Raw genomic sequence first — 57,526 nt, 5'->3', positions numbered from 1 at the left:
TCATATAAAGTCCAGAAATATCTGCAATTCGACACTCTCTACCTTTTGCTTTAAAAGCAACATATGCAACATCTGTTAAAGGTTTATTTATAGTCATAACTATTTGTTTACCTAGCATTTATATTAAATCTGTATCCTGAGTTATAGTTTTATTTCAGGATACATGCAAGGATACAAATGAGCGGTTTCTATATGTGTGTATATGAGTTTATTTTATACATTAAAAAACCCTTAACTCTATTAGAATTAAGGGTTTAGATATCATATGAGTGCATATGATTATAAAATTTGGTGGGCCCACACAGACTTGAACTGTGGACCAACGGATTATGAGTCCGCTGCTCTAACCAACTGAGCTATAGGCCCTATAAATACTGATATATCAGGTATTTCGTCCGAGAATACTATCGAAAAAAAAAATGAAACACAAGGGATTTTACGATTGAGAAATTGAGACGTATAAATAATGGTCAGTTTTGATTTTCCATGATTGAAAACTATGTAAATACTTATTCAACGTGGTATCAAGCGATGCACCTAAAGCTTAAGTGATATGTTTAATTATTTCTTTTAACGCTTTATATATTGTCTTTTTTGCAACTTCATTTCAGAATTACACAACATAAATGCCTTAACGAATAAGACCTTGGTTATGAAAAAACAAATTGCTGAACTTGCGTTTAAACTTGCTGGCGTTAAATACCATGTTGAACCTGGGGTGTTAGAGGACAAACAAGTGATTATTGGATTTGAGCATACCACCATGATGGATGCTGTGCTTTCGATTGCCCTATTTCAAATTCATGATATTAAAATTCACACGCTAATCAAAAAAGAACTCTTTAAAGGCCCATTTAAACCGCTACTCGAGGGTGTCGGCGGGATTCCTGTTGACCGCAAATCTAATCTCGATATTGTTTCTCAAATGGTTCAACAATTTGAAAAAAATGAGCAATTCAATTTAGTGATTGCTCCTGAAGCGACTCGTGCAAAAAATGGGGAATCACGTAAACCGATCCGTACAGGTTTTTGGCATATCGCAAAAGCTGCAAATGTCCCTATCGTATTTTTATTCGTAAATCAAAAAACCAAACAAGGTGGAATTTTCGGTAAAATTTATCCAACGGATTTAGATCAAGATCTTTTGAAAATTAAAGCCATGTATAAAGAGCATACTGGCTTGGATATTGTCATTCCTGAAGCTAAAAATTAACTGATAATAATTTAAAAAACCTATTTTCAAAGGCTTTATTCGAAAAAAGGCCTTATGGTAGAATTCTTTCCAATTCGATTCGGCATAAGGCCAATCTACAAGGAGCATATTTCGCATGGCGGGTCATTCCAAGTGGGCTAACACAAAGCATCGCAAAGCAAAACAAGATGCGAGTCGCGCTAAAGTATTCACAAAATTTATCCGTGAAATCGTAACTGCTGCTCGTTTAGGTGGTGGTGATGTTGCATCTAATCCCCGTTTACGTGCTGTTGTTGAAAAAGCACTCGTTGCAAATATGACACGTGACACCATTAACCGCGCAATTCAACGTGGTGTTGGTGGTGAAGATAATGCTGATTTAAAAGAAGTCACATACGAAGGTTATGGCGTGGGTGGTGTTGCCGTTATTGTTGAAACAATGACAGACAACTTAAACCGTACTGTGCCTGATGTGCGTCATTGTTTCTCTAAAACAGATGGGAACTTAGGTACAGCAGGTTCTGTTGCCTACATGTTTACCAAACGTGGTGAGATTACTTTTGAAGATGTGTCTTTAGAAGATCAAATCATGGATGTTGCTTTAGAAGCAGGTGCGGAAGATATCGAAGTTTCTGAAGATGAGATTCTCGTCATTACAACACCTGAGTCTTTTGGTGATGTTCAAGATGCACTTACAGCAGCAGGTTTAAAATCTGATAATGCTGAAGTTGTAATGAATCCATCAACAAAAGCATTAATTTCAGACATCGAACAAGCAAAGAAAATCATTAAAATGATTGATATGTTTGAAGACCTTGATGATGTTCAGAACGTTTATACAAACGTAGAATTCACTGATGAAGTTTTAGCCGAACTTGATGCTTAATTGTATCGATATCCAAAACGCACTTTAGGGTGCGTTTTTTTATAAACTTAGAACATAACGGATAAATTTTGATTTCTTCTCACGATATTGATTCATCGATAGAAAAACGGAGTTTAACTTCAATCGGTTATATTGCTCGACCAAATCAACTGAAGCCCTAAGTCGATCTCTAAATAGGATAAAAGATTCAAACTCACTTCCTGCGACAACCAATTGAATAGCAACATCATCATTATTTTGTGATTCAAGCATACATAAATGTGGTGTTCTTAAAGTATTCTGTTTCTCTTGAAATCTTAAACGTTTAATTTGCGTGATACAGTGTTCAAACTCGTTCTGTGATACCGCTACGTAAATATCTAAATCACCTTTAGATAATGACTTTGGAATCGCAGATGAGCCGATATGCTCAATCTGGGCATGAGGAACCAAATGAAATAACTGTCTATAGTAGGTTTCATATAGTGCATTACATTTGGGCTGATATTCTGTCGGCTCGTAAAAATGAAGCATTTTATTCTCGCTTAGCCAATTACACTCTGCTTAAAAGTCCGCTACAGTTAAATACTTTGTATTCTTTGATTACGAAACTCGAATGTAAAGCGACAACAAATTCAATTTTACCAATACGTTTTAGCAAGATTTCACTATAGTTTTCCATATCTCGCGCAACCACTTCTACAATAAAATCAGCCGACTGCCCTGTCACTAAAAATGCATTAATCACTTCTGGAATGCTTTCTAGTTCCTCCAGAAACTTTGCAAAAGTATCCGTATCATGTTTACTCAGTGACACTTGTAAAAGTACATGCAAACTAAATCCAAGTTTTTGGTAATTGATGTCACGCTTTAAATTGGTCATGATCTTATTTTCAATCAAGTTCTTAATACGTCTATGTACTGAACTGACTGATAAACTGATCCGCTCTGACAGCTCATTAAGATTCAGATCTTCATGGGTGAGTATTTCTAAAATTTGCTTATCATAGCGATCTAATTCCACCACGAATCCCCCTTTTATTATTTAAAAACAGCTTCTATTGAATTTAAGCTTATTTATGGGAAATTAATAGCAAATATCTTAACTTATTTAAAATTAAAGATAGTATTTAGTCTTATATTAAAAAAAATTCCCACTTCAGGCTCACTTTAGCGTATGGCAGGAATAATTTCGTTTAGAACTTCTCGAAGTTTAAAAATTTAAGATTCATAGCATGAGCTAATATTACATCCCGCGCCAATCTACCCGTGCACAGCGTTCATTTTCATAAATTCTTTTTACATACTGACCAATCGGTTGGTCTAAAAGATAGAGTTTAAAATTATGATAATCCTCAGAAATATTAGAACTCAATTCTTTTTCCCACGGCGTTCCTTCAATTTCAAGCAAAGGGGCTAACATCGAACACACAGCAATATCTGCTAAACCCAGTCGATCTCCCACGAGGTAGCGCCCATGATTTGCATTTAATCTGGCGTTTAAATCAATAATAATCTCATCCATATTTGATTTGGCATGGATGACTTTTTCAGAATCAATCTGATAGCCTTTGGTGACTAAACTTTTAATGATGGGTTTTGAAAATTTCTCAAACTTTCTTAAGTAACCTTTTTCACCAATCATAATTTCAAGGGGTTCATCACTTTCAGATAATGCATGCGCTAAACCCCAACGGCGAACATACATCCCTAAATCATTGGAGATTTGATTAATCTCTAATGCTTGTGCTCTGAGTTTCGGATCAGAACGTAACAGCGCATGCTCGGGATAATGATCATCTAAGTAGAGTGCAATTTCAGTCGAACCCGCGATCCACGTTTCACTATCTTTTAAAACGGGTAACTTATTCTGACCTGTTTTAAGCTGAGTAAAAGCGCGATGAACGCCTGGAATCAAATTATGCGCCACAAAGTCGAGTTCTTTATGATCAAGTAACCAGCGGGCTTTCTCACAGAAATGAGACAGTGGAAACTGGTAAAGTGTGCGCATAGCTACTCCAAAAAAATCAGCAAAATTGATAAAAATGAAATCAATCATTCAGAATGTAACATATTTTTTCGATATATTTATGTCATGTACTCTAGTCACCCAATCCCCAAATTTCAAGTTTCAATCTGTGACCAATTCTATTTCTGATAAATCTAAATTAAATTTTAGGTATTTAAATTTTATCCTGAGTGATAAAAAAACAATAAATTTCCAATAAAAGCACTCTCTAAATTTATAACGAATACGTAGTTACTTATCTTATATCTCAATATAAGCAAAAAATAATTAAAAATAAAAAACCAGTTTTAATCAACTTTATTTATACATATCAAATATTTAAATTCTATTAAAAATAGCTATTTTTAGCATTTTTTCTATTTAAGATTAATCTTCACAACCTTATCAAAATTCAACATTTACCAATTTAAAATCAGAAGCGTAGCGTTAAGACAGTTATTTAGGATCTCATCATGTCACGCTTAATTAATCGAACAATTCATATTCTTGAAAATGACCAAGATGCTATCAATGCTGCTTATCAAGTTGCAGATTTTGCACTTGAAGGTCGTAATATTCGAGATCAAAAAAGACGATTGCCATTTGAAGAAGTCAATTTATTGAGTCAAAAGGGTTTGGGAGGCTTACGTATTCCCAAAAAATATGGTGGTGCTGAAGTCTCGAATAGAACATTGGCTCAAGTCTTTAGAATTATCAATAAAGCCGACTCAAGCCTAGGACAAATTCCACAAAACCAAATTGCACTGCTCAATATGATTAACTTGATGGGAACTGAGCATCAAAAACGCTTTATTTTCACTGAAATCTTAAAGGGTAAACGTTTAGCCAATGGGGGGCCTGAACGAAACACCAAAGACTCTAAGACCTTAAATACCAAGCTTGTATTTGAAAATGGTAAATATTTGATTAGCGGACAAAAGTTCTACTCAACAGGAAGTAGCTTTGCCGATTGGCTGGCGATTAAAGCCGTTCATCCTGAAGGTCATGTGATTTTGACGATTATTGATCGTCATAGTCAAGGTATCGAAGTGATGAATGATTGGAATGGCTTTGGACAACGTACCACTTCAAGCGGTACGGTGATTTTAGATCAAGTTGAAGTCGATCCTTTTTTAATTTTTGATGAACGAATTTTAGCGCAAGCGACCAACTATCGGGGTGCTTTTTCTCAATTACTACAAGTTGCAATTGATGTGGGCATTGCAGAAGCCGCCTTCGAAGATACGCTCTCTGCTGTCGTTAAAGCGCGACCAATCGCCGATGCAAATGTAGATAAAGCAAGCTTTGAACAGTACACCCTACAAGAAGTGGGTCGCAGTCAAATTTTACTAGATGCAGCCATTTTACTGCTCGATGAAGCCGCCAGCTATTTGGATGAGCTGGATGCATTAGATGAAGTTTCTCCTGAACAAGCAGGTCTCGCATCCATCAAAGTTGCTGAAGCAAAGATCTATGCCAATGACGCAGCCCTACTCATTTCAGAGAAACTTTTGGAATTAGGAGGTAGTCGTTCCAGCCTGAGTGAGCATAATTTAGATCAACATTGGCGTAATGCACGTGTTCATACCTTGCATGACCCTGTCCGCTGGAAGTTTCATGCGTTGGGCGACTATTACTTAAATAACACCTTACCTGCTCGTCATGCTTGGATTTAAGGAGAAACTTATGACCTCATATCAATCGATTATTCCTTTAACGGCGCAGCCAATTTCTCATGCGCATATTATCAAATCTGATCAAGAAGCTTTAGAGATCGCACAGCGACTCGCTGAAAAATTTAAAGAAAATGCAATTCAGCGTGATGTTGAAAGACAATTGCCATTTGATGAAATTGAAGCCTATAGCCAATCAGGCTTATGGGCGATTACAGTACCCAAGGAATACGGTGGCGCAGAGGTTTCAAGCTATACCGTCGCTCAAATCATTGCCCTCATCAGTGGTGCCGATGGTTCTATCGGTCAAATTCCACAAAATCATTTTTATGCCTTAGAAGTTTTGAGAAATACTGGGACTGAACAACAAAGACAAAAACTCTATGCAGAAGTACTCCAAGGTGCGCGTTTTGGAAATGCTTTAGCAGAATTCAAAACTAAAAATGCAACACAAAAACATACCACCATTCGCCAAACTACAGATGGCTTTGAGGTCAATGGTGAAAAATTCTATTGCACTGGAAGTTTATTCTCGCACCGTATTCCCACTTTGGTGAAAGATGAAAATAACAATGAATATTTAGCGTTTATTCCACGTCAAAGCGAAGGCTTAAGCTTAGTCGATGACTGGTCTGGATTTGGTCAGCGTACTACAGGCAGTGGTACAGTGAAATTCAATCATGTCAAAGTTCTCGCTGAAGACATCATTCCTTTTGATCAAGCATTTCAGCAACCAACGCTGGTGGGTCCTTTCGCACAGCTTATGCATGCAGCCATAGAAGTTGGTATTGCTCGGGCAGCATTTGAAGAAACTTTAATTCGTGTTCGCCAAGCACGTCCTTGGATTGATTCAGGTGTGGATTTTGCTACCCAAGATCCGCTGACTTTATCAGAGCTTGGACGTGTCAGCGTTGATGTCAAAGCGAGTGAACTCTTACTCAAACAGGCAGCTCATTCTATCGATAATGCTAAGCCTAATCCTCATGAAAAAAATATTGCTCAAGCATCTATCGATGTCGCTAAAGTTCGTGCACACAGTACTGAGACAGCGTTAAAAGCATCTTCTAAATTAGTAGAGTTAGCAGGAAGCCGTGGTAGTCAAAGTCAAGAGGCTTTGGATCTCTATTGGAGAAATGCCCGCGTTCATACACTACATGATGCTTCAAGATGGAAATATTACTTCATCGGCAATTATGTGCTCAATCATATCCTTCCACCACGTCGAGGGACACTCTAATGAGCCAAATCAAATTACAAAACCGTTCACAAAACCGTTCACAAAACAAGCCTACAAACACTTTACACAGCGGTCAGAAAAAAATTCTACTGAATGCTTTTGACATGAATTGTGTTGGACACATTAATCATGGGCTTTGGACTCATCCTAGAGACGAATCTTATCGCTTTAATGAACTGAGTTATTGGACGGACTTAGCACAGACTTTAGAAGAAGGCTTATTCGACGGGCTATTCATTGCAGACATTACGGGCGTATATGACGTTTATCAAAACAATATTGATCTGACCCTCAAAGAGTCGATTCAACTCCCGAGTCATGATCCAAGCACCTTAGTCTCCGCGATGGCTGCTGTCACGCAGCATTTAGGTTTTGGAATTACCGTGAATTTGAGTTATGAATCGCCCTACCAGTTTGCCCGTCGCTTTGCCAGTTTAGATCACCTGACTCAAGGACGCATCGGCTGGAACATTGTCACAGGCTATTTAGATAGTGCTGAACGTTTAATTGGTCAAAAAGGTTTAAAAGATCATGATCAGCGGTACGAACAAGCGGAAGAGTTTTTAACCCTTTGCTATAAATTTTGGGAAGGTTCTTGGGAAAATGATGCGGTCATCATCGACAAACAACAGCGCATCTTTACGCAACCCCATAAAGTTCATGCTATTCATCACAAGGGTCAATTTTATCAAAGTGAAGGTGTGTTCCAAGTCTCTCCTTCTATCCAGCGGACACCTGTGCTCTTTCAAGCTGGCGCCTCTCCTCGCGGTTTAAAATTCGCAACTCAGCATGCTGAAGCGATGTTTATTGGTGGTGACAGTGCAGACAAACTCAAAAAACAAGTGGATAGCATTCGTGAATTGGCACGATTAGATGGTCGTAATGAGCAAGCGCTTAAGCTTTTTGCAGGTATTACAGTCGTTACTGCTGAAACGGATGAGTTAGCGCAAGAAAAACTAGAAGAATATGTGCAATATGCAAGTTCAGAGGCTGGACTTGCTCATCTTTCCAGTTCAGTTGGTATTGATTTTTCTCAATATTCAGATGATGACATTATTCCTTACCAACCAACCAACCGTATTGTTTCAGTCAATGATCGCTTTAAAGCACAACAAGTCACTTTAGGTGATTTAAAAGCACAACATCTATTAGGTGGTCGTTATCCACTCTTTGTGGGTTCAGGACGTACAGTTGCCGAACAACTCATCGAACTTATTGATGCTTCAGGCCTTGATGGTTTCAATCTTACCCGCACCGTTGCACCAGAATCACATCAAGATTTTATTCGTTTAGTGATTCCTGAATTACAACAACGTGGGCGTTATAAAACTGAATATGAATCAGGCAGTTTAAGACATAAAATTTTTCAAAAAGGTCCCCATTTACCGACAAGTCACCCTGCCGAACAGTTTCGATGTCAAAACTCTCACATTGAACCTGAAAAACGAACTCAGCAAACAGCTTAAAACATTAAAATTAAGGGTGCACTATGTCACAAACAACAAATCAATCCGCAAAGAAGAAGCTCACCATTCTTGCAGTCGTTATCGCTGCTATTATTATTGGACTCGTGATTTGGTCACAAAAAGGTAAACAAGATCAACAGGAAATCGTGATTGGAATTAGTCCACCTTTTGCTAAACCTTTACAAGTCGCAGTCGATGAAGCGAAGAAGCAAGGCATTAACGTAAAATTGGTTGAATTTTCAGATTGGAACACACCGAATATCACGCTTAACCATGGCGATATTGATGCCAACTATTTTCAACATCAGCCCTTCTTGGACAATGCCTTAAAAGAAACTGATTTTAAACTCAAAGCTTTAGGCATTGGATCGGGTACACATGTTGGACTCTATTCAAAAAAATATAAATCAATCAATGACGTTGCAGATGGCGCTCGCGTTGTGATCCCCAATGATCCAGTGAACCAAGGTCGAGCACTGTTACTTTTACAACAATCAAAACTGATCACCTTGAAAGATGGAGACAATCATTTATCAAACTTACAAGATATTGCCAGCAATCCTAAAAATCTAAAATTTATTGAAGTAGAAGGCCCACAAACTGCACGTGCTGTAGATGAAGCTGATCTAGTCTTTAGTTACCCGATGTATCTTCGTTTGGCAAAAACTATAGACCCTAATGCTGCTTTAGTTCTCGATCAAATCAATAACAATCGCTATGCCATTTTGTTTGTGGTACGTGATGATTATGAACAAACCCATCCTGAACAAGCTGAAAACTTGAAGAAATTTATTCAAATTTATCAAAATTCTGAAAAAGTAAAACAAGAGCTGAATGCAGATATCGGTGAAAAACTATGGTTTAAAGGCTGGAAATAAGGAGAAAATCTCATGGTTAGTTTCGGCTCAACAGTTCAATTTGCAATACCACACATTACCATTCGAAATTTGAATAAATATTATGATGTACAAGGCAAACAAGTACATGCCCTAAAGAATATTAACTTAGATATTCCAGAGGGAAAAATTTTCGGCATTATTGGTAAGAGTGGCGCAGGAAAATCTTCATTGATTCGCACGTTGAATGGCTTGGAAAAAGCCTCAAATGGCAACATCCAAATCCACAAACAAGAATTGTCAAAGTTAGGTCATCGTGAATTCATTTCATTGCGTCAGCGCATTGGCATGATTTTTCAACATTTCAATCTAATGTCAGCAAAAACTGTATTTGAAAATGTCGCACTTCCCTTAAAAGTTGCACAGTATAAAAAGTCAGATATCGAAAATCGTGTGAAAGACGTTTTGGCATTGGTTGGTCTTGAAGATAAAGCCGAATATTATCCATCGCAACTTTCAGGTGGGCAAAAACAGCGTGTAGGGATTGCACGCGCATTGGTTCATCATCCTCAAATATTACTCTGTGACGAAGCGACGTCTGCTTTAGATCCTGAAAGTACATCTGTTGTGCTTTCTCTATTGAAAGAAATTAATCAAAAATTAGGTATTACCATTGTTCTGATTACACATGAAATGCAAGTCATCCGTGAAATTTGTGATCAAGTGGTTGTGATTGATCAAGGGAAAATCGTCGAATCAGGTCAAGTCTGGTCAGTATTTTCAAATCCTCAGCAAAAAATTACGCAGGAACTACTTAATTTAGAACAACTGGAACTCCCTTTTCCTTTGAGTGATCAGCCTCTACATGAAAATGATCAGACCATTCTCAAATTAGGTTATGAATCCACGGTTGATCATTTGCCTAACTTAAAAGAAATCTTTGATACTTTTGATGATCCAATTCATCTATGCCAAAGCCATGTCGATACCATTCAAGAGCATTTAATTGGCTCAATTATTATTACTGTTCAAAATAATCAGCTTGATCTAGAACAACTTCATCAAAAATTGAAAAATAAAATTGCGAATATAGAGGTACTCGGTTATGCACGATCAACTCATTGATTTATTAATTAGTGGCACGATTGACACCTTAATCATGGTGGGTGTATCCGCATTGGTAGCATTCTTGATTGGGTTACCCTTGGGAGTCGTTCTTGTGAGCACTTCGGAGCACGGTATTTATCCTTCAAAATCCATTAATCATTCGATTGGATGGGTGGTGAATATTACCCGATCTATTCCTTTTCTAATTTTAATGGTTGCTTTAATACCGATTACACGCTTTCTAGTGGGCACCAGTTATGGCGTTTGGGCTGCCGTCGTACCACTCACTTTGGCCGCAACACCCTTCTTTGCTCGAATTGCAGAAGTCAGTTTACGTGAAGTTGATCATGGACTTATAGAAGCCGCACAAGCCATTGGGTGCAATCGCAAACAGATCATTTGGCATGTCTTATTACCAGAAGCACTACCGGGTATCGTGGCTGGATTTACCGTCACCATTGTCACCATGATTAATTCATCTGCTATTGCAGGTGCAATTGGGGCTGGAGGATTAGGTGATATTGCCTATCGCTATGGATATCAACGATTTGATATGCAAATTATGCTGGCGGTTATTTTGGTTTTGGTTGTATTGGTGATGTTGATTCAAGCCACTGGTGATACTTTATCTGCACAACTCGATAAACGGAAAATTTAAAGATGATGAGATCATAAATAAAAGAGTGCCTCCGTGCATTCTTTGTTTTTCATAGCCATCCTAAAAACCCAAAAGGTCATTGCAGCAATCTTTTTGATTATTCCAAATCTGCTCGAAAAATGAATTGTTGTTCAGACATCCTGACTTTATGTTGGCTTTCATGTAAAATCAGCAACAATTTTTAGAAAACACTTTGTGAGTCATTTTCATGGGTTTTAATTGCGGTATTGTCGGCTTGCCGAACGTTGGTAAATCTACACTTTTCAATGCATTGACAAAAGCTGCTATTGCTGCAGAAAATTTCCCATTTTGTACAATTGAACCAAATACAGGCATCGTTCCTGTTCCAGATCCACGTTTAGACAAATTAACTGCAATTGTTAAACCACAACGTGTAATTCCGACTTCTATGGAATTTGTTGACATCGCAGGTTTAGTTGCGGGTGCATCTAAAGGTGAAGGTTTGGGCAACCAATTCTTAGCAAACATTCGTGAAACCGATGCAATTGCACACGTTGTTCGTTGTTTTGAAGATGAAAACGTGATTCACGTGAATGGTAAAATTGATCCGCTCGATGATATTGCAACCATCAATACTGAACTTGCGCTTGCTGACCTTGAAGCTGTTGCTAAAGCAATCACGCGTTTAAGCAAGTCTGCAAAAAGCGGTGACAAAGAAGCGATTGCAATAAAAGCCATTTTAGAAAAAATTCAGCCATTATTGGATGAAGGTAAACCTGCTCGTGCTGCCGATCTAGATGATGACGAACGTCGTTTGATCCGTGGTTTTGGTTTAATGACTTTAAAACCAACCATGTATATCGCAAACGTTGCTGAAGATGGTTTTGAAAACAATCCACATTTAGACGCTGTTAAGAAATTAGCTGCTGAAGAAAATGCCATCGTTGTACCACTATGCAACCAAATTGAAGCTGAAATTTCTCTTCTTGAAGATGAAGATCGCGCTGAATTCCTTGAAGCAATGGGCATGGAAGAACCTGGATTAAACGTGGTAATTCGTGCAGGTTACTCTCTTCTTGGCTTACAAACTTATTTCACTGCTGGCGTGCAAGAAGTTCGTGCTTGGACAGTTAAAGTCGGTGCGACTGCCCCTCAAGCAGCTGGTGTGATTCACACTGACTTTGAGAAAGGCTTTATCCGTGCTGAATGTGTTGCTTATGATGATTTCATTCAATACAACGGTGAAGCGGGCGCGAAAGAAGCGGGTAAATGGCGCTTAGAAGGTAAAACGTATATCGTTCAAGACGGCGATGTTTTACACTTCCGCTTCAATGTGTAATTTACATTAAAAAAAGCCCCGAATCATCGGGGCTTTTTTTATTCAACTTAAACCTTAGAATAAATTCTTATATTCTTTGGTATTGCCAAGCTCTGGGTGATCTATGGCCGTTTTACACTGGGCTTTGTCACGCTCATAGTTGGCTTGACGCTGTGCCAACTGCCCTTCATTTTCAACCATTGCTCGTGCCCAAGAATCTATACTGGTCAATGCTTTACGACATAAAGCATATTTTCCTTCAGTCACCGAGTCAGTCATTTTGACGTTAATACGCCAGTCTAAAATAAGCTTGCGCACAGGTTCGCGTACTTGCGCTGTAAGCTGATCAGTTTTTGCCTTATACAGCACAGGATCGACCTGATTGATCAGCACCCAAGCTTGCTGCGCATAGACCGTCGCATCATTGGTGATCTTAGGTGCAACTTTAATTTCAACTTTCTCGTCATTTCCGTTTGATGAATTTCCACAACCTTGTAGCCCCACTGTCATCAGCATCATACACATGCACAGTCGAGGATAATCTTTCAAAGCAAACATAGGGTCGCCCAAACAAACTATTCGGTACTATGCTATTAAATTCAGCTACAATACTCAATCTTGTTTTTACCTTTTGTTCTAATCTAAATAGGGTGTGTCGTGTCAGAGCACAAGCTAAGTATTATAAGGCCTGCTGGTTTTTGGCAAGGCGCTAAAGACAGTCAAGCAATCATATTTACCTACCTCCCTGTTTCTTTTGCCTTTGGTGTGTCGGCAACTCAGTTCGGTTTTAGCGCTTGGGAAGCTTTATTTCTGTCTTGTTCGATGTATGCAGGCGCAAGTCAATTCCTCGTTGTTGCATTACTAGGCAGTGGTACTTCGATTTGGATGACAGCACTTACCGTCATTGCACTCGATATCCGTCATCTGCTTTATGGCCCAGCACTACAAAACTTAATTCAAGACAAACTTAATTTAAAGAAAACCGCGATCTGGTCGTGGGGTTTAACTGACGAAGTGTTTGCCTCAGGGATGATTAAATTGACGCAGCGCCGTCAAGAATGGTCTGAATCTTGGATGTTAGGACTGAGCCTGTTTAGCTGGATGTCTTGGGCTTTAGGTTCTTTCCTTGGGGGAATGTTTGCAGACCAAGTCAGTAATATGCCGCAGTTTCTACAAGCGGCTTTAGACTTTTTACTCCCTGCACTATTCTTGAGCTTCCTATTGGCTGCCTTTGAAAAGAAACATACGTTTGTCGTTGCTGTTACCACGGTTGTCTCTGCTGTGGCGTGCTATTTTATTGACATTTCTGCTGCGATTTTTATTGGGATTACGTCAGGTATTCTTGCCGGTTTATTTAAGCATTATGTTTTAAAGCACCATGATGATGCTTTGGTTGGAGAACAACATGAATCTTGAGATTATTTTAGTCGGGATTGTGGTGGGGATTGCGAACTTTGCATCACGCTTTGGTCCTTTTTTTGTGATCCAAAAGTTTCAACAAGGTGCTCAAAAGCGCGGTGCGCTATGGATTAAAATTGCTTTAGGTTCTATTGGGATTGCTGCAATTAGCTCAATGCTGGTCGTTGCAACACTCCCCCCACTTCTTGAAACACCCAATAAAAGCTTTGCAATGCTAGTCGGGTTTGCTGTGCTAAGTGGACTTTATTTTAAGTTTAAACAAATAGTGCCTGCGACGTTAACCGCAGCTTTAACTTATGGCTTGGTTTATACCTATTTCCCTATTTAAAAATTAAAATGTTTCATAATCACTAAAAATTAATTATAAATAACCCGAATCCTGCTTAAGGAAATGAGATCATTCATCTTGAGACTTATCCATCATTTTGAGCATGAAAAAGTCTATGCTTTGGTCTGATAACACTAAAAACTAATCATAAAATTAAATTTAGCTTATGATTTTAAAGAAAAATCCTTATCCGCGATTCGGGTTATAAATAAATAGCTGAGATTTTTAATGGAATCGTTCATGCATGTTTTGGAAGGTAAAATTTTTGTTCACCACCGTCGCAATGAGATACTTAAAATTATTCGCGGTGGGTATGAATATGGCTGTTATTTTGAATGTTTTATAGGTGCTAAAAACTTTATAGGACACTTTTACGAGCTTGATTGTCAACTAGGCGATCAAGTCAGAATCGTATATGAAGCTGATAACAATAAAAATAAGATTATTGCTCTATACAACTTATCCAACAATGATGTTCACTTAAATTACAAGGCTATAATTTTTTCTAAATGGTCAATTATTCACCGGTACATTCCTATGCTGTTGATTGGTTTTAGTACCTTAGTTTTCATCTTTAGTGCTTTATTCTACGTTGTTACATGGAATTATTACCAAGCATTTATAGACTCAATGCACTTCAGTTTATTTGGTTTAGTTCTGGTTATAACGTTTATTGGTTTGCCTTTCACTTTATTCAAACTTTATCAAAACTCCAAAACAATAAATATTCTTAGAAAATTAAATGTATCAGAACAATATTGGTTAGACATGGAAAAAGCGAACCCCTTAAATCGGGTTTTCCACCTTAATATTATTTCTGATCAAAAAAAAGTGAAATCTTATATTAAAACTTATGAATAAAAGTGTTGCTAAATATCATTATTTTATGTGAATCACCCCTTAACAGGGATCGAAGTTCTGATATGCTAAAAGCCCATAATATCAAGCATGGATGAAAGCATGAATATAATGATCGGCACTCCTCTTCAATCAACTGCATTTAAAGTACTCCTTTTAGGTTCAGGCGAGCTAGGTAAAGAAGTGGTGATTTCTTTGCAAAGACTGGGTGTAGAAGTTCATGCTGCAGATCGTTATAACCATGCTCCTGCCATGCAAGTTGCACATTTTTCTTATACCTTAAATATGGCAGATTCAGCCGCATTAAAATCCTTAATTGAACAAATCAAACCTCATCTGATTGTTCCAGAGATTGAAGCTATCGCAACTGAAGTCTTAGTTGAAATTGAAGAAGAAAATATTGCAACAGTCATCCCTTCTGCAAAAGCCGTTAATTTAACGATGAACCGCGAAGGCATTCGTCGTTTAGCTGCTGAAGAACTCGGCTTACCAACTTCAGCCTATCGATTTGCCAACACTTTAGAATCATTCCGTTCTGCATGTGATGACATTGGTTATCCTAACTTTGTTAAACCGGTGATGTCATCGTCAGGTAAAGGTCAGTCACGCGTTAAAGAATTTGCGGAAGTGGATGCTGCTTGGGAATATGCACAAACTGGTGGTCGAGTAAATCAAGGCACTGTCATTGTTGAATCTCAGATTGATTTTGATTTTGAAATTACATTGCTTACCGTACGTGCAAAAAATGCTAAAACGGGTGAAATCGAAACTCATTTCTGTGATGCTATTGGTCATCGTCAAGATTCAGGCGATTACGTTGAAAGTTGGCAACCTCAAGCGATGTCGCCAGCAGCCCTTGAAGAATCGCAACGTATCGCTCATAAAGTGACCGTTGCATTAGGTGGTTGCGGTATTTTTGGTGTTGAACTGTTTATTAAAGGTGATAAAGTCTGGTTTAGTGAAGTTTCACCTCGCCCACATGATACAGGCTTAGTCACTTTGGCTTCACAATTCCAATGTGAGTTTGAATTGCATGCCCGTGCCATTTTAGGACTTCCAGTCAATACGAAACGCCACAGTGTTGCTGCCAGTGCGGTGATCTATGCAGGTGTAGATGATCAAAATCTTTCATTCTCTGGCTTAAATCTTGCTTTAGAAAATCCGAATACTGATTTACGACTCTTTGGTAAGCCAGAAGGTTTTAAACGTCGTCGTATGGGCGTAGCCACGGCTCGTGCAGAAACAACAGATCAAGCACGTGAACTGGCAACCGAAGTAGCTTCGAAAATTTCTGTAAATCAAAATTAGTAATGTGAACACATTTGGGCGGACAATTATTTCATGATCAATACTTCTCCTTTAGATCAATATGTTTCTAATATTCATGACATCAAAGCGATTAATGCGTGGCGTGCAGATGTTGAAAATCAATTACAAACAGAATTTGAACAAGGTAAGCCCATTCGTGAAATTATTTTGGCCCGCTCGAATTTAATTGATGAAGCTTTAATATTCCTTTGGAAGCACGTTGAGCTTGATCAAACACCACTGGGTTTATTTGCAGTCGGTGGATATGGGCGCCGAGAAATGATGCCCTACTCAGATGTAGATATCATGATTCTGTCTGAGGAGGACCTAAGTCCAGAGCAAGAAGTTGCTATTTCAGCCTTCATTTCATCACTTTGGGATGTCGGTAACTTTAAACCCGGCGTGAGTGTTCGTACCATTCAACAATGCTTTGAACAAGCCATGAGTGATTTAACTGTTGCAACAACACTGATTGAAGCACGTTTAATTGTGGGTAATCCTCAGCTGACAAAATGGCCGAGACGTGTCGTGTCTCAGACTTGGACAGACAAGACATTCTTTGATGCGAAAATGGTTGAACAAGCCAAACGCTACGCACAACACAATAATACTGAAAGCAATTTAGAACCTGACATTAAAAATGCACCCGGTGGCATCCGTGACATCAATCAAATTGGCTGGATTGCGAAACGTCATTTCAGAGTCAATCGCATTTACGATTTAGTGCATTTAGGTTTTATTTCTGAATTTGAACTTTCAGTTTTAGAAGAAGCTGAAAATTTCCTGTGGGAAATTCGCCACCATTTACATCGTTTGACCAAACGTGATGAAAATCGACTCTTGTTCGATTATCAACGTGATATCGCTGCAAAATTTGGCTATGAAAAAGTTGAAGGTCAACATATCAATTATCCGATTGAACAGTTCATGAAGCGTTATTATCGTGCTGCTCAACAAGTATCGACTTTGAATGAAATGTTACTGGCTTACTTTGATGAGTCTGTGATTACACCTCGACTGCCTAACTATGAGCGTAAGATTGAAGAGATCAATGAAAATTTCAAATTGGTTGATGGCAAACTTGCCGTACAGCATCACAAGATTTTTGCAGAAAAACCAAGTGCGATTTTAGAAATATTCTTTATTTTGGCCAATCGCCCTGAGATCGAAGGCATTCGTGCACGTACACTGAGATTATTGACCTTAGCGGCAAAACGTATTGATCGCGATTATCGAAATCATCTTGCTCATCAAGCACTGTTCATGGCCATCATTCGTTCACCTTACCGCTTATATGAAACGCTTTTGGCTATGAAGCGTTATGGTGTACTTGGTAATTATATTCCTGCATTTGGACAGATCATGGGATTGATGCAATACGATCTATTCCATATTTATACGGTTGATGCGCACACCCTATTGTTATTACGTAATTTAAATCGTTTTAAAGAACCTGAATTTGCCAAAGATTACCCTGTGGTTAGCTCAGTCTTCCAACGCCTCGTTCGTCGCGATATCGTTTTCTTGGCGGCACTTTTTCATGACATTGCCAAAGGTCGTGGCGGTGATCATAGTGAGCTTGGAGCAATTGACGCCATCGAGTTTTGTCGTGCACATGGATTTACCGAACGTGAATGTAATTTAGTTGCATGGTTGATTCAAAATCATCTGTTGATGTCCATAACGGCACAGAAAAAAGATATTTCTGATCCTGATATTGTCAAAGAATTTGCCGAAAAACTGGGTGATATGGAACATTTGGATTATTTATATACGTTGACTGTTGCAGATATCAATGCAACCAATCCCAAATTATGGAATACATGGCGCGCTTCTCTGATGCGTCAATTGTATACACATGCACGCGATGTGATTCGTACAGGCTTAGGTCGCCCTGTGGAATATCAAATGCTCATCGAAGACACCAAATTCGCTGCCAGTGAACTCTTAGTCAATGATTATCCTTTAGAAGCCGTCGAAAAAGTCTGGCAAGAACTCGGTGATGAGTATTTCCTTAAAGAAACAGCCGATGAGGTTGCTTGGCATACACGCGCTATTTTAGATCACGGTGAAAATCCTGCACCACTAGTACTCATGCGCGCGCACCGCAAAGCAGCACAAGATGCCGTACAAATCTTTATTTATACTCAAGATCAACCCAACCTATTTGCAACAACAGTGGCAGTACTCGATCGAATGAACTTAGATGTTCAAGATGCACGTATTATCACAGCAACAAAAGCATTTAGTTTAGACACCTACGTTGTATTAGATCGTTTTGGTACATTGGTTACAGATCCTGAACGTGAAGCAACCGTCAAAGAAGCGCTGGTTAAAGCACTTACTCATTCAGATAAATACCCAGGGCTGATGCAACGTCGCATCCCTCGTCAATTACGTCATTTTGACATTGAGAATACCGTGGATATTACCTTGAATGAAGCTTTACAACAGAATATGGTTGAGATTGCTACGCTGGATCAGCCAGGATTGCTCGCCAAAATTGGGGGCTTATTCATGATGCAAGGACTCGATATACATTCTGCTAAAATTGCTACACTGGGCGAACGTGCAGAAGATATTTTCTTTGTGGCAAAAAAAGATGGCAAACCGATGAATCAAGATGAAGCAAAAGCATTTTCTGGACTGTTATTAGCCGCTTTAAATGAAGCCTCAAACCAAGTTTCAAATCACGCTTAAATTGAGTTTTATTGATCTTACTCTCTGACTTTAAGCATCGTTTCATATTTTTAATTACGTGGTCATTGTTTCATGAACTCTAGTTTGTCTTTATTACATCCATATCCTTTTGAAAAATTAAATAAACTTTTTCAGGATGTAAAATCTGCTGATCTTGCATTGATCCCACTCTCCATTGGTGAGCCAAAGCATCCAGCGCCAGAGTTCGTTAAACAAGCAATTATTGACAATTTTAATCATCTGTCGACATACCCAAACAGTAAAGGTCTGCCTGAGCTTCGAGAAAGTATCGCCAAATGGTTAACACGTCGTTTTAAGCTGAATAGTATTAGTGATGAAAATGAAATTTTACCTGTAACAGGAACACGTGAAGGTATTTTCTCGTTTGTCCAAGCTTTGATTAATCGAGATGAAGCCCCCTATGTCGTGATGCCTAATCCTTTTTATCAAATCTATGAAGGTGCAACTTTACTTGCAGGTGCAAGACCCTACTTCATCAATTGCACAGAAGAAAACGGCTACTTAGGTGATTTCGATGCTGTACCTGCTGAAGTTTGGGAAAAAACAGCCTTACTCTTTGTCTGTACACCAGGCAACCCAACGGGTGCTGTACTCTCTAAAGAGCAATTTAAAAAACTGATTACGCTATCTGATCAATATAATTTCGTGATTGCTTCTGATGAGTGCTACTCAGAACTTTGGTTTGATGAAGCCCCGATCGGCTTACTTGAGGTTTGTGCTGAATTGGGAAGAGATGATTACAAGAACTGTATCGTCTTCCACTCACTATCGAAACGCTCTAATTTACCGGGTATGCGTTCAGGTTTTGTTGCTGGTGATGCAAAACTATTAAAACCTTATTTAAAATTCCGTACTTATCATGGTGCAGCAATGCCTGTTCAACATCAACTCGCTTCCATTGAGGCGTGGAATGATGAAGAACATGTTGAAGAGAACCGTAAGCAATATCGTACTAAGTTTGAATTATTTCAAAAAGAATTGGGTCATTTATTGCCTCTCAAAAAACCAGATGCCGGTTTCTATTATTGGTTAAAAGTCGATAATGATGAGACATTTGCAAAAATGCTGATGGAAAAAGCACACATCAAAGTCTTACCGGGTAGATATTTATCTCGTGATACAGAATCAGGTAATCCTGGTGAAAATCATGTGCGTTTAGCTTTAGTTGCAGATTTAGCACAGTGTGAAGAAGCCATAAGACGATTAAAGGCTGTACTAGAATAATGAATACTGAAATTTAAAATAGAATTAAAAAATCCACTCAATTGAGTGGATTTTTTGCCAAAATTCGACGCTATAAAGATGATAAAATATCTTTCAATGTTTGATTCATATTGCTAGATTGAGTAATTGGACGACCTATGACCAAATGTGTAGAACCGTCTATCATCGCTTGTTTTGGTGTCACAATACGTTTTTGATCATCCGCATTTGAACCCAATGGACGAATGCCAGGAGTAACCAAAGCAAAATCCTGACCTAAAGTGTTACGCAGCATTTTTGCTTCTTGTGCTGAACACACTACCCCATCTAAACCACTGTCTTTAGTCAAGGTGGCAAGGCGCTTTACGTGTTCAAATGGCTCAACATCCAAGCCCAAATCTTTCAAGTCTTCACGCCCCATAGAAGTTAAAACAGTCACAGCAATAAGTTGTGTTCTGTAATTACCTGCCTTAAGTCGCTCTACACAAGTTTCCATCATCTTTCGACCGCCAGAAGCATGGACATTGACCATCCACACGCCCATATCTGCTGCAGCACATACGGCTTGTGCAGTTGTATTTGGAATATCATGGAATTTTAAGTCTAAAAAAACTTCAAATCCGCGATCATGCAATGCTTTAACGACAGATGGACCTTCATGGGTAAAAATTTCCTTCCCAACTTTTACTCTGCATAGCGAAGGGTCTAATTGATCAGCAATTGATAATGCTTCTTTTTGGCTTTTTGCATCTAAAGCAACAATGATACTCAAGAGTCTATCTTCCTTCCTACACAAGTTGCGCCATTATAATGATGTTTATAAAGCCCTGCAAAACTTAGTTTTAAAAAATCATGCAAGATTAAGTTGATAATTTTAGAGCTGTTTTTGCATACAAAAAAAAAGCACTATATTGAAAACAATATAGTGCTTTAACAATCTTTATTCTCACAGTGGACGAGTGTGGGTCTCATCTGTTTGAACGTCTAAGACAGTTTTTTCATGTCTAACACTCGCGGCTGCTTCAGCTGCAGCAAGCTGTGCTGATTGAATCTGTTCTTTACGAAGATGTTCAATATCCTTACGTAAACGCTTGATTTCCCAACTTGTTTGGAATACTCGGAATATTTGAACTCCCAGTAATAGCCCTAACACTAATCCTAGTACCAATGTCAGTAGCAATAATAATCCTAAACGCATTGCGGGTACTTGTGTAAATAAAAGATCTACAGAAAGCTCAGTACCATTTTGCAAAACAAGTGCTAGGGAATAGCCAAAAAGTACAATTAATATAGCAACGAGAACGTAACGCATAAACACCCCATATTTTTATTATTTAGCTGTTTCGTTCACTGCATCACGTAATGCTTTACCAGGTTTAAAATGCGGTACAGCTTTCGCTGCAACTTCTACAGATTTACCTGTTTTAGGATTACGACCAACACGCGGTTCACGATGATGTAGTGCAAAACTGCCAAATCCACGAATTTCAATACGATCATCAGAAGATAATGCAGCAATCATCTGATCAATCATAATTTTAACAGCTTCTTCGACTAATGGTTCAGCCAAATGTGGATTTTTAATAGAAATTCGCTCTATTAAGTCAGACTTATTAAGTGCTTCAGTAGTCATCTACGACCTCTTTAATTATCAAGCTACTTTAGTAGATAGCAAGATAATAACCTGTTTAAATACAAAACGGTAGCGTAATAAGTTAATACTACGCTACCGTTTACAGTATTTGTGTAAAAAGTATTAGTTAAATTACATTAACAATACATTCACACAGAGATCTTAGCTACCCATTTGAGCTTTGATCAAATCACCAATAGTTTTTGGACCATTGTCTTGACCAGGAGTTGCAGTTTTATTCAAAGTAGCAACAGCTTCTTTCTCTTCAGCCTCGTCTTTCGCTTTGATAGACAAGTTGATTGCGCGTGATTTACGATCAACGTTGATGATCTTCGCTTCAACTTCTTGACCAACTTCTAAGAATTTAGTTGCATCTTCAACGCGATCGCGGTTGATTTCTGAAGCTTTCAAAGAAGCTTCAACTTCGTCAGCTAACTTAACAGTTGCGCCACGAGCATCAACAGCAGTTACAGTACCTTTAACCAAAGCACCACGTTCGTTCGCAGCTAAGAAATCATTGAACGGATCGTTGTTCATTTGTTTGATACCAAGGCTGATACGGTTGCCTTCAGCGTCAACAGAAAGGATAACAGCTTCTACAGTGTCGCCTTTCTTATAACGACGAATCGCTTCTTCGCCTTGTTCGTTCCAAGAAATATCAGACAAGTGAACTAAACCGTCGATACCACCTGGTAAACCGATGAAGATACCGAAGTCAGTGATAGATTTGATCGTACCAGAAACTTTTTCACCTTTGTCGTGATCCTTAGCAAACTCTTCCCATGGATTAGCACGAGTTTGTTTGATACCCAAAGAAATACGACGACGCTCTTCATCAACTTCAAGAACCATAACATCAACTTCGTCACCAATCTGAACTACTTTAGATGGGTGGATGTTTTTGTTCGTGTGGTCCATTTCTGATACGTGTACTAAACCTTCAACGCCTTCAGCGATTTCTGCGAAACAGCCGTAGTCAGTTAAGTTAGTTACGCGAGCTTTAACGATAGAACCTTTAGGGTAACGGTTCATAATCGCTAACCATGGATCTTCGCCTAATTGCTTAAGACCTAAAGATACGCGGTTACGTTCTTTGTCAAATTTAAGTACTTTAACAGTAACTTCTTGACCAACTTCAACCACTTCTGATGGGTGCTTGATGCGTTTCCAAGCCATGTCAGTAATGTGAAGAAGACCATCAATACCACCAAGGTCAACGAATGCGCCGTAGTCAGTAAGATTCTTGATCGTACCAGTAACTGTTTGACCTTCTTCCAATTGAGAAAGAAGAGCTTCACGGTCAGCTGAAGATTCAGCTTCCATAACAGCACGACGAGATACAACAACGTTATTACGTTTAGCATCAAGTTTGATAACTTTGAATTCTAACTCTTTACCTTCAAGGTGAGTTGTATCACGGATAGGACGAGTGTCTACCAATGAACCTGGAAGGAACGCACGTACTGGACCGATGTCAACAGTGAAACCGCCTTTAACCTTACCAGAGATAACACCAGTAACGATTTCGCCGTCTTCAAAGATTTTTTCAAGTTTAGTCCAAGTTTCAGCACGTTTCGCTTTTTCACGAGAAAGAACTGTTTGGCCCATACCGTTGTCAAGCGCTTCAACAACAACGTCAACTGTATCGCCAACGTTTACTTCAAGCTCGCGTTGTTCGTTTAAAAATTCAGAACGAGATACAACACCTTCAGATTTAAGGCCAGTATCTACAGTTACCCAATCAGAATCGATGCTAACAACGATACCTTGGATGACTGCACCCTTCTCAACGTTTAAGTTTAATTCGCTTGCTTCAAAGAGGGCTGCAAAAGATTCGGTCATGATATACCTAGAAAAGTCAGCGGTCTTGGATCAGACAAGGCCGGTTTAATTAAGTTTCCGCATAGTCCATATAAACTGATCAGGCTATGCTTCCACTGATATAAGGTTATTTAGTCAATTGTGCATCAATGTAGTCAGTCATCAACTTGAATACGTTTTCGATGTTCAAATCTGAACTATCAATTACATAAGCATCTTCCGCTGGCTTCAACGGCGCGACAGTTCTCTCCATATCACGCTTATCACGTGCTTGGATATTGGCTAAAATGTCGTTTATTTTAGCATCTAGCCCCATACCCTGCAACTGCTTTACTCGTCGTTCAGCGCGAGATTCAGCAGATGCCGTCAAATATATCTTCGCCTGAGCCTCTGGAAACACCGTCGTTGCCATATCTCGCCCATCGGCAACGAGACCTGGCAATTGAGCAAAATCACGTTGCCTTTGAAAAAGTGCTGTTCTAAGTACAGGAATTGCAGCGACTTTTGATGCATATTCACCGACCTGCTCGGTACGAATGATCTCTGATACATCTTCGTTATCCAGATAAATCTGAATCCCATTCAACCCAGTTTCAAACCGAATATCCAATTTTGTAGCAATCTGTTGACATTGTAAGAGGATATTTTGCTGATCGATTTGATCTAATAAATTTTGTTTAAATAATGACAATCCTAACAGTCGATAGATTGCACCTGAATCCAATAAATGAAACTGATAGTGTGCAGCGAGTTTTGCTGCCAATGTTCCTTTACCCGAACCGCTTGGCCCATCAATAGTAATAATTTGAACTGTCATCATATTTCCAAAGTTAAACGAAGGTCTTTGCCAATTTCTTAAACCCCAGTGTAATGGCTAGTTTAAGCTGTGCAAGTATAAGTTTACTCACAAATGGAGCTCTTGCCTGCAATTCGATCGTATAAGTCACTTGTGTTTTATTGGCACTCAATTCTTTAAATTGAATGATACCTAAATGATGTTTAATTAAAGGGTTCTTAATAATTTTATATTCAATACGTTGATTCACTTCAACGACAGTGATTTCTTCTTGAATCGGTTGAATTGGGCCTAAACCCATTTTACGTACAGAACCAACACCATCTGGACGTTGTGGGTCTGCTGAATCCTTAATACGAACCACTTGAACGGGTGCAAATACTTGGTTATAGGTCGCATGTTTAGAAAGCAATTCAAAGATAGAACTTAATGAAGTATTAAACTCTTGGGTGATCGTGATTGAATTCATTTTTAATTCCTTTTGTTTTTAATATTAAGCCTTAAAGAACAAGTTTCGAACTGACAATAGTTCATGTCAAACCATTTTACACTTATTTATTTCAGCTTTAACCATTTTCTAATTTTTGTTGTAATCGCAATTGCCTTTTTTGCTCTCGGCGCATTTTAAAAAAATCCGATAACTGTTTTGAGCATTGTTCTTGCAAGCAACCACCCATAAATTCAAAACGATGATTGTAATAACCGTCATTATCGAGCAATTGTCGTGCACTGATGAGTGAACCTGCCTTGGGTTCAGTTGCTGAAAACACGACGCGTTTAATTCTAGAATGAATGAGAGCTCCGACACACATCGTACAAGGCTCAAGCGTCACATAAAGCGTAGCATCATCAGGCAATCGATAATTATTAATATTTTGGCAAGCTTGACGAATCGCAATAATTTCTGCATGTGCGGTAGGATCATTGAGCGTAATCGGGTGATTATAACCCTGTCCGATTAACTTTCCCTGACTCACAATCACCGCACCCACGGGTATTTCACCGATTTCAGCCGCAAGCGCAGCCTGCTCATAGGCAAGCTGCATCCATTTTTCATCTTTAACTTGATTTAAATCATCTAAATCAAATGCATTTTTCACAAAAGTCATTAAAAATTAAATAATTCCATATTGTGTCAATAAATTATTCCAACTTTCAATATTGGTCACAGGAGGATTAGTGCCCAAAATATTCTTGAGTGACATGGATTCGACCGTTTGCCATTCAGGTGATAAATCCTTATCCACTAAGCGCGCACGTACACCTTCTACAAAATCAGGATGACGAATTTTCCAATCCGAAATCTGCGTCTCAAGTGCAAAAACTTCTTGCCAAGGATGGACTTGACGACCCCACTGCCATAACAACCATGTGATTGCAGCGGTACTTGGCGAACCTTTAGCTAAATTTTCACTGGCTTGACGCAACCAATCACTACGTGCATCGCTTAAGCCTATAATCGCCTCATAATCATGTTCAAAATTCGAACCACGACACACGCTATGTATCACATCTAATGAAATCTGAAGTGGACCTGGAGAGACAGGACGATGCAAACTATTGAGGGTATCGTCCAATGCGCGAAAGTCGCCTGCTGGATAATGATCCCAATCTATGTCCACTAATTTCTGAAGTACAACATCTCTCTGCGCATCACAAATATGTGTCGCCCAACCAATACCGTAGGCACCTGCAGCAGTCATAATCGAACCGGTTAACCCTGTGAATAATCCCACCGGTCCTCGATCTGCGAGGAAGCGACTCGCACCAACATCTGGATAAAGACCAATGTTCACTTCAGGCATCGCTAAGCGTGAGTAAGGCGTCACCAATCTAAACGGCGCAGCCATGAACAAACCAAGACCACCACCCATCACATAGCCTTCACCCCAAACCACAATCGGTTTAGCATAATCATGAAGTAGTAAATCTAACGCATATTCTTGTTCAAAGAATTTATTGGCTTGATCCACTTCATTGTTGATGACCAATTGACGTAGTTTACGTACATCTCCACCCGCACAGAATGCCTTAGGTGTTGTTGAGTCTAACCAAATTGCTCGAACTGCATCATCTTGATGAAAATCTTGAAATACTTGCAGCAAGGCAGTCACGATAGACTCATCTAATGCATGTAAAGATTTAGGTCGATTTAGGCGAATGATACGCCAGCCATTTTTAGCTTCTTCAACAATTAGATCAGGATGATATGTATTGCTCTCAGTTGATGTCATGCGTCCAGCTGCCAATTAATAGGCTCAATGCCATTTTGTTTAAGATAATTATTAGTTTTTGAAAAAACTTTACAACCAAAAAAACCGCCTCTGTTCGCTGCTAAAGGAGATGGATGCGCAGCCTTAAGAACCAAATGTTTATTTTGATCGATACGTTGTCCTTTACGTTGCGCATAAGCGCCCCACAAGATAAATACCACATGTTCTCGCTGTTCATTTAAAACATCGATCACAGCATCAGTAAAATCTTCCCAGCCACGTTTTTGATGGGAAGTGGGTTGTCCTGCTTCAACAGTCAGTACACTATTTAAAAGTAAAACACCTTCTTGCGCCCACTGACTCAAGTCCCCATGTTTCGATGGCGGAATATTTAAATCTGTATTGAGCTCGTGAAAGATATTACGCAAAGATGGAGGTAATGCAAGTCCCTTTTGCACCGAAAAGCTTAAACCATTGGCTTGATTGGGTCCATGATATGGATCTTGACCCAAAATAACCGCTTTTACTTGTGATAAGGGCGTAGTATTGAACGCATTAAAAATGTGCGAACTCGGTGGATAAATGATCTTATCTTGTTGCATTTCAGACTTTAGAAAATCACGCAATTCATCCATACGCTGACACAACAAAAACTCAGCTAAGCTATATTTCCAGCCTTCTTCTAACCGAACTTGATTTAACTTCGTCATGTCCTGTTCAGATAATTGCATTGCGTTTCTTCCTAAAATCTAATGTCATTTAAAGCATGACCAATATGGAATTGATCATTGCATATATTAAACCTGAACTTGTAATGCCACTTCAGGGTTCTGGAACTTAATGCCTTGTTTCAAATTTTGATACATTTGTGGATCACTCCATTCCGAAATCACTTGCTCTGAAAATACAATTTGATCCAAAGATAAAAGTCCCATCTGCTCATTGCTAATATCTTCAGCAAAGCTTTGCGCATAGCCAGTATCGGTTTCATGCACAATCACAGAATACACCTCTACATCACCTTCACCATTCTGAGTAACAGTCGACTGCAATACCTGTTGAGCCAAATAGAAGAAAATACGTGAAAACTGTTCTGCAGATGGCGAAACAGGCAATGAAACCCAACGTGCACTAAAGGTTTTACATGCTTGAATATATTCAGGACTGTCATCTTGCCAAAAACAAATCGCATGATCAAAACTGTCATAAAGGTCTTTAATGACCCCTTTCAACAAGCCAAAATCATAAACCATTTGACCATGATCAAGTTTTGATGCTTTGAGCAATAATTCCACTTTATAGCTGTGACCATGAATAGAGCGTTTACAACGATCTGAGGTACAGTTACGCACAATATGCGCATTTTCAAACTTAAATAATTTACGAATTAACATATGCTAAAGCTGTAAACAAAATCTTGAGAATTCTGATTATAGTTCAAATATGATCAACACTTCATTAATTTTAACGTTATTGACAATAGGCAAAAGGTATAACCTTATAAATAAAAATCAAAGACTCAAAACAGCTCGTTTAAAATGGTGCAAGGCTTCTTGAAAACACAGAAACATGCTTATCTTTACGCCACAAATAACTACTGAATTGTCTTTTACGTTCAGACAGTACCACTTCAATTTGAGCCTTAAAGAAATTTGAATTCACATCAAAGACTTGAACTGCAATCGCACGTTTTTGAGGGGCAACTTGTGCAAATGGTGCTAACTGCCATAACTCATCAATATTGGAAAAATATTCCATGCTGGCATTTTTTTGTTTTAAAAGCTGATCAATGATATTGATATCTAATTTTTCATCTAACGATGCGAGCACAACCGCGGAAGCAGTATTGATATTAATCTTGGAGATATTATTCGGTGCTGCTGTCACGTAAGGTGCGATCAAGTCATAGTTTTGACCTTCAAAACCCCTAACCTGTTTTAGTTCTTCAGCACTTTGAAATAATGCATTAGCAGCGAGATGTGCGTTTGATAAACCACTGTAATAATTACTTTCCGCACCCATTGCGCCAATGGTTAAATCATCTGGATCTTGCCAATCAATCACCGCTTGACTGATTTCAGCAGGTAATCCAACACGCTTGAGTAAACCTTGAAAAAATTGTTGTGCTTGTTCGTTTGGGGTTCCATCATCTTTAAGCAAAGCATTGAGATTAAATTTCCCTGATTCATCAACAATCGTTCCTGATACATACCCCCCATCGATGGGAAAAGCAGGCATCGGTTTTGCCCATGTCTCCTGCAAATAATCAGCTTTAGAGTCTGACTCTGCATCTTGCACCAATATTTCTGAAAAGAAAGCTTCTGCACTTTTTGCATAATACAAAGACTGACTCTGTCTCATCATATATGCCGTTGCGTCATTGGTATAGGATTGACGCTTTGCAATGGTCGCCGCAATAATCGTTGCTAGCGCGACCAACATCAAAATTGTAATCAGAGCGATACCCTGCTGATGCTTTTTCAAGAGGATAATCCCTTTTCAGCCATGTTCAGCTTTTGTGGATTCTGCTGATGATCATTATGCATAAATTAAATCCCATCTTTCTTTTCAAGCAAAGAAGCCGTATTTAACAGACTAAAAATCCATTCATATTCGACATCCTTAATCATAAAAGTCATTCGTAAACCTTTAGGCAATACACGAATGGCTTTTGGATCAGCAAGATCTACACTATTTTCAGGCCATTGTTCTAATTCGTTTGGATTCAGCACCACCACCTTAAATTGGTCGACATCAGTTAATATCACACTCGACAGTGGTTGAGCCGTTTGATTGACATTCAGATTGGCATATTTGAGTCGGTAAATTTTTTTATCTTGTGGATTGTATTGTATTTCAATTCGCTCATAAGGCGATAAGCCTTGTTTCAGCGGATCAGTCACACCTGCTTTATTAAAGCTTAAACTTTGATTATTCAAAATCAATGACGGTTGTAGCTTGCCTGAGATATTCGATGTCAATGGAACGATTTGCAACGTATCTCGGTGCATTTGCAAATAAGCCTCTTGCAGTTGACCTAAGTTTTGCTCATGCATCATATTTCGGTCTTTAACTTTAATCAAATAATCAAACACCTTCCAACCTAATGCTGATAACACTGCAAAAATTGCAATCGAAACCAATAGCTCCACTAAAGTAAACGCTTTTTGCTTAAATGGAAAACTCATTGAAAGCTTCATCATGGCTGATTCTGCTGGATCTGATTAGGATAGTTATAGAAAATGGTATGATTGACTCCTGCTTCTACTTTCCCCAAACTTGTATTATATAAACTGACTTGCACTTCTATTTTCTGTACTTTTGGGCTAATGGTCGATTCCGAGCGTTTATCAATCTGCCATGTTTCACCCTGCGATGTCACCTGTTTCGATTGAGTCCCCTCTAACCATTCACTATTGATTTCCATTTGGGCAATTTCATTTTGAGAAACAAATTGAGCTTTGGTTCGAAGTATAGAATTGGCTGTCGATTGGGTATATTGCATCGCAATTTTGGTGAGTGCCATTGCTGCAACTGCAAAAATGGCTAAGGCGACAACCACCTCAATTAATGTAAAACCTCTAGGACGCGTCATCAATCTTCCCCAAATAATCAATTTGAATCAGATTTCCCACAGGCTTTTGATCATAATAAATTTGAATACTGACCGGTTTAACTTCGCCATTTCCGAGCCAAATCAGTTTTGGTGCGTTATTACCCAGTAAATCTGTATTCTGAGCTTGTTTAAATTCGTGATCTTGATTTTCCACAGTGAAAGACACCCGATTTGGAAGTTCACGTACAGAACGTGCGTCAGCTTCTAACCATTTTTTCTGACTATTATTGGTCTTATTTAAAGTATTGGAATGATTCATTCGATTGATTGAATCTTGATTTTGTGAACCTTGAGGCAGGTATTCATCAAATCTGTAGCTAAAACGTGTAACATCTGTTTGAGGCTGAATCACAAGTGCATAAATCCGTGATTGATCCACAGACTCGCGATTCATTTTCTTCAAATCTAAAATCAGTAACTCTCGCGCCTGCATGGCTTTGCGCTGATCAACACCATCAATATTGAAAACGATCAGTGATGCAATAATACCAATGATCACAATCACCACCATCAATTCAATGAGGGTAAAGCCCTTTTGTTTCGATGATGGGAATTTCATATCAGCTTACTATGCAACTTGCGCTGATGGAGTGGATTGCTTAGGTAGCATGAGCGCTTGATCAATCAATGCAACGCGTAATGTATCTCGACTCCCCAAATAACGCTGATAAAAACTCGAATTGAGGATCGCTGCTCCACCATACGTGATCGACCAAATGGAAGCCAAATAATCACGAGAAGACATGCTACTTCCGATTTCCATTAAATAGTTTTCAGTCATACGAATGATCACACGCAAACGGCTTTTTCGGACTTGATAGAGCTCATTGAAAAGATGGTTAATACCCTGACCTGTGGTCGATAAACGTTCTTCAATTTGATGAAATAACACTGTTCTTTCAGGATGATGTAAATGATGCAACATAAAAAAAGCTAAATGCTCTGCAAAGACCTTATCCGCATCTTGAATCATTTCAAGCAGCATGTGCTCATTACGAATAATGAGCAACATATACAATTCATCTTTACTTTGAAAATGCTTATATAGCGTTCCTTTGGCTAGATCTAATTCTGCAGCAAGTGCATCCAAGGTCATGCCTGCTTCTCCATTTTCTAAAAGGAGTTGTTCGGCCACTTGGAATATTAATGCTTCTCTTGCTCGAAACTGAGCCTGACGATCCATCTTCACGCTATAAACTCTCTTCTAACTATTCTATTCGTTATAAAACAACTATTTCATTTTAAGGAGATTTTCAAAATTTTGCGTTGTAATCACCGCAATCTCCTCAAGTGACTTATCATATACATCACTCAAGGCTTTGGCTACATAGGGAACATACTTTGGCTCATTAGACTTTCCTCTATAGGGCATTGGTGCCAAATAGGGACTATCAGTTTCTATCAACAAACGATCAAGAGGCACTTGCTTCGCCACATCTCTCAAATCTTGCGCATTTTTAAACGATACAATACCTGAAAATGAGATGTAGTAACCACAATCTAGGACAGCTTTTGCCGTTTCCCAATCTTCAGTAAAACAGTGCAAAATACCATGTGTTGAATTCTCAGCACGAATAATATCAATCGTATCTGTTTTAGATGAGCGGGTATGTACAACCACAGGTTTCTTAACGATTTGAGAGGCCTGAATATGACGCGCAAAGCATGCTTTTTGCTCTGCAACAAACTCTATACTATGAAAATAATCTAAGCCTGTTTCACCAATCGCCCAAACCTTATCGGACTGTGCTAAATCAACCAAAGTATCGACAGTTGCTCGTTGCATCACTGCTTGATCTTCACAGGGATGCACACCAACGCTATAACCTACATCTGCATGACGTTCAGCGATTTTAGACAATGCAATATGGTCATCCAGATCCACTGAAATGCCCATCATTTTCGATACGCCAGCATCGCGTGCTTGTTGAATCGCTGCATCCAGATCCCCGTCATAAGGTTCCAGATTGAGCATAGTCAAATGACAATGTGTATCTACAAACACAACAACACCTTTTATTTTAAATCAGAATTTACATTGTAAAGCTAGGAAGGTCAGCAGACATACTTCCAGCTAAAAACTTCTCAGCTTCCATACGATAATAGACGCCTTTTTCACCAGACAACTGAATTGCAAAGCCTTGAGGCTTTAGACCAGTATGTTTATAAGAAATCCAAATCACCTTACCCGTTAATGGAATCTTTTGCGATTGATTCGGTAGCGATGCTAAAACGAATACCTCTTCACCCATTTTTACTTCTTGTTTTGAAGCAACAAATAATCCGCCACCTTGAATATAAGGCATATAACTGGCTTGAAGTGTTGCTCTATCGCTAATATTGGCTTGGATAAGTCCGCCCATACGAGGTGGTTGCATAATGAATTCCCCTAATTCTTTTTGCTAATGCAGTGTTTGGTTATATAACATTCATTAATTTTATGAAAAGCTGATCCACGACCAGATTCGTTTGCACGTTTTGCTCAACCAACTGTTTAAAGTTTTGAATATCACTATTTAAATCAAACAACTGTTCCAAACTATATTGTTGTGAAATCTGCTCGAAATCAAGATCGCTATTTTTGACATTTTGATTGAGTTTGACACAAATAATATCAGACAACAAATACTCAAATAAGGTGATGAGATCTGAAAATGCTAACTCCTTATTCCATTTCGTTGCATGCTGTATAGGCATACTTTTGTGTATCACCACCTTTTGCCAATCTTGTAAAAAATCATGACGTTTTTTAAACCACTCAGATTGAGACACCGCAATAGCCTGCAATGGCATATCATTCGACAATGACATTAATAAGGGAATTTTAGCGTGAAACTCTTTCTCTAAATGACTTTCGAGATAAATTTGAGATTGTCCCAAACTCACCCGATCTAAAGCGTAATGTTGCAAACGACTACGAATCGTCGCAGGCAATTTCAAATAGTGATCAGCCAAGAGAATAATAATAACGCGATCGCCCGGCTCTTCCAATGTTTTAAGCAACGCATTAGACGAAGCAATATTTAATGCTTCAGCGGGCTCAATGACAATCACTCGCCAACCATCTACAGTTTGTTGCACAAAAGGCTGTAAATCACGAATTTTTTCAATTTTAATTTTAGCGTTTTGTTTTTTATTGTCTTCATCTGTGGTGATTCGAACATAGTTCGGATGTGTATCCGATTTCAACCACAAACAACTGCTACATTCACCACATGCTGCATGTGATTGCTTATTTAAGCACAGCAACCAAGCCACAAAATGCTGTGTAAACTGCTGTTTCCCACTGCCATTTTTGCCATAGAACAATAATCCATGACCAATTTGAGGAAATCGTTGTGTTAAGGTTTTCCAAACTTGATTTTGCCAAGGAAAAATCTGTGACTCAAATTGTTTAGACATCAATCAAATCAATCCACTGTCGCAAAATGACTAATATCGAGCGCATTTAAACGATCTAAATCATCTTGAGTATCTACACCCGGCGGTAAATTAACTTGAGCAATATCAATGGCAATGCGATGACCATTTTCAAGTACACGAAGCTGCTCCAGACTCTCTAGCTGTTCGAGTTGCCCCATATCCCACTTCACATATTCTTGAAGCAATTGAACACGATATGCGTATAACCCCAAATGTCTGAATGCATGTTGATGTAATTGAGGTGTTTCAAGCTTTGCCCCATCACGATCATAAGGGATCGTGGCACGACTAAAATAGAGTGCCTCATTGAATTGGGTCATCACCACTTTGACAATACTGTCTCGTTGAAATTCATCCAACTGATGAATCGGCTCGCACAAAGTTGACATTGAACATTGTGGTTTTTGAATCAATAGATCCGCCACTTGTTGAACCAATTGAGCAGGTAAAAGTGGCTCATCACCTTGCACATTGACAATAATATCGTCTGCCGCCCAACCTTTAATTCGAGCAACTTCGCTTAGACGATCGGTTCCAGATGGATGATTTGGATCTGTGATCACCACATCTACCCCAGCATCACGACAAATCTGTGCAATACGTTCATCATCTGTCGCCACACATAAACTATCAAAGCCATCCACTTTTCGAGCTTGATCGACAACACGCAAAATCATTTCGCGGTCATGAATTTTCAATAGAGGTTTACCGGGTAAACGAGAACTTGAGAAACGCGCAGGGATAACAATGTGCTTCATGAATAATCCTAAGAAATATCAATACCGAGCGCTGTCAATTGCTCATCCAATAAATCATAACATGCTTGTGAAAGTACAGCCTCAACGGGTACTACCCATATTTCACGATTAAAATCAGGGTGCTGTTTAAGCAAAGGTAATAGCTTTACTGCATCTTTTTCTGTGGTAATAATCGGATTTGAATCTTCAAATTGTAAATCTTCAATTTCATAATCGTGATGATCAGGAAACTCATGACACTGAAAACGGGTCAAACCAATCGACTTAAGGGTTTGATAAAAGCGTTGAGGGAAACCGATACCCACCACCGCATAAAAATCTTGATGAATATCAAACAATTCAGCCTGGTCTGAACTTCCATTCAATAAATAAGGTTGTGCCACTTCCAAATACATATTCAATGGACTTGTCGAATTTTGAGCGTGTTCGATCACAGTCCCTTCATTCAAGCGTTCCACTGGTTCACGTAAAAAACCTTCAGGCAATAATTTTTGGTTTCCTAATCCACGATTTTGATCTAAAACAATCCACTCAATTTGGCGATCTAGCGCCCAATGCTGCAAGCCATCATCACTAATGATTAAGTCCAATTGATGATGTGCCAATAGTAACTCAATACTTTCTTTGCGATTTGAACCGACCACCATCGGCACCTCAGTGGACTGAACAATCAGACAAGGTTCATCACCGACTTCTGAAGGAATCGAATGAAGATTCACTTGAGCTGGAAAAGGACCTTTAGCGCCATAACCTCGACTAATGACACCAACACGTACATTCTTAAGCTGAAGATATTTGACCAATTGAATCAATAAAGGGGTTTTACCACTACCACCCACCGTAATATTTCCAATCACCATCACAGGGATCGGTGCGGTATAAACCTCTTTTAGACCCGCTTTAAACATTTTCTTATTTAAAGTAAAACCCGAATGATAAAGCCATGACAATGGGCGCAACACAACCAACCATTTCGCCTGTTTATTCCAAGCATTTTGAATGTTTTGCGCAAGTGACATCGGGCTTATTCCTCAAAATTTCTTTGATGTAATTGATAATAAGCGCCATGCATCGCCAATAGTTCTGCATGAGTTCCTTGCTCTACAATTTTCCCTTGATCCATTACCACGATTCGATCTGCATTTTCAATTGTCGATAAACGATGTGCGATCACAATCGTGGTTCGATCTTGCATTGCAGCATCAAAAGCGCGCTGAATGAAATATTCAGATTCGTTATCTAAAGCGCTGGTTGCTTCATCTAAAATCAAAATCGGTGCATTTTTCAAAATGGCGCGAGCAATTGCAATACGTTGACGCTGTCCACCCGATAAATTTAAACCTTGTGCGCCCAATGGCGTGTCATAACCTTGAGGTAATGACATAATAAAATCATGTGCATAGGCAGCTTTGGCTGCTGCAATGATTTGCTCATCACTTGAACCCTCAAGCTGACCATACGCAATATTTTCACGCACAGTACGATTAAAGAGTACAACTTGTTGATTGACCATTGATATTTGAGACCTCAACGCTGTTGCCTCAATCTCACGAATATCAATATCATCAAATAGAATCGAACCTGAACTTGATTCTTGATAGCGCACCAACAGATTGACCAGTGAAGACTTACCCGCCCCAGAACGTCCGACCAATGCAACGGTTTCACCGGCATTTACTTTTAAGTTAAAGTTCTGAATGGCATGAAAACCATCTGAATAGATGAGATCAACATTTTTGAGCTCAATATTACCCTGAAGAGTCGGCTTTAAAGTGCCTGCGTTCAGCTCTTCAGGTAAATCCAGTAATTCAAATACTGAGTGAGCTGCCGCCATCCCGCGCTGTAATTTTTCATTAATATCAGTCAACGCTTTAATCGGCTTACTTAACATACCCGCAGCCGTAATATACGCCACGAATTGCCCTGCTGAAGTGTCTTGCATAATTTCTGGACGCAACGCAATCCAAATCACAATACTCAATGCCAATGACATGATGAACTGTACAATTGGGCTGTTTAATTGTTGCACCGCCACCATTTTCAAACCGCGCTTCAAGTTCTCTAAAGAGCTTTCACGAAAGCGGGCTTGCTCATATTCCTGACCACCAAAACCTTTAACAACCAAGTGTCCATTTACAGTTTCCTGAACCACATGGTTCACATCCCCCATGGTGTCTTGTACTTGATTGGAAAGCTTACGCATACGAGTCGCCGCTTTTCGAATCAGCAATCCAATTAAAGGGGTAAATATCAAAATACACAGCGTTAAACGCCAGTTTGAGTAAAACAAATAGCCCAACAGACCAATGGTGATCAAGCCTTGTTGTAACAATGTCCTGAGCGATTCTGTCGTTGCAGCAGTGAGCTGCTCAACGTTATACATAATCTTCGCAGTGATATGACCACTGGTATTGTCCAGATAATACTGCGAAGGCAAACGCATCAGTTTAGCGAAGACTTCTTGGCGAATATTAAAAATCAGATTTCTGGAAATGACAGAAGTGTAATATCCACCCAAAAACAAGCCCAGTCCTCGAAAGAACATGAGTAGCACTACTAGAAACGGAAACAGATTTGTAAAGCTTTGATCTTTATTTTGAATGGCATTAATGATGTGCTCAAGAAGCTTGGCAACTGACACTTCTGTAGCAGCATTGAGTATAAAACCAAATACCACAATTAATGCAATTCCCCAGTACTGTTTTAAGTAACTAAGTAGACGCAAATATACTTTAAAATCTTGATTCACTAATAGCCTCTAGTGGGTACTTTAGTACTAATATTAATATTTACAAAGCCAAGTTGTCCTGCTACATCCATCACTCGGATTACGTCTTGATGTGTTGCAGCAGAGTCAGCCGCAATGACAAACATCATATCTTTACGATCATTCGATGCTTGACGAATCGCAGCGCTCAAATCAGGAACTTCTTTTGAAGAAATTGCCTGACCATTGACAGAATAATGTCCAGATGAATCCACCATCACCTCAACCTTATGATTAAAGTCTTTAGGTGGTACACCTTGTGCATCTGGTAAGCTTAAATTTAATCGACTTTGCTGTTGAAAAGTCGTTGTTAATAATAAAATTACCAAGATGAACAGAATACAGTCAATCATCGGTGTCAAATTGATCGCAATATCTTCAACTTCACGACGTTTAAATTTCATCGCACTTCCCTTTACATTATCCTACTTTTGCTGATCAGCTTCAGTATGATTTTGATAAAATAAAGCGGCATGAAATAACGTCGATTGCTGCTCCAACTCTGCAATATATTCTTGCACCAGTCTTTGAAAATAACGGAATGCGAATAATGCTGGAATTGCAACCACCATCCCCGCAGCCGTTGTAATCAATGCTTTTGACAGACCTGGAATCATCATTGTTGGATTGGATCCAACATTGACGTCAAGCATCAGAAATGACTCAATGATGCCGACCACAGTTCCAAGTAACCCAAGCAAAGGGGCTACAGCACTAATCGTACCCAGAAAATTTACATTTTTTTCGAGATACATCACTTCTTTAGATGCTGTTGCTTCCATTTGTGCGCGAGCATATGCCTCTCCTTGAGGGACAGAATCTAACCCAGCCTTTAAAATAGTCGATAAACTGGTGCGCGCCATATGTGGATTATCTAAATCTTTAGTCACCAGATTTAAATCAGTCGCTTTAGACATCATCAAATGTTCTGGTAAAACCAAATTACGCTTTAAACGAATAAAGCGCTCAATCGCAATAGCGACCATAAAAATAGAACAAAGAATGAGTGGCAGCATGAGCCAACCACCCGCTTTTACTAATTCCCACATTTTTAATTCCCCAAAATTAAAAAAAAGTGAATATTTTTAAGCCTTGTCAGATAAGCAAATATTTAAGATTCCATCTAACTCATCTAAAGAATGATAGTGAATAACCAACTTCCCTTTACCTTGCTGATTATGATCAATTTTCACATCCGCACTAAAACGTTCTGAGAGTTTTTGGGTCAATTGTTCTAGATCAGAAGATACTCGAGGCTTCGGTTTATCTTGCTTCGGTGCATTCAAATCGCGCACCAATTGTTCGGTTTGACGTACAGATAAACTTTTTTCAATCACGATTTTCGCAATTTGAATTTGATCTTTTTCTTTCAAGGTCAAAATTGCACGCGCATGCCCCATATCCAATTGACCACGTTGAATATGATCTTTAATTGGATCAGCCAAACTGAGCAAACGAAGTAAGTTACTGACTGTAGTACGCGCTTTACCGACGGTTTCTGCAATTTCTTGATGACTTAAACCAAACTCTTCATGGAATCGCTGAAGTGCCATTGCTTGATCAATTGGGTTTAAATCTTGACGCTGAATGTTTTCAATCAATGCCAACGCAATCGCAACTTGATCCGATAAGTCACGTACAATTGCAGGAACTTCAGTTAATCCCGCAATTTGTGCCGCACGCCAGCGACGTTCACCTGCGATAATTTCGTATTGATGAACATCATCTTCGATTGGACGAATCACAATCGGTTGCATGACCCCATGTTTTTTAATCGAAGCCGCTAACTCTTGTAAATCTTCCTCATGAATAAAACGGCGTGGCTGATAATTACCCCGTTTTAAATCTTTGACATGAATTTGTTTGAGTTGACCATGGTCGAGCGCTTGAACTTCTAATTGTAATTTTTCTTTTTGAATAGAACCGAGTAACGCATCTAAACCACGACCTTTAGCCAAGCCTCTTTTTTTTACGGTCATGCTTTACTTCCTTTTTTCACTTTGCTTTTTTTTAACATTTCAGCTGCTAAATTTAAGTAAGCAACCGCACCCTTTGAACTTTTTTCAAAATAAATAATCGGCAAGCCATGTGCTGGAGCTTCGGCTAAACGAACGTTACGTGGAATCACCGTATCGTATAATTTTTTACCAAAATATTGTTCTAATTCATCCGACACATCACGTGTTAATGCATTTCTCGCATCATACATAGTCCGTAGAACACCCACGATTTGCAGATCAGGATTGAGCGCTTGTTGAATACGATCAATGGTTTGAGTTAAGTCAGCTAAACCTTCCAACGCATAATATTCACACTGCATCGGAATCATGACACCATCCACGGCTGCCAAGGCATTAATCGTGATTAAACTTAAACTTGGCGCACAATCTACGACGATATAATCATAGTTTTGTTGAATGGATTTTAAGGCTTCACGTAAAATAAACTCGCGACCCTCTTGATCAGCAATCGCAAGCTCAACACCTGCCAAATCACGGTTTGCACCCAAAACACGATAACCCACATCCGCTTTGATGATGGCAGTTTCAATAGGCACTTCCCCCAATAACACATCGGTTATTGAGTAAAGCATGTCGTTCTTTTGAATGCCTGAGCCCATGGTGGCATTCCCTTGAGAATCCATATCCACCAATAACACACGTTTTTTTAATACGGCCAATGAAGCAGCTAAATTCACCGCAGTCGTCGTTTTACCTACGCCACCTTTTTGGTTCGCAATAGCAATAATTTGAGCCATGTTAACCCCAATCCCTAGAATTTTTTAAATCTGTTTTAATAAAAGTAAATGGCGCTGTTCATCTAATCGTGGAACTTTTAATTCGATGATGTCACAACTAAACTCGTTTTTATGCAATTCAATTTCATCGACAGGAATTAAACCTTTCATCGAAGCAATGATACTTTTTTCATGCATAAACGGACGTGATGCAGTAATAAAATCAGTTAAAGATGCAAATGCGCGACTGGTAATCACATCGAATTGACCTAACTCGTTAATGCTCTCTTCATTTTCAACACGCGTTTGAACTGCAACTACATTTTTTAATTTTAAGTCTGCAATAAACTGTTTAAGAAATCGAATTTTTTTACCATTTGAATCTAACAGGACACATTGGCGTTCTGGCTGACAAAGGGCAATGATCATCCCCGGCATACCTCCACCTGTTCCAACATCCAACAAGCGACCTTCAGGTAAATCATTCAAAATACTTAAACTATCCAATAAATGCTTCACCAGCATTTCTTTAGGATCACGAATCGCAGTTAAATTATAAGCCTTATTCCAAAGCACCAACGCGTCTTGATACTTCAACAATAATGCCAAAGCTTCATCGCTTAACGACAAACCTAATTTTTGACTACCCTGCTGTAACTCTTGAAAAAAAGGATGCATAAACAGATAACATCTAAGTAAAATTTAAAACAAAGTATACCCATTTATGCATCGTGGAACACTATTTAACGATTAGGGATTACACAGTTAAGCATAGAAGCCATCACGAATTTGCAAATCGAGCTCCATTAAACGTTCTGGCGTTCCTACATCTACCCACACCCCTTGCAACTTTTCAGCTGAAACCTGTCCATCTAACATTGCTTGCTTGAGCAGTGGTGCTAATGGACGCTTACCGGCTTCTAAACCTTGAAACAATTGCGGATGAATCACTGATACACCACTAAACGTGAGATTCTCACCTTCGATTTTTTGATCAAAGCTAAACGCACGACCATTCAATAACGTGAAATCACCTTCAGGATGTTGCTTCGGGTTATCTACAAAAATCAAATGTGCAACATCGTCACCCAGCTTTACATGCCGAAGTGGTTCAAAATCCATGGTCGTCCAAACATCACCATTGACCAAGATAAAGGGCTTATCACCTAATAATGGCAAAGCATTGATGATACCGCCCGCAGTTTCTAAACCCTCATCTTCACGCGTCCACAAAATTCGAACGCCAAACTGAGCGCCATCACCCAGTGTGCCAATGAGTTTATCTGCCAACCAAGCAGAGTTAATCACAATTTCAGTCACACCCATTTTTTTGAGCTTTTCAATATGCCAAACAATTAAGGGTTTACCACCCACTTCAAGCAGAGGTTTTGGCGTATACAGTGTCAAGGGACGCATACGACTCCCCAACCCTGCGGCTAGAATCATCGCTTTCATTATGCAACCACCTCATATTGACCAAATTTTTGCTCAAATTTAGCCAATACTCGTGTTTCAATGAACTGCATAAATGGTTGTAATTCTGGGTATGGCTTACTTTCTTCAAGTAAATACCACATCACACGGGGTAAATCTTTTAAATAGCCCGACTTACCATCGCGCTCAAACAAACGAACAAATATACCTAAGATCTTAATATGACGTTGAATCGCCATAAGATCCGCATCACGCTTAAATTGTTCAAAATCACGATCTACCTTCGCTGTTTCAGGTAATAGATCATAGAAAGTCTTAAACCAACCATAGACACGATCTGCATTCCACTGCACATAGGCATCACGCGTAATCGAGATCAAGTCGTAGGTGTCCGCACCAATGACTGCATCTTGAAAATCAATCACACCTTGCTCAGTTTCACCTGCAATTTGCATGAGATTACGACTGTGAAAATCACGATGTACAATCACTTGAGGCTGCGCTACTGCTGCATTGGCTAAAATTGCAAAAGTGCGTTTAATTAATGCCGATTCTTCTTTGGTCAGTTGAATATCCAATGAGGGCAATAACCAATCTGTGAGCAACTCCATTTCACTGATGAGTTTTTCATAAGAATACGTCGGTAAAAGCCCTTCACCATTGATCGATTGCAAATGAACAAGCTGTTTAAAGCTTTGTGCATAGTGCTCATCAACAGTTTCATCATTCAGTAATGTTGAAAGTACGACATCACCAAAATCTTCAAGTAATAAAAAACCATTATCTAAATCTTTGGCAATAATATGTGGAACACGAACACCATTTTGGTCAAAGAATTCGTCAATGGTCACAAAAGGCACACAATCTTCTTTTTCAGGAGGTGCATCCATCAACATAAATGTTTTATTATTCAAAGTAATTCGTGCATAACGACGAAAACTTGCATCGCCTACTAAAAAATTGATTTCTGCTTGATCTGATTGTAGAACGGTTGAAATCCATGTTTGTATCAATTGTTCACGTTGTGTATTCATTTGCTATAAATTCTAGTACAGGCTGAATATTTGAAGTGCTAAGTGTAGCCACTTATCAGATTTTTCTCTATGATGCGACAATAATTAATTGCGATTAGCATACTTGGTTAATGAGACAAATGAAGCATCAGTTTAAATTCAATCCTTTAGCGACTGCTATATTGACCTTACTTTGCGGAAGCAATGTATCAAGTTATGCTGAATCCAATGATTTAGCTTCAGAGATAGACAATCAAAAACTTAATTCAGCGATTAAGGAAACGTATTCTGGGCAAAATTTCTTTGAACAATATTATGTCAGTAAAGACTCTCCTGAAGCTCAGGCTAGAAGTACACTTACGACATCTGCAAAATTCTGTAACAACACTTGGCTCACCCCGATTAGTCCAGAGACCAAAGCTGTTGATGCCGCTGAAGCTACTTCAGTCATTACAGCTGATCACGGTTATTACAATCCAAACGGTGACTCAACACTAGATGGGAATGTGGTTATTGATCAGCAAGGTCGCATGATTCGTGCCGACTCTATTACCATTGATAAAACACAAACTTTTGCTAAAGCCAAAGGCAATGTGCAAATGGCACAATCTGGCCTTCTTGCTCAAAGTGATCAGATTGACTACAACCTTAAAGATCAAACTGGCGAGCTCAACAATAGCTTCTATATTTCAGAAGCAACCCACGGACATGGTCATGCAGAGCATATAGAACGCACTTCTCCGAATGTAATGGTGATGCAAAATGCAACCTATAGCACTTGTCCACCTGAACAAAACCCGACTTGGAAATTACAATCCAATCAGATTGAAATTAATCAAGATACTGGGCGTGGTGTAACCAAAGGCACTAAACTTTATATTAAAAACACCCCTGTACTGGCAGTGCCCTATTTTAATTTCCCGATTGATGATCGAAGAACCACAGGTCTTTTAACCCCAAGCTTTGGTTTCACGAATGATGGTGGCGTTGAGCTTGCTGCACCCGTTTATTTAAACCTTGCACCGAACTACGATGCAACTATTACCCCACGCTATATTGGTAGTCGTGGCTTGATGGCTGAAGGCGAATTTAGATATTTAACACAAGACTTTGGTGGTGGTCGAATTTGGGGTGGATATTTACCTTCGGACAGAGACTACAATAATGAGGATCGTAAAGATCTACACTATCTGCATAATTGGAAGATTGATGATCAGTGGTCTACAAATCTTGAATACAACTATGTCTCTGATAAAGACTTTTTTGCAGATTTGGATAACGACCCCAACACCCGAACTGAACTCAACCAAAGACGGGCATGGCAGCTCAATTATGGCAATGGTATTCCGGGACTCCAAGCTCAATTGCGTGTCGAAGATTTCCAGACACTTGATCCTAATTTAGCCGATATTGATCGCCCTTATGCGAGATTACCGCAACTTTTAGTCAATTACACTAGGGGTGACGTTCAGGGGCTAGAATTCGAATTTAATAACGACACGGCTTATTTTAAAAAGAATATCCGTAATTTTGAAGATCAAGCAGAGCCTAATGGTACCCGTATTTATAATGAAATGGCGCTTCGATATAATCTAAAACAGCCTTGGGGTTTTGTTGTCCCTGAAGTGTCTGTGCGTAGCTTAAATAATTTCTATGATCAAGATACTGTTGAAAATGCGAACTTTAGATCGAACTCTGAAGATAAATCTGTTGTTGTGCCACAATTTACTTTAGACACAGGTTTAACATTTGAGCGTGAAGGTAAATATCTACAAACGCTCTCTCCTCGCGCTTTCTATGCTTATGCTCCACATCAAAATCAAGATGATTATCCTAACTTTGATTCAACTGCTGCCTCATTAAACTACGATCAATTGTTTAATCCAAAACGTTTTTATGGTCACGATCGCTTAGAAGACAATAACTTCTTGTCACTCGGTCTAAGCTATAGTCTCTTTGGTACAACGGGGTTGGAAAAACTCAGAACCAGCATTGGTCAAAGTTTTTATTTCGATGACCGTAAAGTTACCCTCAATAACAGCCAAGACGATCCATTTAACACAGAACGTCAAACAGGCCCTGTGATCAGCATTGCCAGTCAACTTTCACAAAATTTCAGTGTGAACGCGAATTCGATGTGGATGTCGAATGGTGACAATGCGCAACGTGATTTCCAAGTGTATTACACAGGTAATAAAGGTAATCTTTATAACTTTGGATACTTCAATCGTAGTAAGCTCTTAGATCGTCAAGAGAAATACGATCAGGTGACTGCATCATTTATTCAACCCGTGAAAGACAATTGGCGAATTATGGGTCATGTACAATATGATCTAGATAATAGTGTGGCTCGTGAATATTTACTCGGTGTCAATTATGAATCATGCTGTTGGGGTGTTTCTGTCTATGGTCGTTCTTATTTCAATGACTTAGACGATGTTTCTCTTTCAACAACCAAAGAAAAACGCGCTATTATGGCGGAGTTCACACTCAAAGGACTTGGTGGCTTAAATAGTAAATTAAGCTCTTTACTTGAAAACCGTATTTTAGGTTTTGATAAAGTTAAACAAAATTGGAACCATTAATGAAGATGCAAAATTTAAAACAAATTTTTAAGACAACAGCATTGGCACTTATTATTTCTTCATCAATGCAAACATTTGCCGCACCTAGCGATCAAGTTATCGCGATTGTGGGTAAAAGTGCTATTTTGCAAAGCGATTTGAATCAAGGTATTGCTGAAGCACAACATCAACTTCAGGCGCAAAAAAAAGAAGTACCACCGCGCAATGTTCTTGAGGCACAAATCCTGAATCAATTGATTATGCACCAAGCTCAACTCGAGCAAGTCAAGCGTTATGCGATTCAAGCAGATGAAAAAAGTTTAAATGAAGCAGTTATGAAAGTCGCTGCTCAATCTGGCTCGAAGAACCTAGAAGAATTCCAGCAAAAGCTTGATAAAGTTGCACCGGGCACATATGAGACCTTACGTGAACGTGTAGCTGATGACTTGTTAATCCAACGTTTACGTCAGCAACAAGTCATGTCTCGAATTAAGATCAGCGATCAAGATGTAGAGAATTTCTTGAAATCGCCAGAAGGGCAAGCTGCTGTTGGTGGTCAAGCCCATGTGCTCCACTTCAGAGTTTCAGGGACAGGTTCTGCAGAAGAAATTACGCAAGTTGCTAACCAGCTTAAAGCAGATCTAGCGAATACTAATGACGTAAAAGCTGTTGAAAAGAAATACAGTACCGCGACTATCAAGGTGAATGGTGCTGATATGGGTTACCGTTCATTTTCAGATATTCCATCTGAACTTGCTGCACGTGTAACCCCGCTTAACGATGGTCAAACCACTGAAATTATTCAAGCCAAAGACGGCTTACATGTGCTAAAGCTCATCGATCGTAAATCAAATGATCAAAAAATCATTGTGCCACAGTTTCAAACTCGTCATATTCTGATTAAAACATCAGAAGTGGTGAGCCCTGAAAATGCGAAGCAAATGATTGATAGTATTTATAGCCGTATTCAATCCGGAAATGATTTTTCGACCCTTGCATCCACTTATTCGAATGACCCTGGTTCGGCACGTGATGGTGGTAGTTTAGGTTGGGTTAGCCCAGGCATGATGGTTCCTGAATTTGACAAAATAATGCAAAGTGCTGAAGTCGGTAAAGTAAGCCAACCTTTCCAAACCCAGTTTGGATGGCATATTCTGCTAGTCACTGACAAACGTCAACAAGACATGACGAAAGAAACGCAATCACGTATGGCGCGACAAATTTTAGGTGAGCGTCAATTTGATGCTGAACTAGATAGCTGGTTACGTGAACTACGCAGTAATACCTATGTTGAAATTAAAGGTACTCAGCAAAACTAGATTAATTTATAGACCATATTAAATTTTAAATTAGCTGGTTTGATTGGTTTAAATATTGCTCTTTGAGTATTTAAAAAAGCCCGATAATTTCGGGCTTTTTTACATATCGTTTCATCATTTAATCTTCATAAAAAAAGACGCCATAAAGGCGTCTTCTTTTTTTACAACAATCAATTAACGATTATTATCATCTTCTTGAGTGTCATCGAATTTAGTTTCTGCATCGAAACCAGGGGTTGCAGGTGCACCGAAACCACCTTGTTGACCACCAAAGCCACCTTGTTGACCGCCGAAGCCACCTTGACCACCGAAGCCGCCTTGACCACCGAAGCCACCTTGACCGCCGAAGCCACCTGGTTGACCACCGAAACCACCGCCTTGACCGCCGAAGCCACCTTGACCGAAGCCACCTTGACCACCAAAGCCACCTTGACCACCGAAGCCACCTTGGCCAGCAGCAGGAGCGCCAGCAGGAGCACCAGCAGGACGTGGGTTACGTGCAGGCACAACTGTAGAAATCGCATGTTTGTAAACCATTTGGCTTACAGTATTTTTCAAAAGAACAACATATTGGTCAAAAGATTCAATATGACCTTGTAATTTAATACCGTTAACTAAGAAAATAGAAACAGGAATACGTTCTTTACGGAGAGAATTTAAGAACGGATCTTGTAAAGTTTGACCTTTAGACATTTTATACTCCAAAAAATTTAAAATCAGCGCAAAAACTATCTTTATTTTTCAATTAAAATTTATAAAAAAGACAGTGCGTAAATTTTGCTTTATCCATATAAGTTTCGCAAGTCTTCTTGAGCTTGCTTAATTGATAAATAAGTTTTAAAACTGTGCGCTTCTTGCAAAGAACGTAACCATGTGTATTGACGTTTTGCAAGTTGTCGTGTTGCAAACAAGCATTTGTCCTCCATTTCGAGTTTATTATTGTGACCTTTATCACTATTTTTAAGAAATTCTAAAGCTTGACGATAACCGACTGATCTTCCTGACGGCAAATTATCACTTAAATTGTATTTTCCTATTAAGTATTCAACTTCATTTAAAAAACCGATTTCCCACATTTTTTGCAAACGAAGTTCAATTCGTTTATGCAATTCTAACCGATCTGGCATCAATGCATAGTTATGAAAATTGTAACGATATGCTGTTTGTTTTGGCTGTTCTGCTTGTAATTGTGTAATTGGACGACCCGTTAATCGATAAACTTCAAGTGCACGGATAATACGTTGCCGATCTGAAATTTTAAATCGCTCACCCGCTAAAGGATCAACGCTTTTGAGCTCTTCATAGACCGATTCCCACCCATTTCGGGCTGCCTGCTGTTCTATTTCTTGTCGGATCGACTCATCAGCAGTGGGTAGGTTATTCGCTAGACCTTCAAGTAGAGCTTTAAAATACAACATCGTACCACCAACTAAAATTGGGGTTTTGCCATTTTCATGAATTTGATCAATGAGTCGTGTTGAATCTTCTACAAATTGTGCAGCAGAATAGACTTCTAGAGGCGTAATAATATCAATCAAATGATGCGGATAGAGTGCTTGCTCTTGCTTCGTTGGCTTTGCAGACCCAATATCCATCTCTTGATAAATTAAAGCAGAATCAACTGAAATAATTTCAAATCCACCACGCTCATAAAGCTCACATGCCAAAGCTGTTTTCCCACTTGCAGTAGGCCCCATTAAATTGATAACAGGCTGATTATTTGACATGTACAACTACTCTCCTCGAGCAAATAATTTATCTAACTGTGACAATGGAAATGCACGCCAAGTCGGACGTCCATGATTACATTGACTGGCAAACTCTGTTTGTTCCATTTGGCGGAGTAAAGCGTTCATTTCAGACAGACCGAGCAAGCGATGAGCTCTCACTGCACCATGGCACGCCATACCTGCCAAGATTTGGTCTCGCTTCTGTTGCAAAGCTTGAGCTTGATCATTTGGATCTAAATCATTGAGCAAATCGGCAACTAAAGCATTTAAATCTGCTTTGAGTAGAATTGCAGGTACCCCGCGAACAATCACCTGATCATCCCCATATTGATCAATATCCAAACCTAACCGTTCCAGTTGTGGTTTTAAGTCTTCAATACGCGTGGCTTGCATACGAGTAATAGAAATAACTTTTGGAATCAATAATTGTTGAGAAATCCAAAAATCAGGTTTATCCCATGCCTGTTTCATTTGCTGTAATAAAATACGCTCATGTGCAGCATGCATATCAACAATGATCAAGCCTTCAGTATTTTGAGCCAGAATATAAATCCCATGTAATTGCGCGATTGCAATTCCTAAAGGGAATTCATCGACCTTACTGACATAGTCAGATTTTTGCTCAGTTTGATCATCTTCACTTTGTTCATTATTTTGATAGGTTTTTAAGGGTGATAAATATGCTTTTAAGGCATTATTCAGTTGCGCTGAGCCTTGATAGCCCGACGCTGAAGATGGCGAACGATATTGAATTGATTGAGGCTCTGAAGAACCAAAGTCTGTAAGAAGCGCATCACCATTTTTTGAAGTCGGTTGAAATGACCCTTGCCCTGCTATTCGCTGACTTAAGTCTTCATTTACACCCCATTGCTGATGCTGATTGTGCTTATGCAATTGAAATTGTTCTTGATAACGTGGTTGAGCAATCGCAGTACCAGTTTCAGCATTTTGCATATCCAGTTTCATGGCATCTGCTAAATCTGCTGAAGCCGTCTGAAATTTAGACAAAGTCTCCTTTGCAAAATGACGTACAAACTCATGCACTTCGCGTTGATTCAAAAAACGAATTTCATGTTTTGTGGGATGCACGTTGACATCAATATTTTCAGGATCAACTTCCAAAAACAATAAATATGCTGCATGGTGATGTCCATGCAAAATGCCGTCATAAGCCATACGCAAGGCATGCGAAATCGTTTTATCTTTAACAATTCGACCATTCACATAGACATACTGCAAATCGCTCTGCCCACGTGCATCGGATGGATGACCTAACCATCCCGACAAACGCATATTGATACTGTCAGCATCCATCCAATACGCATTTTCAGTAAAAGAACGACCCAATAATTGTTGTACACGTTGGAATCGCAGTTCACCACTATCGGCAACAGGTAAATTCAGCCGAATATTGCCATTATGCTCAAGCACAAAACGAATATCAAAATGTGTGAGAGCCAAGCGACGAACAATTTCTTCGACATGACCAAATTCTGTGGTGGGCTTTTTTAAAAATTTACGTCGTGCAGGAACATTAAAGAACAGATCTTGTACGCGTATATGTGTTCCTTGTTGCATCGCGACAGGTTGAATCTCTTGATGATCAAATGCCGTGCCATTGACTTCAACTTGATACCCCACACCTGAGTCATCGCGACTACTGGTCAAGGTGAGACGTGATACAGCAGCGATGGATGCTAAAGCTTCACCACGAAAGCCTAAACTGACAATCGAGTGCAAATCTTCAGAGGTTTTAATCTTACTGGTCGCATGTCGCATAACCGCAAGAGGCAAATCTTCTGCATGTATGCCACGACCATTATCAATAATTTCAATTAGGGTGCTACCACCCTGTTCAACACGAATAATCAGCTCTGTCGAGCCTGCATCAATCGAATTTTCCAGTAATTCTTTAACGACAGATGACGGACGCTCAATCACTTCACCCGCAGCAATTTGGTTAGCGAGTGCTGGATCTAAGTGATGAATGCGCCTTAAACTAAGTTGCTCATCCTGCATACAATCAACCTGCGTAGTAAGCTTCTAATGCGTCAAAGAACTCAATAGAATTCATTTCAATCGTCACTTTGCGAAGATCGTCTTCACCTGAGCGTTGAATATTGATAATGACATCAGCTTTAGGAATTTCGTCGCCACCTTTAGATGGCCATTCAAATAAAAATAATGCCCCATCGATGTCTAAATAATCACGAATACCCATGAGTTCAAGCTCATAGGGATCATTGAGGCGATATAAGTCGAAATGAAATACGTCTTTTTGATGAATTTTATACGGCTCAACCAAGGTATAGGTTGGACTTTTGACAGCACCTTGATGACCTAAATTCTGTAGCCAATAGCGCGTTAGTGTGGTTTTTCCTGCACCTAAATCGCCAATCAAATAAACCACACCTTGTGCAATATTTTGCCCCAAGAAAACCGCAAGCTTCTGGGTATCGAGTTCACTATTTAGGTCTAATTTAAATGAATACGGCATCACGTTCACAACATAATTCAATTGATCGCGTATAATAACATTTCGTGCGTTTAAAGCCTATGTGCTCATTGCATCATGTTTACTATTCACTAAAATATTATCCAAACTTAAATTCTGTTTAAGTCTCACTCTTCTTTTGAAACATTTGCTCATGTCTACTCCAATCCATTCAAAGCATCCTCTTTTGAACAGTTTAAATATCTATAAACCACCCATGATCGATGGAGTAACTGCGAGCAAAGTTTTTATTCCCAAATCTGCTGAACCACCTAAGTCCCTCATTGATTATTTATGTGAACATTTTCAACACATCAATAAAGAAGAATGGAGACAAAGATTTGAAGATCATTTAATTATCGATAGCCAAGGACATGCACTGAATTTAGATACGCCCTATTTATCAGGACAACATATTTATTATTATCGTTTTTTGGCAAATGAAATACGTGTTCCTTTTACTGAAAAAATTCTATTTGAAAATGAAGATCTCTTGGTTGTCGATAAACCTCACTTTCTCACTATCAGCCCTACTGGACAATATGTTCAAGAAACGCTTTTGGTACGTTTAAAAAAAACCACTGGCAACCCTGATCTGACGCCAATTCATCGTTTAGATCGTGAAACTGCTGGTGTAGTTCTTTTTTCAAAAAGAATTGAAACGCGCGGACTTTACCAACAATTATTCGCGGATAAAAAAGTACAAAAAATTTATCATGCCATTGCACCTTTCCGAGAGGATTTACAGTTTCCTCAAACGATCCAATTACGAATGGATAAAGGCGAACCATTTTATACCATGCACGTTGTACAAGGTACGCCAAACAGTGAAACGACAATTGAACTACTAGAACATAATCAAAAATGGGCACTGTATCAGTTGAAGCCTTTAACCGGTAAGCAACATCAACTTCGTGTTCACCTGAACCATGTAGGCATACCAATCAAAAACGATTCATTTTATCCCGAAGTTGCACATAAAGCAGAAGATGATTTTTCACAACCTTTACAACTATTAGCCAAAGAAATTTACTTTATAGATCCTGTGAATTCTACAGTGATGCACTTTTTCTCTGGCTTGGTACTGACGTTATAATTTCATTGTAATGACAATTCATCACTTTTTTATGATAAAACATTGAAATTCAGAAAACTTTGATTAAAATAGCATCTTAAGCATTTAAGTCGATTGGTTGTATTCATGAGAAAAACAGAAGTTTATCAAGTTCGACTTGACTCTCTAGAAAAGAAACATGCTTTTGCTGTATTTAAGCAATTGGGGATTACACCGGCTCAAGCTGTTCGTTTGTTTTTCAAACAGGTCGTACTCACTAAATCAATCCCCTTCGCGATTGAAAATCAAAGTATCAATATGGATCAACTGCTTAAGCTTAAAAAATTAAAGCAAGATCAGGATGGTACAGCGACAACGTCTACATCTGATCTGGATGAAGATGATTTCTTTGCTGAACTAAACGCAATCTTAGGTGAAAGTGATCAAAAATAGATTTGAAATTGTGCATGAAATATATTTTTTAATTTATCAATTTCACTAGACTACAAAGACAAAACTTAACAGTGTCGTATTTTTAAACAATTTATTTTCCTTCTATTCTTCAATTTATGATTAGCTCATGTGCATAAGTTTATGTGTAAGGAGCTAGACAGTGATTGTTAGACGTGCCACTTCTGAAGATTTAGAGAAACTTGCTGTACTTTTTGATGAATATCGTCAGTTCTATGGAACTTCTTCCAACCTTCAACAATCTTTAAATTTTTTGACCCAGCGCTTTAGCAATCAACAAAGTGTCATCTTCATTCATATTAAAGATGATGTGATCACAGGCTTTGTGATTTTGTATTTAGGCTTCAATTCAGTGGCTTGTTCAAGTTATTACATTTTAGATGATGTCTATGTCAGTCCACGTTTCAGACGTCAAGGTTCTGCCAAACAACTGATTGATACTGCCATCTTATTTGCACGCCACGAGAAAGCGATTCGTATCAGCCTTGAAACTCAAAAAAACAACTATCAATCCCATCAACTTTACGAAGAAATGGGATTTGTGAAGGATGATGAGTTTCAAACTTACCACTGCTTCCTATAAGCTTTAATTATGTAAGATCAAAGTAAATATCACCTTATATATTTAATTTAGATGTTCAACACGGTCTCATTGGTATCTGAAATTTGATTTTTTGCGGCTTGAATTTGGCTTTCAGTTAAATAGATCCACTCACCTTCTGCCAAATCTTGCAGTTTAAGCAAGCCGATTTGTTGACGATGTAGCTGTTCGACCTTGTTGCCGACTGCTGCCAACATGCGTTTTACTTGATGATAAACCCCTTGATGAATGGCCATTTGCATTTCATGTTGATTAATTCGCTTAACATCCGTCGCTGCAAATACCCCTTTTTCATTACGAAGTTCAACGCCTTGTTCTAATTGCAACATTTGCTCATCGGTTATAGGATCAGCGGTATGCAATCGATAGACTTTAGGCACATGCTTTTTAGGATGCGTCAGTGCTTGTAAAAACTGACCATCATCTGTCAATAAAAGTAAGCCTGTCGTATCTTGATCGAGACGACCAACACATTGCAGACCTCTTTCCAATAAAATCGAATCAAATAAATCAAATACACTAAAATGATGCGTGGCCTGGTGCGAACACTCATAGTCCACTGGTTTGTTGAGTGCAATATAGACTTTTTCACGATATTGATAACTTTGACCAGATACGCTGAACTCTAACTGATCGAGCTTTAATTTTAATTTTGGATCTGAAACAATTTCACCCTGAATTTGAACTGCACCATTTTTGATGAGATTTTGACAGTGTTTACGCGAACCAAAACCTTGTGATTGCAACATTTTTTCTAAAATCATGATATTTACCTAAAACCTGTGTGAACTTAGAAAACTTCCAAAATATTGCACATCTTTTTTGTGTACAGCACTTCATCAGCGAATCAGTTAAACTATTATAACTTTCTCACATTTAACTGATAAGCCTCGGACACGATATATGTCGCAATTAGATCTTAATTTAATCGTTCTGATCATTCTTTTGGCTTGTGGCGTCTTTAGCCAAAATACTGCTGTGACTATCGCTGTCGCCGTTTTAATTGTGTTTAGAATCACACCGCTCAATGAATATTTCCCCCTGCTTCAACAGCACGGTTTAAATATCGGGATTATTATCCTTACGATTGGTGTATTAACGCCGATTGCCAGTGGTGCTATTCCAGGTAAAGACATTTTAAAATCATTTATGAGCTTAAACTCTATACTCGCGATTGGCATTGGTCTGTTGGTTGCATGGTTGGGCGGGCGTGGTGTTGCGTTGATGGCAAATCAGCCTAATATTGTCGCAGGTTTATTGATTGGTACGGTGGCTGGTGTTGCGGTACTCCGGGGTGTCCCCGTAGGTCCACTCATTGCCGCAGGACTTTTATCGATCATTATTGGCACATCCTAAATCATTGAGTGTCTGAATCACGGATATCTCAAAGATAATTAAGATTTATTGCTCTGTTTATGTTTTAATACGCTCAGTTTGAGATGAGCCTCTTACAGTATATGAGCTTGACTCATATACGACTAGCCCCTAACCATGGGGCTTTTTATTGTTCTTAAATTAGTATTTGAAGTGCATCACTGGTGACTGTAATTTTTTTAAGCTGCCTACATGGCAGTGAACCGCTGATTCGTGAATTGCTCAGCAAAATGCAATTTCTAAGCTGCCTACATGGCAGTGAACGTACGTGTAATCGTGTAAATGTTATTTAACATTTTCTAAGCTGCCTACATGGCAGTGAACCACTAGGAATCCATGTTGATTTTTTAAAACAATTTCTAAGCTGCCTACATGGCAGTGAACTGGTTGATGATGGTGAGGGTGAAGAAGGTAACTTTCTAAGCTGCCTACATGGCAGTGAACTTAAAAATAAGCTGACAGGTAATAATCTAAAATTTCTAAGCTGCCTACATGGCAGTGAACCTGCGGATAAATATACGCTTGATGCAGTATTCTTTCTAAGCTGCCTACATGGCAGTGAACGGACACTGGATAGATTTATTGTTGCAGCAAATTTTCTAAGCTGCCTACATGGCAGTGAACGAAACGTGCAGTGAAATGGTTGATGAGGTTGATTTCTAAGCTGCCTACATGGCAGTGAACCTTGGTCAATCTGAGAGAAAAGATTTTACAACTTTCTAAGCTGCCTACATGGCAGTGAACTCAAAACTGGCAAGCTTCCCTGCATTTGTTGATTTCTAAGCTGCCTACATGGCAGTGAACCAGCATCACGACTATTTGCTTTACCTCGGATGTTTCTAAGCTGCCTACATGGCAGTGAACGAGGCTTTGATCAAAGAGCAGAATCAGGCTCATTTCTAAGCTGCCTACATGGCAGTGAACTTATTAAGCTTATGATCGACATCGGTTGCTTCTTTCTAAGCTGCCTACATGGCAGTGAACAAGCTGAAATTAAGTAAGCGTCCGCTGAACCCCACTTTTCTTATTTGCTCAATATCCCGATAGTGTCCATTATTTATTAAATGGACATTATGTTTATGGCCTTAGACACTTTTATAGACACTGAACAAACGACAGAAAGAACCCGCAGAATCTTCGCAGCTGAGTTTAAACAGTACCTGGTCGAGCTTTGCCAGCAGCCAGATACGTCAGTAGCTAAGGTTGCAATGCAACATCAGATCAATGCCAATCTGCTGCATAAATGGATTCGCCAGTCCAGATCAATGCCCCCTGCATTAAAAAGCCCATCCAGTCCACAGACCGACTTTCTTCCCATCATTCTTCACCCGACTCCAGTCAGACAAGAAGCACCTCCGCCACCTGTGCCAGAGAAGAATGCTGTCGCTCATATCAGGATTCCATTGCATAAGGAACAAGGTTCCGCACGGGATCAGATGATCGAGATCGACTGGCCGGTGGAATCGGCAAAGGAATTACTGCCTTTAATTCAGGGCTTGATCAAATGATCCGTATCGATGAAATCTGGCTTGCTACCCAGCCGATGGATATGCGTGCAGGTATGGATACTGCCATGGCTCAGGTGCTGAGAGCATTTGGCTATATCAAACCACACTGCGCCTACCTGTTCTGTAATAAACGTGGCCATCGCATGAAAGTACTGGTGCATGATGGACTGGGCATCTGGCTGTGTGCCCGGCGGTTGGAACAGGGCAAATTTCACTGGGCTCAGGTTCACCAGGGTGAAACCGTGGCGATCAGCCCGGAACAGTTACAGGCGTTAATTCAGGGTCTGCCCTGGCAGAGAATCGGCTTACAGCAGGTGGTGAATATGCTCTAAACCAAGCTCATCCATTCTGCTATTCTCCAAACGTTTTATTTACACATATTCATGATCTCAGCCATACTGCGGTCATGAATACGCTGCCTGATTTAAGCCAACTGACCCATGAACAACTGCTGGAATTTACCCGGCAGTTGGCGCTGCAGCATCAACAACTCGCAGAAGATAAACAACAATTAGATGCCAAAGTTCAACATCTTGAAGTCACGAATCAACATCTTTCCATTCTTAATCAAAAATACGAGCATGAGCTTGCGCTATTTAAACAGCATAAATTCGGCAGTAAAAACGAACATCTAAGCGCAAAACAAATCCATCTATGGGACGAAGCGGTCGAAGAAGATATTGCTGCGGTTGATCTGGAACTGGAACGGCTGAATGCAGATAAAACCAATGCAGCTGCGCAGAAAGCCCCAGTCAACAAACCTAAACGTCGACCACTGCCAGATCACCTGCCAACCCTCCGTATTGAGCATGAACCTGCATCAACCCAATGTGCTTGTGGCTGCACCTTGCGTCGTATTGGCGAAGATATCAGTGAAAAACTGAATTTCAGACCGGCACAGTTCTATAAGGAACAGCATGTGCGTGGCAAATGGGTGTGTGATCAATGTGACACACTGACCCAACAAGCAATGCCGGCCTATGTGATTGAGAAAGGAATCGCTGCACCTGAACTGCTTAGCCATGTACTGGTGTCTAAATATGCCGATCATTTACCACTGTACCGTCAACGTCAAATCTTTCTACGCGCAGGTGTTGATCTGTCCAGATCAACCTTATCTGACTGGATAGGTCGCTGTGGTGTAGAGTTAGAAGGCCTAACCGATGCATTAAGGAAGGTGATCCTACAGCAAGCGGTGATTCATGCAGATGAAACACCTGTCACCATCATGCGGATGGATGATAAAGATAAAAAACCGAAGAAAGGTTATGTCTGGGCTTATGCAACAACTCAATATAATCCAATTCAAGCCGTGATTTATGACTTTCAGGATAGCCGTTCAGGTCAGCATGCTGAAGAGTTCCTGAAAGGCTGGCAGGGTCATCTGGTCTGTGATGATTACAGTGGCTACAAAGCACGCTTTAGATCAGGTCAGGTCATTGAGGTGGGCTGCATGGCGCATGCACGTCGTAAATTCCATGAGTTGCATGTGACTGGAAAAAGTCAGATTGCAGAACAGGCTTTGTTCTTGATTCAGAAGCTCTATGCGATAGAGGCTGAAATAAGAAAAAATACCGACGGTACAGCAGAACAACGCTATAAGTACCGGCAACAGTATAGTCAAGCTGTTATGCAGCAACTGTATGAATGGCTGACACAACATCAACTTGCAGTACCCTTAAGCTCTGCAACTGCTAAAGCCATCAATTACAGCCTAAAACGTTGGGAAGCCTTAAGCCGTTATCTGGATGATGGCAATCTACCTATTTGCAATAATTGGGCAGAGAATCAAATGCGGCCTTGGGCTTTGGGGCGTAAGAACTGGTTATTTGCAGGTTCGCTGCGCAGTGGTCAGCGAGCGGCAAATATCATGACTTTAATCCAGTCAGCAAAACTGAATGGGCTGGATCCGTATGCCTATTTAAGTGATGTGCTGAAAAGGTTGCCGACACATAAAGTGACTCAAATAGAAGAATTACTGCCACACCGCTGGAAACCTGAACCCCGTTAAAACATAGCAATGGGGTTCAGCGGATGTTTAC

At 39.3% G+C, this 57,526-nt stretch carries 61 protein-coding genes, 1 tRNA gene, 1 pseudogene and 1 CRISPR repeat array (1 of these 64 cut by a window edge); of the genes and pseudogenes, 24 read left to right on the top strand and 39 right to left on the bottom strand.

Going from position 1 to position 57,526, the window contains the following annotated elements; all coding sequences use genetic code 11:
• Together AC5YCE_RS10655 and AC5YCE_RS10650 are read right to left on the bottom strand one after the other, a co-directional pair.
• Window positions 1–118 (bottom strand): annotated as a pseudogene (locus AC5YCE_RS10655) (tyrosine-type recombinase/integrase); it reaches 1,096 nt to the left of the window's first position.
• Between the two features lie 171 nt (window positions 119–289).
• Window positions 290–366: transfer RNA gene (locus AC5YCE_RS10650), tRNA-Ile, on the bottom strand.
• A gap of 286 nt (window positions 367–652) precedes the next feature.
• Here AC5YCE_RS10650 and AC5YCE_RS10645 point away from each other — a divergent pair.
• Window positions 653–1,213, top strand: a complete 561-nt coding sequence (locus tag AC5YCE_RS10645; protein WP_496125634.1) for a 1-acyl-sn-glycerol-3-phosphate acyltransferase — start codon at window positions 653–655, stop codon at window positions 1,211–1,213.
• Window positions 1,214–1,328: 115 nt separating this feature from the next.
• The gene (locus tag AC5YCE_RS10640; protein WP_496172019.1) at window positions 1,329–2,078 is read left to right on the top strand and encodes a YebC/PmpR family DNA-binding transcriptional regulator; all 750 of its coding nucleotides are present in this window, start codon (window positions 1,329–1,331) and stop codon (window positions 2,076–2,078) included.
• Between the two features lie 39 nt (window positions 2,079–2,117).
• Here the strand turns inward: AC5YCE_RS10640 and AC5YCE_RS10635 are convergent, their stop codons facing one another.
• The 3 genes from AC5YCE_RS10635 to AC5YCE_RS10625 form a co-directional block, all read right to left on the bottom strand.
• Window positions 2,118–2,591: a GrpB family protein gene (locus AC5YCE_RS10635; RefSeq protein WP_496172018.1), complete on the bottom strand. Its 474-nt coding sequence runs from the start codon at window positions 2,589–2,591 to the stop codon at window positions 2,118–2,120.
• 19 nt (window positions 2,592–2,610) lie between these two features.
• A complete protein-coding gene (locus tag AC5YCE_RS10630; protein WP_496125645.1) occupies window positions 2,611–3,081 on the bottom strand; it encodes an Lrp/AsnC family transcriptional regulator in 471 nt (156 codons plus the stop codon).
• A gap of 222 nt (window positions 3,082–3,303) precedes the next feature.
• Entirely contained in the window at window positions 3,304–4,068 is a 765-nt protein-coding gene (locus AC5YCE_RS10625; RefSeq protein WP_496172017.1) for a glutathione S-transferase family protein, read from the bottom strand.
• A 470-nt stretch (window positions 4,069–4,538) separates the two neighbouring features.
• Between AC5YCE_RS10625 and AC5YCE_RS10620 the strand changes: the two genes are divergently transcribed.
• The 7 genes from AC5YCE_RS10620 (at window position 4,539) to ychF (ending at window position 12,342) form a co-directional block, all read left to right on the top strand.
• Window positions 4,539–5,741 carry an SfnB family sulfur acquisition oxidoreductase gene (locus AC5YCE_RS10620; RefSeq protein WP_496172016.1) on the top strand — a complete coding sequence of 401 codons (1,203 nt, stop codon included), beginning with the start codon at window positions 4,539–4,541 and terminating at the stop codon, window positions 5,739–5,741.
• A 10-nt stretch (window positions 5,742–5,751) separates the two neighbouring features.
• Window positions 5,752–6,975 carry an SfnB family sulfur acquisition oxidoreductase gene (locus tag AC5YCE_RS10615; protein ID WP_496172015.1) on the top strand — a complete coding sequence of 408 codons (1,224 nt, stop codon included), beginning with the start codon at window positions 5,752–5,754 and terminating at the stop codon, window positions 6,973–6,975.
• Window positions 6,975–8,441: an LLM class flavin-dependent oxidoreductase gene (locus AC5YCE_RS10610; protein ID WP_496172014.1), complete on the top strand. Its 1,467-nt coding sequence runs from the start codon at window positions 6,975–6,977 to the stop codon at window positions 8,439–8,441. The genes AC5YCE_RS10615 and AC5YCE_RS10610 overlap by 1 nt, the downstream gene beginning before the upstream one ends.
• A gap of 23 nt (window positions 8,442–8,464) precedes the next feature.
• On the top strand, window positions 8,465–9,319 hold the full coding sequence (locus tag AC5YCE_RS10605; RefSeq protein WP_496172013.1) for a MetQ/NlpA family ABC transporter substrate-binding protein: 855 nt from the start codon (window positions 8,465–8,467) through the stop codon (window positions 9,317–9,319).
• Window positions 9,320–9,331: 12 nt separating this feature from the next.
• A complete protein-coding gene (locus AC5YCE_RS10600; protein ID WP_496172012.1) occupies window positions 9,332–10,402 on the top strand; it encodes a methionine ABC transporter ATP-binding protein in 1,071 nt (356 codons plus the stop codon).
• On the top strand, window positions 10,383–11,042 hold the full coding sequence (locus AC5YCE_RS10595) for a methionine ABC transporter permease (protein ID WP_496172011.1): 660 nt from the start codon (window positions 10,383–10,385) through the stop codon (window positions 11,040–11,042). Before AC5YCE_RS10600 ends, AC5YCE_RS10595 begins: the two co-directional genes overlap by 20 nt.
• 208 nt (window positions 11,043–11,250) lie before the next feature.
• Window positions 11,251–12,342, top strand: coding sequence for a redox-regulated ATPase YchF (gene ychF / locus AC5YCE_RS10590; protein ID WP_496150344.1), 1,092 nt, complete (start codon window positions 11,251–11,253; stop codon window positions 12,340–12,342).
• A 54-nt stretch (window positions 12,343–12,396) separates the two neighbouring features.
• On the opposite strand, the gene AC5YCE_RS10585 is transcribed toward ychF, so the two are convergent.
• Window positions 12,397–12,879 (bottom strand): hypothetical protein, encoded by a 483-nt coding sequence (locus tag AC5YCE_RS10585; RefSeq protein WP_496172010.1) that lies wholly within the window; start codon window positions 12,877–12,879, stop codon window positions 12,397–12,399.
• 120 nt (window positions 12,880–12,999) lie between these two features.
• On the opposite strand from AC5YCE_RS10585, the gene AC5YCE_RS10580 reads away from it, so the two are divergent.
• The 6 genes from AC5YCE_RS10580 to dapC all read left to right on the top strand — a co-directional run bounded on the left by AC5YCE_RS10580 (window position 13,000) and on the right by dapC (window position 20,179).
• Window positions 13,000–13,737: an AzlC family ABC transporter permease gene (locus tag AC5YCE_RS10580; protein ID WP_496172023.1), complete on the top strand. Its 738-nt coding sequence runs from the start codon at window positions 13,000–13,002 to the stop codon at window positions 13,735–13,737.
• Window positions 13,727–14,068, top strand: coding sequence for an L-valine transporter subunit YgaH (gene ygaH / locus AC5YCE_RS10575; protein WP_496172009.1), 342 nt, complete (start codon window positions 13,727–13,729; stop codon window positions 14,066–14,068). The genes AC5YCE_RS10580 and ygaH overlap by 11 nt, the downstream gene beginning before the upstream one ends.
• A 240-nt stretch (window positions 14,069–14,308) precedes the next feature.
• Window positions 14,309–14,929 carry a hypothetical protein gene (locus AC5YCE_RS10570; RefSeq protein WP_496172008.1) on the top strand — a complete coding sequence of 207 codons (621 nt, stop codon included), beginning with the start codon at window positions 14,309–14,311 and terminating at the stop codon, window positions 14,927–14,929.
• Between the two features lie 99 nt (window positions 14,930–15,028).
• Complete coding sequence (gene purT, locus AC5YCE_RS10565; protein WP_496172007.1) at window positions 15,029–16,234, top strand: formate-dependent phosphoribosylglycinamide formyltransferase; 1,206 nt, start codon at window positions 15,029–15,031, stop codon at window positions 16,232–16,234.
• Window positions 16,235–16,267: 33 nt separating this feature from the next.
• Entirely contained in the window at window positions 16,268–18,934 is a 2,667-nt protein-coding gene (gene glnD, locus AC5YCE_RS10560; protein WP_496172006.1) for a [protein-PII] uridylyltransferase, read from the top strand.
• Window positions 18,935–19,006: 72 nt separating this feature from the next.
• Window positions 19,007–20,179: a succinyldiaminopimelate transaminase gene (dapC, locus tag AC5YCE_RS10555; RefSeq protein WP_496172005.1), complete on the top strand. Its 1,173-nt coding sequence runs from the start codon at window positions 19,007–19,009 to the stop codon at window positions 20,177–20,179.
• Window positions 20,180–20,249: 70 nt separating this feature from the next.
• Here the strand turns inward: dapC and pyrF are convergent, their stop codons facing one another.
• The 28 genes from pyrF to AC5YCE_RS10415 form a co-directional block, all read right to left on the bottom strand.
• A complete protein-coding gene (gene pyrF, locus AC5YCE_RS10550; RefSeq protein WP_496125616.1) occupies window positions 20,250–20,930 on the bottom strand; it encodes an orotidine-5'-phosphate decarboxylase in 681 nt (226 codons plus the stop codon).
• A 174-nt stretch (window positions 20,931–21,104) separates the two neighbouring features.
• The gene (locus tag AC5YCE_RS10545) at window positions 21,105–21,470 is read right to left on the bottom strand and encodes a lipopolysaccharide assembly protein LapA domain-containing protein (RefSeq protein ID WP_496125615.1); all 366 of its coding nucleotides are present in this window, start codon (window positions 21,468–21,470) and stop codon (window positions 21,105–21,107) included.
• Between the two features lie 18 nt (window positions 21,471–21,488).
• On the bottom strand, window positions 21,489–21,791 hold the full coding sequence (locus tag AC5YCE_RS10540) for an integration host factor subunit beta (RefSeq protein ID WP_496125614.1): 303 nt from the start codon (window positions 21,789–21,791) through the stop codon (window positions 21,489–21,491).
• Between the two features lie 162 nt (window positions 21,792–21,953).
• Window positions 21,954–23,633, bottom strand: coding sequence for a 30S ribosomal protein S1 (gene rpsA / locus AC5YCE_RS10535; RefSeq protein ID WP_496125613.1), 1,680 nt, complete (start codon window positions 23,631–23,633; stop codon window positions 21,954–21,956).
• A gap of 106 nt (window positions 23,634–23,739) precedes the next feature.
• Window positions 23,740–24,429, bottom strand: a complete 690-nt coding sequence (gene cmk, locus AC5YCE_RS10530; RefSeq protein ID WP_496125612.1) for a (d)CMP kinase — start codon at window positions 24,427–24,429, stop codon at window positions 23,740–23,742.
• Window positions 24,430–24,442: 13 nt separating this feature from the next.
• Complete coding sequence (locus tag AC5YCE_RS10525) at window positions 24,443–24,877, bottom strand: SRPBCC family protein (RefSeq protein ID WP_496172004.1); 435 nt, start codon at window positions 24,875–24,877, stop codon at window positions 24,443–24,445.
• Window positions 24,878–24,974: 97 nt separating this feature from the next.
• Window positions 24,975–25,517 (bottom strand): tRNA adenosine(34) deaminase TadA, encoded by a 543-nt coding sequence (tadA, locus tag AC5YCE_RS10520; protein WP_496172003.1) that lies wholly within the window; start codon window positions 25,515–25,517, stop codon window positions 24,975–24,977.
• A 6-nt stretch (window positions 25,518–25,523) separates the two neighbouring features.
• Window positions 25,524–26,642: an enoyl-CoA hydratase/isomerase family protein gene (locus AC5YCE_RS10515; protein ID WP_496172002.1), complete on the bottom strand. Its 1,119-nt coding sequence runs from the start codon at window positions 26,640–26,642 to the stop codon at window positions 25,524–25,526.
• Entirely contained in the window at window positions 26,639–27,352 is a 714-nt protein-coding gene (gene ung / locus AC5YCE_RS10510; RefSeq protein ID WP_496125608.1) for a uracil-DNA glycosylase, read from the bottom strand. The genes AC5YCE_RS10515 and ung overlap by 4 nt, the downstream gene beginning before the upstream one ends.
• A gap of 66 nt (window positions 27,353–27,418) precedes the next feature.
• Window positions 27,419–28,015, bottom strand: a complete 597-nt coding sequence (locus AC5YCE_RS10505; RefSeq protein ID WP_496172001.1) for a 6-pyruvoyl trahydropterin synthase family protein — start codon at window positions 28,013–28,015, stop codon at window positions 27,419–27,421.
• Window positions 28,016–28,154: 139 nt separating this feature from the next.
• On the bottom strand, window positions 28,155–29,111 hold the full coding sequence (gene gspK / locus AC5YCE_RS10500; protein WP_496172022.1) for a type II secretion system minor pseudopilin GspK: 957 nt from the start codon (window positions 29,109–29,111) through the stop codon (window positions 28,155–28,157).
• 59 nt (window positions 29,112–29,170) lie between these two features.
• Complete coding sequence (gene gspJ, locus AC5YCE_RS10495) at window positions 29,171–29,809, bottom strand: type II secretion system minor pseudopilin GspJ (RefSeq protein WP_496172000.1); 639 nt, start codon at window positions 29,807–29,809, stop codon at window positions 29,171–29,173.
• Between the two features lie 11 nt (window positions 29,810–29,820).
• The gene (gene gspI / locus AC5YCE_RS10490) at window positions 29,821–30,216 is read right to left on the bottom strand and encodes a type II secretion system minor pseudopilin GspI (RefSeq protein ID WP_496171999.1); all 396 of its coding nucleotides are present in this window, start codon (window positions 30,214–30,216) and stop codon (window positions 29,821–29,823) included.
• Window positions 30,203–30,796 (bottom strand): pilus assembly FimT family protein, encoded by a 594-nt coding sequence (locus AC5YCE_RS10485; protein WP_496171998.1) that lies wholly within the window; start codon window positions 30,794–30,796, stop codon window positions 30,203–30,205. The genes gspI and AC5YCE_RS10485 overlap by 14 nt, the downstream gene beginning before the upstream one ends.
• Window positions 30,797–30,805: 9 nt before the next feature.
• Window positions 30,806–31,420 (bottom strand): TetR/AcrR family transcriptional regulator, encoded by a 615-nt coding sequence (locus AC5YCE_RS10480; protein ID WP_496125642.1) that lies wholly within the window; start codon window positions 31,418–31,420, stop codon window positions 30,806–30,808.
• A 48-nt stretch (window positions 31,421–31,468) separates the two neighbouring features.
• Window positions 31,469–32,242 (bottom strand): TatD family hydrolase, encoded by a 774-nt coding sequence (locus AC5YCE_RS10475; protein WP_496171997.1) that lies wholly within the window; start codon window positions 32,240–32,242, stop codon window positions 31,469–31,471.
• Window positions 32,243–32,270: 28 nt separating this feature from the next.
• Window positions 32,271–32,615: a PilZ domain-containing protein gene (locus AC5YCE_RS10470; protein WP_496125602.1), complete on the bottom strand. Its 345-nt coding sequence runs from the start codon at window positions 32,613–32,615 to the stop codon at window positions 32,271–32,273.
• A gap of 40 nt (window positions 32,616–32,655) precedes the next feature.
• Window positions 32,656–33,639, bottom strand: coding sequence for a DNA polymerase III delta subunit-related protein (locus tag AC5YCE_RS10465; RefSeq protein ID WP_496171996.1), 984 nt, complete (start codon window positions 33,637–33,639; stop codon window positions 32,656–32,658).
• 8 nt (window positions 33,640–33,647) lie between these two features.
• Window positions 33,648–34,418, bottom strand: a complete 771-nt coding sequence (gene kdsB / locus AC5YCE_RS10460) for a 3-deoxy-manno-octulosonate cytidylyltransferase (protein WP_496171995.1) — start codon at window positions 34,416–34,418, stop codon at window positions 33,648–33,650.
• An 8-nt stretch (window positions 34,419–34,426) separates the two neighbouring features.
• Window positions 34,427–35,437, bottom strand: coding sequence for a tetraacyldisaccharide 4'-kinase (lpxK, locus tag AC5YCE_RS10455; RefSeq protein WP_496171994.1), 1,011 nt, complete (start codon window positions 35,435–35,437; stop codon window positions 34,427–34,429).
• 5 nt (window positions 35,438–35,442) lie between these two features.
• On the bottom strand, window positions 35,443–37,167 hold the full coding sequence (gene msbA / locus AC5YCE_RS10450; protein WP_496171993.1) for a lipid A export permease/ATP-binding protein MsbA: 1,725 nt from the start codon (window positions 37,165–37,167) through the stop codon (window positions 35,443–35,445).
• Complete coding sequence (locus AC5YCE_RS10445; RefSeq protein ID WP_496150314.1) at window positions 37,167–37,589, bottom strand: ExbD/TolR family protein; 423 nt, start codon at window positions 37,587–37,589, stop codon at window positions 37,167–37,169. Before AC5YCE_RS10445 ends, msbA begins: the two co-directional genes overlap by 1 nt.
• A gap of 21 nt (window positions 37,590–37,610) precedes the next feature.
• A complete protein-coding gene (locus AC5YCE_RS10440) occupies window positions 37,611–38,234 on the bottom strand; it encodes a MotA/TolQ/ExbB proton channel family protein (protein ID WP_496171992.1) in 624 nt (207 codons plus the stop codon).
• 36 nt (window positions 38,235–38,270) lie between these two features.
• Window positions 38,271–39,164 (bottom strand): ParB/RepB/Spo0J family partition protein, encoded by an 894-nt coding sequence (locus AC5YCE_RS10435; RefSeq protein ID WP_496125595.1) that lies wholly within the window; start codon window positions 39,162–39,164, stop codon window positions 38,271–38,273.
• Window positions 39,161–39,943: a ParA family protein gene (locus AC5YCE_RS10430; RefSeq protein ID WP_496125594.1), complete on the bottom strand. Its 783-nt coding sequence runs from the start codon at window positions 39,941–39,943 to the stop codon at window positions 39,161–39,163. The genes AC5YCE_RS10435 and AC5YCE_RS10430 overlap by 4 nt, the downstream gene beginning before the upstream one ends.
• Before the next feature lie 24 nt (window positions 39,944–39,967).
• Window positions 39,968–40,600 (bottom strand): 16S rRNA (guanine(527)-N(7))-methyltransferase RsmG, encoded by a 633-nt coding sequence (gene rsmG / locus AC5YCE_RS10425; RefSeq protein ID WP_496125593.1) that lies wholly within the window; start codon window positions 40,598–40,600, stop codon window positions 39,968–39,970.
• Window positions 40,601–40,687: 87 nt separating this feature from the next.
• Window positions 40,688–41,377 carry an N-acetylmuramate alpha-1-phosphate uridylyltransferase MurU gene (gene murU / locus AC5YCE_RS10420; RefSeq protein ID WP_496171991.1) on the bottom strand — a complete coding sequence of 230 codons (690 nt, stop codon included), beginning with the start codon at window positions 41,375–41,377 and terminating at the stop codon, window positions 40,688–40,690.
• Window positions 41,377–42,390, bottom strand: coding sequence for an aminoglycoside phosphotransferase family protein (locus AC5YCE_RS10415; protein ID WP_496171990.1), 1,014 nt, complete (start codon window positions 42,388–42,390; stop codon window positions 41,377–41,379). Before AC5YCE_RS10415 ends, murU begins: the two co-directional genes overlap by 1 nt.
• Window positions 42,391–42,509: 119 nt before the next feature.
• Between AC5YCE_RS10415 and AC5YCE_RS10410 the strand changes: the two genes are divergently transcribed.
• A complete protein-coding gene (locus AC5YCE_RS10410; protein ID WP_496171989.1) occupies window positions 42,510–44,954 on the top strand; it encodes an LPS-assembly protein LptD in 2,445 nt (814 codons plus the stop codon).
• Window positions 44,954–46,252, top strand: coding sequence for a peptidylprolyl isomerase (locus tag AC5YCE_RS10405; protein ID WP_496171988.1), 1,299 nt, complete (start codon window positions 44,954–44,956; stop codon window positions 46,250–46,252). The genes AC5YCE_RS10410 and AC5YCE_RS10405 overlap by 1 nt, the downstream gene beginning before the upstream one ends.
• Before the next feature lie 174 nt (window positions 46,253–46,426).
• Here AC5YCE_RS10405 and hfq read toward each other — a convergent pair whose 3' ends face one another.
• From hfq to tsaE, 4 genes are all read right to left on the bottom strand, one after another.
• Window positions 46,427–46,945 (bottom strand): RNA chaperone Hfq, encoded by a 519-nt coding sequence (gene hfq, locus AC5YCE_RS10400; RefSeq protein ID WP_496125588.1) that lies wholly within the window; start codon window positions 46,943–46,945, stop codon window positions 46,427–46,429.
• An 89-nt stretch (window positions 46,946–47,034) separates the two neighbouring features.
• Window positions 47,035–47,979, bottom strand: coding sequence for a tRNA (adenosine(37)-N6)-dimethylallyltransferase MiaA (gene miaA, locus AC5YCE_RS10395; protein WP_496171987.1), 945 nt, complete (start codon window positions 47,977–47,979; stop codon window positions 47,035–47,037).
• A 6-nt stretch (window positions 47,980–47,985) separates the two neighbouring features.
• On the bottom strand, window positions 47,986–50,001 hold the full coding sequence (gene mutL / locus AC5YCE_RS10390) for a DNA mismatch repair endonuclease MutL (RefSeq protein WP_496171986.1): 2,016 nt from the start codon (window positions 49,999–50,001) through the stop codon (window positions 47,986–47,988).
• A gap of 4 nt (window positions 50,002–50,005) precedes the next feature.
• Window positions 50,006–50,479, bottom strand: coding sequence for a tRNA (adenosine(37)-N6)-threonylcarbamoyltransferase complex ATPase subunit type 1 TsaE (tsaE, locus tag AC5YCE_RS10385; protein WP_496172021.1), 474 nt, complete (start codon window positions 50,477–50,479; stop codon window positions 50,006–50,008).
• Between the two features lie 151 nt (window positions 50,480–50,630).
• On the opposite strand from tsaE, the gene AC5YCE_RS10380 reads away from it, so the two are divergent.
• From AC5YCE_RS10380 to AC5YCE_RS10370, 3 genes are all read left to right on the top strand, one after another.
• A complete protein-coding gene (locus AC5YCE_RS10380; RefSeq protein WP_496171985.1) occupies window positions 50,631–51,572 on the top strand; it encodes a pseudouridine synthase in 942 nt (313 codons plus the stop codon).
• Between the two features lie 105 nt (window positions 51,573–51,677).
• A complete protein-coding gene (locus AC5YCE_RS10375; RefSeq protein WP_496125584.1) occupies window positions 51,678–51,983 on the top strand; it encodes a type II toxin-antitoxin system RelB/DinJ family antitoxin in 306 nt (101 codons plus the stop codon).
• Between the two features lie 160 nt (window positions 51,984–52,143).
• A complete protein-coding gene (locus AC5YCE_RS10370) occupies window positions 52,144–52,584 on the top strand; it encodes a GNAT family N-acetyltransferase (protein WP_496125583.1) in 441 nt (146 codons plus the stop codon).
• Between the two features lie 47 nt (window positions 52,585–52,631).
• Here the strand turns inward: AC5YCE_RS10370 and AC5YCE_RS10365 are convergent, their stop codons facing one another.
• Window positions 52,632–53,366 (bottom strand): pseudouridine synthase, encoded by a 735-nt coding sequence (locus AC5YCE_RS10365; RefSeq protein WP_496171984.1) that lies wholly within the window; start codon window positions 53,364–53,366, stop codon window positions 52,632–52,634.
• Window positions 53,367–53,505: 139 nt separating this feature from the next.
• On the opposite strand from AC5YCE_RS10365, the gene AC5YCE_RS10360 reads away from it, so the two are divergent.
• The 4 genes from AC5YCE_RS10360 (at window position 53,506) to tnpC (ending at window position 57,495) form a co-directional block, all read left to right on the top strand.
• Window positions 53,506–53,958 carry a DUF441 domain-containing protein gene (locus AC5YCE_RS10360; protein WP_496171983.1) on the top strand — a complete coding sequence of 151 codons (453 nt, stop codon included), beginning with the start codon at window positions 53,506–53,508 and terminating at the stop codon, window positions 53,956–53,958.
• Between the two features lie 194 nt (window positions 53,959–54,152).
• Window positions 54,153–54,960: a CRISPR direct-repeat array (repeat unit 28 nt; unit sequence TTTCTAAGCTGCCTACATGGCAGTGAAC).
• 95 nt (window positions 54,961–55,055) lie between these two features.
• Window positions 55,056–55,484, top strand: a complete 429-nt coding sequence (locus AC5YCE_RS10355; protein WP_496125720.1) for a transposase — start codon at window positions 55,056–55,058, stop codon at window positions 55,482–55,484.
• Window positions 55,481–55,816, top strand: coding sequence for an IS66 family insertion sequence element accessory protein TnpB (gene tnpB, locus AC5YCE_RS10350; protein WP_496125721.1), 336 nt, complete (start codon window positions 55,481–55,483; stop codon window positions 55,814–55,816). The genes AC5YCE_RS10355 and tnpB overlap by 4 nt, the downstream gene beginning before the upstream one ends.
• Before the next feature lie 74 nt (window positions 55,817–55,890).
• The gene (gene tnpC, locus AC5YCE_RS10345; RefSeq protein WP_496171426.1) at window positions 55,891–57,495 is read left to right on the top strand and encodes an IS66 family transposase; all 1,605 of its coding nucleotides are present in this window, start codon (window positions 55,891–55,893) and stop codon (window positions 57,493–57,495) included.
• The last annotated feature ends 31 nt before the right edge of the window (window positions 57,496–57,526 follow it).

The organism is Acinetobacter sp. CY79, assembly GCF_059515845.1.
The sequence above is the reverse complement of the archived record's forward strand: the minus strand, read 5'-3'. Positions and strand labels throughout refer to the sequence as shown.

What these genes read in the sequence shown, in the direction of transcription:
- AC5YCE_RS10645 (WP_496125634.1), top strand. Translation starts at nt 653, where the DNA reads ATGAAAAAACAAATTGCTGAACTTGCGTTTAAACTTGCTGGCGTTAAA.
- AC5YCE_RS10640 (WP_496172019.1), top strand. Translation starts at nt 1,329, where the DNA reads ATGGCGGGTCATTCCAAGTGGGCTAACACAAAGCATCGCAAAGCAAAA.
- AC5YCE_RS10635 (WP_496172018.1), bottom strand. Translation starts at nt 2,591, where the DNA reads ATGCTTCATTTTTACGAGCCGACAGAATATCAGCCCAAATGTAATGCA.
- AC5YCE_RS10625 (WP_496172017.1), bottom strand. Translation starts at nt 4,068, where the DNA reads ATGCGCACACTTTACCAGTTTCCACTGTCTCATTTCTGTGAGAAAGCC.
- AC5YCE_RS10620 (WP_496172016.1), top strand. Translation starts at nt 4,539, where the DNA reads ATGTCACGCTTAATTAATCGAACAATTCATATTCTTGAAAATGACCAA.
- AC5YCE_RS10615 (WP_496172015.1), top strand. Translation starts at nt 5,752, where the DNA reads ATGACCTCATATCAATCGATTATTCCTTTAACGGCGCAGCCAATTTCT.
- AC5YCE_RS10610 (WP_496172014.1), top strand. Translation starts at nt 6,975, where the DNA reads ATGAGCCAAATCAAATTACAAAACCGTTCACAAAACCGTTCACAAAAC.
- AC5YCE_RS10605 (WP_496172013.1), top strand. Translation starts at nt 8,465, where the DNA reads ATGTCACAAACAACAAATCAATCCGCAAAGAAGAAGCTCACCATTCTT.
- AC5YCE_RS10600 (WP_496172012.1), top strand. Translation starts at nt 9,332, where the DNA reads ATGGTTAGTTTCGGCTCAACAGTTCAATTTGCAATACCACACATTACC.
- AC5YCE_RS10595 (WP_496172011.1), top strand. Translation starts at nt 10,383, where the DNA reads ATGCACGATCAACTCATTGATTTATTAATTAGTGGCACGATTGACACC.
- ychF (WP_496150344.1), top strand. Translation starts at nt 11,251, where the DNA reads ATGGGTTTTAATTGCGGTATTGTCGGCTTGCCGAACGTTGGTAAATCT.
- AC5YCE_RS10585 (WP_496172010.1), bottom strand. Translation starts at nt 12,879, where the DNA reads ATGTTTGCTTTGAAAGATTATCCTCGACTGTGCATGTGTATGATGCTG.
- ygaH (WP_496172009.1), top strand. Translation starts at nt 13,727, where the DNA reads ATGAATCTTGAGATTATTTTAGTCGGGATTGTGGTGGGGATTGCGAAC.
- AC5YCE_RS10570 (WP_496172008.1), top strand. Translation starts at nt 14,309, where the DNA reads ATGCATGTTTTGGAAGGTAAAATTTTTGTTCACCACCGTCGCAATGAG.
- purT (WP_496172007.1), top strand. Translation starts at nt 15,029, where the DNA reads ATGAATATAATGATCGGCACTCCTCTTCAATCAACTGCATTTAAAGTA.
- glnD (WP_496172006.1), top strand. Translation starts at nt 16,268, where the DNA reads ATGATCAATACTTCTCCTTTAGATCAATATGTTTCTAATATTCATGAC.
- dapC (WP_496172005.1), top strand. Translation starts at nt 19,007, where the DNA reads ATGAACTCTAGTTTGTCTTTATTACATCCATATCCTTTTGAAAAATTA.
- AC5YCE_RS10545 (WP_496125615.1), bottom strand. Translation starts at nt 21,470, where the DNA reads ATGCGTTACGTTCTCGTTGCTATATTAATTGTACTTTTTGGCTATTCC.
- AC5YCE_RS10540 (WP_496125614.1), bottom strand. Translation starts at nt 21,791, where the DNA reads ATGACTACTGAAGCACTTAATAAGTCTGACTTAATAGAGCGAATTTCT.
- rpsA (WP_496125613.1), bottom strand. Translation starts at nt 23,633, where the DNA reads ATGACCGAATCTTTTGCAGCCCTCTTTGAAGCAAGCGAATTAAACTTA.
- cmk (WP_496125612.1), bottom strand. Translation starts at nt 24,429, where the DNA reads ATGACAGTTCAAATTATTACTATTGATGGGCCAAGCGGTTCGGGTAAA.
- AC5YCE_RS10525 (WP_496172004.1), bottom strand. Translation starts at nt 24,877, where the DNA reads ATGAATTCAATCACGATCACCCAAGAGTTTAATACTTCATTAAGTTCT.
- tadA (WP_496172003.1), bottom strand. Translation starts at nt 25,517, where the DNA reads ATGACTTTTGTGAAAAATGCATTTGATTTAGATGATTTAAATCAAGTT.
- AC5YCE_RS10515 (WP_496172002.1), bottom strand. Translation starts at nt 26,642, where the DNA reads ATGACATCAACTGAGAGCAATACATATCATCCTGATCTAATTGTTGAA.
- ung (WP_496125608.1), bottom strand. Translation starts at nt 27,352, where the DNA reads ATGCAATTATCTGAACAGGACATGACGAAGTTAAATCAAGTTCGGTTA.
- AC5YCE_RS10505 (WP_496172001.1), bottom strand. Translation starts at nt 28,015, where the DNA reads ATGTTAATTCGTAAATTATTTAAGTTTGAAAATGCGCATATTGTGCGT.
- gspJ (WP_496172000.1), bottom strand. Translation starts at nt 29,809, where the DNA reads ATGAGTTTTCCATTTAAGCAAAAAGCGTTTACTTTAGTGGAGCTATTG.
- gspI (WP_496171999.1), bottom strand. Translation starts at nt 30,216, where the DNA reads ATGACGCGTCCTAGAGGTTTTACATTAATTGAGGTGGTTGTCGCCTTA.
- AC5YCE_RS10485 (WP_496171998.1), bottom strand. Translation starts at nt 30,796, where the DNA reads ATGAAATTCCCATCATCGAAACAAAAGGGCTTTACCCTCATTGAATTG.
- AC5YCE_RS10480 (WP_496125642.1), bottom strand. Translation starts at nt 31,420, where the DNA reads ATGGATCGTCAGGCTCAGTTTCGAGCAAGAGAAGCATTAATATTCCAA.
- AC5YCE_RS10470 (WP_496125602.1), bottom strand. Translation starts at nt 32,615, where the DNA reads ATGCAACCACCTCGTATGGGCGGACTTATCCAAGCCAATATTAGCGAT.
- AC5YCE_RS10465 (WP_496171996.1), bottom strand. Translation starts at nt 33,639, where the DNA reads ATGTCTAAACAATTTGAGTCACAGATTTTTCCTTGGCAAAATCAAGTT.
- kdsB (WP_496171995.1), bottom strand. Translation starts at nt 34,418, where the DNA reads ATGAAGCACATTGTTATCCCTGCGCGTTTCTCAAGTTCTCGTTTACCC.
- lpxK (WP_496171994.1), bottom strand. Translation starts at nt 35,437, where the DNA reads ATGTCACTTGCGCAAAACATTCAAAATGCTTGGAATAAACAGGCGAAA.
- AC5YCE_RS10445 (WP_496150314.1), bottom strand. Translation starts at nt 37,589, where the DNA reads ATGAAATTTAAACGTCGTGAAGTTGAAGATATTGCGATCAATTTGACA.
- AC5YCE_RS10440 (WP_496171992.1), bottom strand. Translation starts at nt 38,234, where the DNA reads ATGTGGGAATTAGTAAAAGCGGGTGGTTGGCTCATGCTGCCACTCATT.
- AC5YCE_RS10435 (WP_496125595.1), bottom strand. Translation starts at nt 39,164, where the DNA reads ATGACCGTAAAAAAAAGAGGCTTGGCTAAAGGTCGTGGTTTAGATGCG.
- AC5YCE_RS10430 (WP_496125594.1), bottom strand. Translation starts at nt 39,943, where the DNA reads ATGGCTCAAATTATTGCTATTGCGAACCAAAAAGGTGGCGTAGGTAAA.
- rsmG (WP_496125593.1), bottom strand. Translation starts at nt 40,600, where the DNA reads ATGCATCCTTTTTTTCAAGAGTTACAGCAGGGTAGTCAAAAATTAGGT.
- murU (WP_496171991.1), bottom strand. Translation starts at nt 41,377, where the DNA reads ATGAAAGCGATGATTCTAGCCGCAGGGTTGGGGAGTCGTATGCGTCCC.
- AC5YCE_RS10415 (WP_496171990.1), bottom strand. Translation starts at nt 42,390, where the DNA reads ATGAATACACAACGTGAACAATTGATACAAACATGGATTTCAACCGTT.
- AC5YCE_RS10410 (WP_496171989.1), top strand. Translation starts at nt 42,510, where the DNA reads ATGAAGCATCAGTTTAAATTCAATCCTTTAGCGACTGCTATATTGACC.
- AC5YCE_RS10405 (WP_496171988.1), top strand. Translation starts at nt 44,954, where the DNA reads ATGAAGATGCAAAATTTAAAACAAATTTTTAAGACAACAGCATTGGCA.
- hfq (WP_496125588.1), bottom strand. Translation starts at nt 46,945, where the DNA reads ATGTCTAAAGGTCAAACTTTACAAGATCCGTTCTTAAATTCTCTCCGT.
- miaA (WP_496171987.1), bottom strand. Translation starts at nt 47,979, where the DNA reads ATGTCAAATAATCAGCCTGTTATCAATTTAATGGGGCCTACTGCAAGT.
- mutL (WP_496171986.1), bottom strand. Translation starts at nt 50,001, where the DNA reads ATGCAGGATGAGCAACTTAGTTTAAGGCGCATTCATCACTTAGATCCA.
- tsaE (WP_496172021.1), bottom strand. Translation starts at nt 50,479, where the DNA reads ATGCCGTATTCATTTAAATTAGACCTAAATAGTGAACTCGATACCCAG.
- AC5YCE_RS10380 (WP_496171985.1), top strand. Translation starts at nt 50,631, where the DNA reads ATGTCTACTCCAATCCATTCAAAGCATCCTCTTTTGAACAGTTTAAAT.
- AC5YCE_RS10375 (WP_496125584.1), top strand. Translation starts at nt 51,678, where the DNA reads ATGAGAAAAACAGAAGTTTATCAAGTTCGACTTGACTCTCTAGAAAAG.
- AC5YCE_RS10365 (WP_496171984.1), bottom strand. Translation starts at nt 53,366, where the DNA reads ATGATTTTAGAAAAAATGTTGCAATCACAAGGTTTTGGTTCGCGTAAA.
- AC5YCE_RS10360 (WP_496171983.1), top strand. Translation starts at nt 53,506, where the DNA reads ATGTCGCAATTAGATCTTAATTTAATCGTTCTGATCATTCTTTTGGCT.
- AC5YCE_RS10355 (WP_496125720.1), top strand. Translation starts at nt 55,056, where the DNA reads ATGGCCTTAGACACTTTTATAGACACTGAACAAACGACAGAAAGAACC.
- tnpB (WP_496125721.1), top strand. Translation starts at nt 55,481, where the DNA reads ATGATCCGTATCGATGAAATCTGGCTTGCTACCCAGCCGATGGATATG.
- tnpC (WP_496171426.1), top strand. Translation starts at nt 55,891, where the DNA reads ATGAATACGCTGCCTGATTTAAGCCAACTGACCCATGAACAACTGCTG.